Raw genomic sequence first — 55734 nt, 5'->3', positions numbered from 1 at the left:
TGGTGCACACCAACTGGCCCAGTCTCGTGCTCGAAGGTTTCTGGGCTGCGATCGCGATCTGGGGCCTCGCCAAGGCCATCCGGGAAAAGAAAGGCGCACAGCAGCCATGATCCGCACCCTCCTCGCCGCCGCGGCGCTTGCGCTTTCGGGCTGCGCCACGCTGCCTGCAGAAGGCCCAGCCTCCGCCCTGACGACCGAGCCCAGCGCCTACGCCGCGCCTGAGCGCGAGCTGATGGTCCCGGTCGAAGGCGGCAAGGTGTACGTGCGCGTCAACGGCGATCTCGATGCAGCACCGCCGGTGGTGTTCCTCCACGGCGGCCCCGGCGGCACGCATAACGGCCTCGCCTCGATGCTGGGGCTGGCGGACGAGCGCGCGGTGATCCTATACGACCAGCTCGACAGTGGGAAGTCGGACCAGCCCAACGATCCCGCCAACTGGCGCGTCGAGCGCTTCGTCGAGGAGCTGGAGACGATCCGCCGCACGCTCGGCATCGAAGAATGGCATCTGGTCGGCCACAGCTGGGGCTCTGCGCTCGCGCTCGAATATGCCGCGAAGTACCCGGAGCATGTCGCCTCCACCGTGCTGGGCGGGACCTATATCAATACCGAACGCTGGATCGCGGATGCCAACATCCTGCTCGAAGACCTTCCCGAGAGCGTCCAGCAGACGATTGCGGCGTGCGAAACCGATGCTCCTCCCCCGGCGGACAAATGCGCCGAGGCGACCGATGCCTTCTATGCCGAGTTCAACCGCCGCGAACCGCCCACCGCAGCCCTGCGCGCCTATTCCGCAAGGATCGGCGGCAACGGCTTCAACCCGGTGATCTACAACGCGATGTGGGGGCCGAGCGAGTTCCGCTCGAAAGGCTCGCTCAAAACCTACGACGCGGTTCCGTTGCTCTCGAACATCGACGGTCACCGCACGCTGTTTCTGATCGGCCAGTATGACGAAGCGCGGATCGACACGGTGCAGGAGTACGTGGCCCTGACGCCCGGCGCCGAATTCGGCGTCGTCCCTGGTGCGGCACACGGCTTCATGACCGATCGCCCGACGGAGAGCGAAGCGATTCTGCGCGCATGGATGAACAGGATGGATACCCAATGATTATTGCCGTCGACGGCCCCACCGCCAGCGGGAAAGGCACCCTCGCCACCGCCATCGCGCGCCACTTCGGGCTGCCCTGCCTCGATACCGGGCTGCTCTATCGCGCGGTCGGGCGGCGGGTTCAGCTTGCCGACGGGGACCCGGACGATGCAGCCGACGCGCTGGCCGGCGCCGACTTCCCGGACACGCTGCTCGCCGATCCCGAACTGCGCAGCGAAGTGACCGGCAGCTATGCGAGCCGCGTCTCGGTCCATCCCGGAGTGCGGCAGGCGCTGTTCGACCGGCAGCGCAGCTTCGCGCAGCAGGAAGGCGGCGCGGTGCTCGACGGGCGCGATATCGGCACGGTGATCTGCCCCGATGCCGATGTGAAGCTGTTCGTCACCGCCTCGCTCGACGCGCGGACCGACCGGCGCTTTGCGGAATTGAAAAGCCACGGGCGCGACGTCACCCGGCAGGAAGTCCATGACCAGATCGCCCGACGCGACGAGCGCGACATGGGGCGCAAGGACGCGCCGCTGAAACCGGCCGAGGACGCCTATATCCTCGACACGACGGCGCTCGACAAGGACGCATCGATCGAGGCGGCAATTGCGATCGTGAAGCAGTCGGGAAAGGCCCCGCACTAGGCCGTCAGGCCGCCACGTCCCGATCGCTGCCAAGGCCTGAAATGCGCGGAAGCGCGCGGAAGGCCGGCCGGGCCAGCAGGTAACCCTGGATATAGCGGATGCCCAGCAGCCGCAGCGCGGCAAGTTCCTCCGGGGTCTCGATCCCCTCCGCGATCACCGCAATGCCGAGGCGTTGGGCGATGCGGACCACACCCTCGACGATGATCCGCCGCGGCTGCGAGCTGTCGATGCCCCGGACAAGCTCCATGTCGAGCTTGATGTAGTCGGTCTGGATGCGGGCCAGCAGGCCGAGCCCGGCGTGACCCGCACCGAAATCGTCGAGCGCGGTTCCGAAGCCCAGTTCGCGGTATGCGTCGATGATCGACTGGACGTGGTGGGTATCCATCTGCTCGTTCTCGGTGAACTCGAACAGCAGCCGATCGACCGGGAGGCCGACCTCCCGCGCCGTCCGCAAGGTCAGCTGGATGCAGGCGAGCGGCGAATAGACCGCGTTCGGGAGGAAATTGATCGAGAGGCGTGCGTCGCCCTTCAGAATCCCGGCTTCCACCGCACCCCTGATGGCGGCGACCCGGCATTGCTGGTCGAAGGCATAGCGGTTCTCCCCGGTCACCTTCGCGAGCACTTCCGCCGCGCTTTCGCCATCTTCGCCGCGGACGAGAGCCTCGTAGGCGAATGGCGCGCCGGTCTGGATGTCCACGATCGGCTGGAACGCCATCGCGATCGCGAATGCATGCTCCGGCGCCCGGCACCCCTGGCATCCTGCCGTCATCAATGACCACCCTCGTTGCTGGAGAAGAAATTATAGACGGGAGGACCTAAGATATTGTGAAACAAGCGCTCATCCGGCAGGATCTGCGATCGGACCAGCCAGGAGGCCGCAAGCCTCGGGCGCATGCCGGGAGAAACGCCGAAAGTCCGGTTTTTCTTGCAATTCCAGTCGATCCGGCGTAGCTGCGCGCCGTTCTCGCGATCATTAGATTCGTCCAAAGACTCTTGGGAACCCGTGCGGTGGCATCCGGCCCCGGGCGGACACGGCCCTCTTGCCCCGTTGGCCCCGCAATCGTGCGGGAGACGGGTAAAGACCCCGGACAACCGGTGGCCGGTAGCAAACGTAGACTGGGAAACCACACCTGATGGCAACTGCAGCCAACCCTACGCGCGACGATTTCGAAGCGCTCCTCAACGAACAGCTCGGCGATGCCGATGATGGCGGCTTCGAAGGCCGCGTCGTCAAGGGCACCGTCACCGCAATCGAAAACGGCATGGCCATGATCGATGTCGGCCTCAAGAGCGAAGGCCGCGTCGACCTGCGCGAATTCATGCGCGTCGATGACGAACACGGCCTCGAAGTCGGCAGCGAAGTCGAAGTCTATGTCGACCGCGTCGAGAACGCCGACGGCGAAGCGATGCTCAGCCGCGACCGCGCCCGCCGCGAAGCCGCGTGGGATCGCCTCGAAAGCGAATTCGGCGAAGGCAAGCGCGTCGAGGGCCGCATCTTCGGCCGCGTCAAGGGCGGCTTCACCGTCGATCTTGACGGCGCCGTGGCCTTCCTGCCCGGTTCGCAGGTCGACATCCGCCCCGTGCGCGACGTCACCCCGCTGATGGACCAGCCCCAGCCCTTCCAGATCCTCAAGATGGATCGCCGCCGCGGCAACATCGTCGTCTCGCGTCGCGCCGTGCTTGAAGAAACGCGCGCCGAACAGCGCAGCGAACTGATCGACAAGCTGGCCGAAGGCGAAGTGGTCGACGGTGTGGTCAAGAACATCACCGATTACGGTGCCTTCGTGGACCTGGGCGGCATCGACGGCCTGCTCCACGTCACCGACATGAGCTACAAGCGGGTCAACCACCCGAGCGAAGTGATCGAGATCGGCCAGACCGTGACCGTCCAGATCATCCGCATCAATGCCGAAACGCAGCGCATTTCGCTCGGCATGAAGCAGCTCGAAAGCGATCCGTGGGATGGCGTCGCCGCCAAGTACCCGGTCGGCATGAAGCTGACGGGCCAGGTGACCAACATCACCGAATACGGCGCCTTCGTCGAAGTCGAGCCGGGCATCGAAGGCCTGGTCCACGTTTCGGAAATGAGCTGGACCAAGAAGAACGTCCACCCCGGCAAGATCGTTTCGACCTCGCAGGAAGTCGAAGTCATGGTGCTGGAAGTCGATTCCGAAAAGCGCCGCATCTCGCTCGGCCTCAAGCAGGCCCAGCGCAACCCGTGGGAAGAGTTCGCCGAAGCGCATCCGGTGGGCAGCGAAGTCGAAGGCGAAGTCAAGAACGCCACCGAGTTCGGCCTGTTCATCGGCCTGCCGGGCGACGTCGACGGCATGGTCCACATGTCCGACATCGCGTGGGGCATCTCGGGCGAAGACGCGCTGGCGCTTCACCGCAAGGGCGAAGAGGTCAAGGCGATCGTTCTCGACGTCGATGTCGACAAGGAACGCATCAGCCTCGGCATGAAGCAGCTCGAAAAGGGCGCGCCCACTGAAGGTGCCGCCGGCGGCTCGCTGCGTCGCGGCGAAACCGTCACCGTCACCGTCCTCGAAGTCCGCGATGGCGGCCTCGAAGTGCAGGTTGGCGAAGACGGCGCGACCGGCTTCATCAAGCGTTCGGACCTCGGCCGCGACCGCGACGAACAGCGTCCGGATCGCTTCCAGGCCGGCCAGAAGATCGACGCGATGGTCACTGGCTTCGACCGGTCCAAGAAGCCGACCTTCTCGATCAAGGCGTACCAGATCGCCGAAGAGAAGGAGGCGGTTGCGCAGTTCGGTTCGGCCGACTCGGGTGCGTCGCTGGGCGACATCCTGGGCGAAGCGCTCAAGAAGAAGGAAGACTAAGCTCTTCCCGCCCCTCGCAGGGTGAAACGAAAGGCCCGCTTGCGTTCGCGCAGGCGGGCCTTTTCGTTTTCGCGTCGTGCGAGTAGCCTTTCGCGCGATGCATGCCAGTTGCCAGTGCGGCCAGTTGAAGGCGACGATCGCGGACGAAGCGGCACGGCTTGCCGCGCGGGTCATGTGCCATTGCAAGGCCTGCCAACGACGCACCGGGTCGCCCTTTGGCATGCTGGTCTACTTCCCGCGCGAGGCTGTGACCCTGTCGGGCAAGACCACCGAATATACCCGCAGGGCCGATAGCGGCGACGAATCGACCCATGGTTTCTGCCCCACCTGCGGCACCCCCTTGTGGCTGGTTACGGCAAAGCATCCCGCCGGCATCGGGATTGCGAGCGGCGCTTTCGACGGATCGGACATCGCCCCGCCCCACCGTTCGGTGTTCGAGGAGAATCGCCACGAATGGGTCGCCGTACCCGATGGGACGCAGCGCTTCGCGCGCGGCCGTAAAGGCTAGGCCACGACCGTCGAACCCGGCGGCGCGACAGGTCTTGTATCGCCTCCATCCCGCCCATAGCATCGGGTGCATGCAGCCGCCGACCGGATCGAGGAAATGGTCGCAAACGGAAACCTGATCGATGGAGCAGCGCGCAAGATCGTGGAACGCAACGTGCTGGTGGCCGTCGATATCTACGAACGTAGCGGCTACGAACGTAGCGGCGAGCCCGAGCGGCTCGACGTTTCGGTATACTAATCGACCAAGGAGATAGCCCATGCTCCAGATCCACCAGTTCCCCTGCCTGAACGACAATTACGGCTTCCTCCTGCACGATCCGGACAGCGGCGAGACCGCTGCGATCGACACGCCCGACGGCACGGAATACCTGCGGCAGGCCGACGCGAAGGGCTGGCACATCAGCGCCATCTGGAACACGCACTGGCACCCCGACCATGCGGGCGGGAACAAGGCCATCGTGGGGGCTACGGGCGCCAAGGTGATCGCCCCGCAGGAGGTCGAGAAGCTGTCCCCTATCGACCGTGTCGTGACGCAGGGCGACACGGTGGCGTTGGGCAGGCACGAAGCGCGGGTAATCGACGTATCGGGCCACACCAACGGTCATATCGCCTTCCACCTGCCCGCAGACGGGCTCGCCTTCGTCGGCGATAGCGTGTTCGCGCTGGGTTGCGGGCGGATGTTCGAGGGTGAGCCGCAGCAATTCTGGGACAGCCTCGAGCGGATCAAGGCGCTGCCGCCCGAAACGACGCTCTATTGCGCGCACGAATATACGCAGGCGAACGCGAAGTTCGCGCTCCACGCCGATCCTGACAACGAGGCGCTGCAGGCCTATGCGCAGGAGATCGATGCGAAGCGGGCGAAGGACGAGCCAACCGTGCCCACCATCCTTTCGCGCGAGCTGGAGGCCAATCCCTTCCTTCGCGCCGACGCGCCCGCCATGCAGGCGCGCTGGGGTGGAGAGAGCCCGGCGGATACCTTCGCCAAGCTGCGCGCGGCGAAGGACGCGTTCTAGGGCAGCGTCGCCCCGCCGGCCGGCTGCAACAGCCCCCGGTCGGTCAGCCAGTCGGTGATCCGGTCGGGCCAGTGCCGCAGCGAGACGAAGGGCGTCGCCTCGCCCATGTTATAGGCATGCCCGCCCTCTGCGTACATGTGCAGCTCTGCCTGCGCGCCCGCCGCGCGATAGGCGGTGAAGATGTCGAGCGTCGACTGTGCGCAGCATTCGTCGTCGTTGGCGGCGGAGAGCAGCACGGGCGGCGCGTCAGCGGCGATCGTTTCGCCATCGCTTCTCCTCGGTCCGGGAAAGACGAGGATGCCGAAGTCCGGCCGGGCGGGCAGCTTGTCGATCGCGTCGCCTTCACCGGCCACGGCCACCGGAGTGCCGAGCATCGTCATCCGGGCCAGCTCGCCCCCGGCAGAAAAGCCCATCACCCCAACCCGGGCCGGGTCGATCCCGAACTCGCCCGCCCGTGAGCGCACCAGCCGCATCGCACGCTCCGCATCCTGCCGCGAATCGGTGATCGTCCACGGCGTCCCCTCCTGCCGGGAGAGGCGGTAGCTAAGGACGAAGGCGGCCACCCCGCGCTGCGCGAACCACCACCCGACATCGACACCCTCGGTCGTGGTAACGAGCAGTTCGTGCGCACCGCCAGGCATGATGATGACCGCGGTCCCGGTGTTGCGGCTGGCCCACGGCGCGAAGTACCGCAGCGAGGGATTGTTGATCGTCTTGGTCCAGTAGTCGCGCGATTCCTCGGGGATGTCGGCGCGTTCCTCGTGCCCCGGCACCCCGCGCTGCCACAGGTCGATCCGCTGGCCCGGGTCGGGTGCATCCTGCGCCTGTGCCGGAGCAATCGTGGCAAGCGCCGCCAACGCGAGCATCGCCCAGAACATCAGAAACCGCATCGCACTCTCCCCTCGCCTTTTCGCAAGCCTACTTCCGGCACGCGCATACGAAAAGGCCCCGCCGAAGCAGGGCCTTCTCAAAACGGTTCGCGAGAGGTCCGGTCAGATACCGGCGATCAGCTCGTCGGCCAGCTTCCTGTCCGACTCCGTGTCCAGCTTCTCGCCGATCAGCTTGCGGCTGGCGGCAGCGGCGGCGGCAGCGGCCTTGGCGCGCACTTCGGCAATCGCCTCGCGCTCGGCAGCGGAGATCTTGTCCTCCGCCATGCGCTTGCGCCGCTCTACCAGAGCCTTGCTGTCTTCCTCGGCGCGGGTCAGGATCGCTTCGGCTTCCGCCTTAGCGTTCTCGAGCATCGCTTCGGCGTCGCTTTCGGCATTGGCGATCTTGGAGGCATATTCGTCGCGCAGCTGTTCGGCCTCGGCGCGCAGACGCTTCGCCTCGTCCAGCTCTTCGCGGATTGCGGCGATGCGCGCGTCGAGACCTTCGCCGATCTTGCTGTGCGCCTTCATCTTGAAGACCGCGATCAGGATCAGCACCAGCATCGCGATCGAGACCCACTGGAAGGCCGCGAGGCCCAGCAGTTCGGGTTCGGCGTGATGCTCGGTCCCGCCATGGGCGACCTCGGTGTAGGCGTCGGGCTCCTGGGTGGTGAACAGGGCGTCGCCGCCGGTGTGCGTATCAGCCATGAGCGATGCTTTCCTTCACGGCGGCCTGGGCGGCGGGCTTGGCCACCTTGATGCCGACAAGACGTTCCACGATGTCCTGCGCGGCTTCGGTCGCCACGAGCTCGATCTGCGTCAGCGCATCCTTGCGCGATTCGGCGATCCGGGCGTCGGCTTCGTCCAGCTTCTTGTCGAGCCGCTTCTGTGCGGCGGCGACCTTCTTTTCGGACTTTGCCGCAGCTTCGGCCTTGGCTTCGGCGATCAGCGCCTGGGCCTTGGCACGGTTTTCGTTTTCGCGTTCGCGCCAGGACTCTTCCTCACGGTCGGCCTGGTCGCGAGCGGCCTGTGCCGCCGAAATATCGTCGGCAATCTGCCTGCTGCGCTTTTCCATCGTGCCCGAGACCTTGGGCACCATCCCCCGTCCGACGACGAAGAAGGTTATGGCGAAAAACACCAGCAGCCAGAAAACCTGACTGGAGAGGGTTTCGGCCAATTGGTCGATCTGTGGCATGTGGCTCTATCCGGCGCGCAGGGGTGCAGGTGTTCGGCGGGAAGCCGGGACGAACCCGTCTTCCCGCTGCGAACGGTTTCCTCAGGCCACGAAGGCGAGGATGATCGCGATGACGAACGCGAGCAGGCCGAGAAGCTCTGCACCGGCGAAGCCGATGAAGAGGCGGCCCTGCTGGCCGTCGGCGGCACCCGGGTTGCGCAGCGCGCCGTCGAGGAACGAGGCGAAGACGTTACCCACGCCCAGCGCGGCGAGACCGCAACCGATTGCGGCGAGACCGGCTCCGAGCAGCTTTGCGGCTTCTGCGTCCATTTCGAATACTCCTTAGGTAAAATAACGTGTGTTGAGAGGGATCAGTGAAGGTGTTCGGCGTCGTTGATATACAGCGAGGTCAACAGCGCGAAAACATAGGCCTGGATACCGGCGACCAGAATTTCCAGTGCGCAGATCGCGATCATCAGCACCATGCTAGGCAGGCTGACGATCAGGCCAGTGCCGACACCGCCGAGACCGCCGCTGACGACGAAGCTGGCAAGCACTTCCAGCAGCAGGTGGCCCGCCATCATGGCGACGAACAGCCGCAGCGCCAGGCTGAAGGGCCGCACCATGAACGAGATGAACTCGATCGGCGCGATCAGCGGCGTCATGACCAGCGGCGTGCCGTGCGGCACGAACAGGCCGAAGAACTTGAAGCCATGCTTCCAGAAGCCGACCAGCAGGACGATCGAGAAGCTGAGGATCGCGAGAACGCCGGTCACCGTGAAGTGGCTGGTAAAGGTAAAGGGATGGAAGCCGAAAATACCCAGCGGCATCAGGCCCAGCAGGTTCGCGAACAGGATGAAGGTGAACAGCGTGAAGACATAGGGGACGTACTTGCGCCCTTCCTTGCCGATATTCGCTTCCACCATGTTTTCGATGAAACCCGTCAGGCTTTCCACCGCCATCTGCCAGCGGCCCGGGATAAGCTGCTGCTTGGTCCCGCCCTGCACGAAGGCGATGAGCACGATGGTCGTGATCATCATCCACAGCGCGCTGTTGGTAAATGCGATATTGAGACCAGCAATATCCCACTCGGCCGATCCGAAGAGCGGCTTGATGGTGAACTGGTACATCGGATCGACTTTGCCTTCGCCGGCCACGTGAAATTCCGTTCGCTTCGATCACCGCTTGCGCGGCGCCTAGAAAAAATCAGCCTTCGTCAGAAGGTTTTCTGCCGGCACCGTTACCGCTGCCCGCATGGCGGAACATATTCCTGAAGGCCACGCCTATCCCGAGGAACAGGCCGACCAACAGACCCCAGGGCCAGGTCCCGGCAAGCGCATCCACGCCACAGCCGATCGCCGAACCACCGATGAGCCCACCCGCCAGATCGGCAAGCACACGATTGCCGGCGCGATAATCCGCGTCGGCCTTCTGCGAGCTTTCCGTAGGCCTGCGCTTCTCCTCCCGCTCGCGTGCGGCCCTGAGCCGCGCTTCGAGCGCGTCGATCCGCGCATCCTCGGGTATTGGCTCTCGGGCGGGCTTGTCTTCGCTCATGCCAGGCTCCCTTTCCTTAAGAGAAGTTCGCGCGGCATGGGCAGGACCTGCCCGCCGAGGGCGCGGTCGCCTTAGAAAACGCTCTTTCCCAAGTCAACCGGAGCGAACACGCCCCAACCCCAGTCGCTTAGCCTGCAGGCGGGCAGCGACTGTCACGCTCGGGCGGAGCGGTGGTGCGCGTCTTCCACGATCCGTCGGGCGCCTGATACTTCTCGCCCGGGTCGGTCCGCGCGATCAGAATGCAGCCCTGCGTCAGCGCATAGGCATCGACCGTGACGTTCTGCGAGCGCGCACGCTCGGTATAATTCGCGCGCCGCTTGATGTTGATATCCGCCACCAGATCGCGGATTTCCTGCGACTGATTGCCGACCACGCCGAGAAAGCCGTCCATCTTCTCGCCCACCTGGCCGCTCGCGCGCGCTTCGGCATAGGCCGGGTCGCGCTGGAACATCGCGGCCGCCGGATTGGCCAGCGCGACGGCCAGCGCCACGCCCGCACCCGCGAGCAAAAGTTTCATACGCGTCATGTCTAACCCCTTGCCCCGGCCTAGAAAATGCCGGGATTGGCTTCGATATTTTCTTCCACATCCGCAGCAAGGCGATAGATCACTTCCTGCTGGATGTTGATGTTGAGCTCGATCACGATCGGTTCTGACGGTGCGTTTACGTTGACGCAACCGCCCAGCAGGCAGAGCCCGCCGATCGGACCGAGGCGCTTTGCCATTGCTGCAACCATGGATTGTCCTCGCTTTCCGGGTGCTGAATAGGTCATTCGGCTCTGTCCTCGCTTGTGTCCCGCTCTTTTCGCTCTTCGAGCTCTTTCTCGATCTCGCGCGCCTGCTCGCCGGTTACGGTCGGGCGCAGGCGGGTCCCGTCGTCGCTCAGCAAGCCGAGCGTGCGCGGATCGCGCACGAAGGCGGGGTCGAAGAAGGATCGCAGATTGCTGACCAGCGCGAAGAAGGGCGCGGTGATGTTGACCCGGAATTCCAGCGGCAGCTTCGCAATCCGGCGGGTGATGAAATTGCTTTCGGCCCCCTCGCCCTGCCCGATCCCGCGGAAGCGTAGCTTGGTCAGGATCTCGCCGGAGAGCGGGCCTTCGACTTGGACCTGCAGTTCCTCGTAATCGAGCGAACGCAGCGCATCGAAGGCGAAATTGGCATAGGGAGAAAGGTCTTCGTAGGTCAGTTCGCCCACGTAGGCGACGTTGCCCCCCGGCGGCCGCGAGGTCAGCAGGCCGTCGACGATCCGGCCATTGCCCTGCGCATCGAACAGCACGGTGATGCTGCCGTCGAACACTCCGGTCGCGTTGATATTACCCAGTTCGAGCCGTTCGATCAGCTGCGATGCGTCGAGCCCGACGATATCGAAGACATAGGCGCGTTCCTCTTCGGTCCCGATCGCGATATCGAGGCCGCGCAGCGCGATCGTCCCGCCGAGGAACGGCGCATCGGCCCCCGCGACCGAAATCAGCTCACCGTTCTTGAGGTCGAAATCGACCGTTCCGCCTTCGATCGCGATCCCCGGATTGACCGATCGCACCGCGATCTGCTGGCCCGGCGCAGTGGTAAGGCCGAGCAGGTCGTCGAATCGAATCGTGCCCGATGCCCCCTCGACCGGGCCGAAAGCCGCCGCGAAGTCGATATCGTCGGAGGAGAACGCGCCGGTGCTGGTCACCCCGTCCGGCCCCCAGTCGATGCGCCCGGTGCCCGTGACGACCCCGTCCGCCTTGGCGATCACACCGAAGGCGAGGCGCGTGAGGTCGGACGGCTGGAGATCTTTGTCGAAAGTGATGCCCGGCACGGCGAGATCGGCGAAGCCCCTGCCCGTGGAAAGATCGTGCGTGACGGCGACGTCGGTTACCACCCGGTCCGTATCGGGTTCGCGCAGGCGCGCATCGGCAATGATTCGGTTGTCCTCCAGCCGCAGGCTCGCGGCGTGCGCCACCACCGGTTCGAACCGTGGCGCCCCCTCGTTCCGGTCGTGCAGTTCGAATGCGCCATTGCTCAGCACTAGCGCGCCACCGGCATAGGACCAGTCGCCCTGCGCCCCGCGCAGGTCGAGCGGGACCGCTTCGAGACCGATATCCGCCCCGGCAAATGTCCCGCCGATGTCCTTTCCGAGCCGCGCCTTGAGGTCCGAAATCGCGAATCGGGCGGCGCTTCCGCCGCTGCCGAGCACCACGTCGAGCGAACGGGCAGTGAGCGTGCCGGGAAAGGCGAAGCCGACAGGACCGCTCTCGATCGAAACCGGCGTGTTCCCGAGGCGACCGTCGAGGTCGAGCGCGGGCACGCCAGCCGCGAGCCGGAGGCCGGCACCGCTCGCGGTAAGGATCGGCTGGCCCCGGGCGGGGCACAGGGCGATCGAGCGCTGGTCGAGCGCCAGATTGGCATAGGCCAGCTGCTGGAAGCTCACCCGCGTGCACTCGGGCCACAGCGCCAGTCGACGGCCGTCGTAGGAGCCCTTGATCGGGAGATTGAGGCCGCGCGCAAAGCCACCCGGCAGCGGCCCGCTCGCCCGCACGGCCCCCGCCAGCCCGATCGTTCCGCCCGGCGCCTGCGCCACTGCCAGCTGCGGGATCGCGAGACGGCTGTCGCCCGCGCGGTATTCCTCCATCGCCAGCTGCAGCACGAGTCGGCCCGACGCGCTGCGCTCCATCCGGCCGGTGATCGCGGGGATGCCCGATCCCCCGGTGCGCAGATCGCCGCCCAGCCGGGGAAGCCGCCCCCGGGTCGGGACCATCGTGAACCGCGAGAGCGAGAGGATGCGCTCTCCACCCGCGCCGGTCACGTCCGCGCTCGGCATGCTGAGCGATACGCCCTGCGCCCCGGTCGTCAGGTCGACCTGCGCGGCAAAGCTGCTGCCGGTGAGCTGGCGCTCCAGCGCGCTGCGCACGCGCGCGATCAGCGGGGCGGCCAGCGTGTCCGCGCTCGCCTCTTCCAGCTGGCGCAGCGGCCTTTGCCAGCCGTTGCCGGGGCGGGCCCCTTCGCCGGTGAGCCCCGCATCGGCGCGCCATTGCCCGGTTTCGAGCCTGCGCGCCGTCCCGTCGATGCGCAGGTGCGCGACGCCGACATCCGCAGCCTGCGCGTCCGCGAGGTCGATATCGTAACGCGCGCTCGCCTGCCCGCGGCGTAGCGCCACTGCACCTTCGAGCGTGCTCTGTCCGGCAGAAATCTGCGCGGCGGCAAGGCTCGCCACCGAACCGTCGATCTGGAGATCGAGCCCGTCGAGCGTGTCGTCCACCGTCACCGCGATGGGTCCACGCACGTCGGCAAGGCGCACGCCGGGCGCTTCGCACGCGATCCGGGCAATCCGCAGCGACCCGCGCAGGGTCGGGCGGCCGCCGCGCACGCCGATCCGGCCCTGCCCGCGCGCATCCCGAATCGCGCAGCCCGCCAGCGCGAGCGCATCGCCGCGCAGGGCGTAGCCACCGTCGAACCCGCCATCGAGCTTGCCCTCGCCCGCCAGCGCGACGGCGATATCGCCATAGTCGCCGCCGAGTCGCGCGCGGCCATCGACGATCTTCACATCGAGATCGGGCAGCCCCGGCGGCCCGCCGCTATCGCGGAAGAGCACGCGGTCGAGCGTGCCGAAGCTGATTCCATCCTTGCCCAGCGTGCCCTTGAGCCCCGGGCTCTCAAGAGCGATGCGGCCCAGCTTCGTGCCGAAGGGCCGCACCCGCAGGTCGACCACCGCGCGCTCCACGGTCAGGTCGGGATCGGCCGGATCGCCGACCACGATATTGCGCAGGATCTGCCGGTCGGGGCCGATCGATTCGATTTCGTAAGTCGCGGGCAGGCCGTATTCGTCGAGCTGGTTCTGCAGCAGATCGTCGGCGATCCGCTCGCGCGAGAACCACGCGAGGGCCAGCGCCACGACCACGAGCGCAACCAGGATCAGCAGGATGCGCAGGATCCAGACGCGGGCACGCCGCGTGCCGCGTCGGCCGCCGTCGCTCTCAGCTTGTGCATCGGCGCCGTCGGCCATTGGGATCACTCACTTGCGCGGCCACTTGCGCCCCATGCCGTCTGGAGGCACGCTTGCGCATGGTCGCTGTCTCTTGCGGGGCAGTCTTTATCGGGATGTCGGCATGGCGCAAGGAAATGACGATATTGCGGAGACGGCCGAACCCCATCACGCGTCCGGTCATCGCGAACGTTTGCGCAAGCGGCTGCTGACCGGCGGGGCGGAAGCGCTCGCCGATTACGAAGTGCTCGAATACCTGCTGTTCGCGGCCATCCGCCGGGGGGACACCAAGCCGGTGGCCAAGGCGCTGCTGGCGCGATTCGGCAGTCTCGCGCGGGTACTGGAGGCAGAGCCCGCCGCGCTGGCGCGCTCACCGGGAATGGGCGAGGCCAGCGCCGCCGCGCTCAAGGCCGTGGCCCTCGCCGCGCGGCGGATGACCCGCAGCGAGGTCGCCGACCGGCCGGTGATCGCGAACTGGCATGCGCTGATCGACTATCTCACCACCGACATGGCGAACCTGACGGTGGAGCGGGTGCGGGTGCTCTATCTCGATAGCCGCAACCGGCTGGTGCAGGATCATCACGTGGGCGACGGCTCGATCGACGAGGCCGCGATCCATCCGCGCGAGGTGATCCGGCGCGGGCTCGATCTGGGCGCGGCGGCGCTGATCCTCGTCCACAACCACCCCAGCGGCAGCCCCGAGCCCAGCCGCGCGGACATCGCGATCACCCAGCGGATTGCCGAAGCCGGGCGCCTGCTGGGCATCGGCGTGCACGATCACGTCATCATCGGCCAGGGCCGCCATGTCAGCCTGAAGGCGAAGGGCCTGATCTAGTCTAGCGCAGCCTCCGCGCCCCTCCCCGCGCAGGCTCAGTCGGGCGTCAGGCCCCACAGCGCGTATTTGCGCGGGGTCAACGGGCTCGCCCAGCGGGCAATCTCGAGATCTTCTCGCGCGCCTGCGGCGTCACCGGTTTCAAGCCGGATCAACCCGCGCAGGTAACGCGATTCGACCATCTCGGGATCACGCGCGAGGGCCCGGTTGAGATCGCGCAGGGCCTCCTCGGTGCGGCCCAGCCGGAACAGCGCGAGCGCTCGGCTGTCGAGCGCGGGGGTGCTGTTCTCCAGCCCCTCGATCGCGCGGGTGCAGCGATCGATCGTTCCCGCGTCCGCCCGGTCCCAGATGCCGTCGTACCAGCACGAGGCGTTCAGCAGGTCGGCATCGCTGGAAGAGAACGCCAGCTCCTCTTCCAGCAGCGCGCGGCCTTCGTCGATCCGGCCCGCCCAGCCGAGGGCATAGGCCTGCTGCTGGGTGCGCGCAGAGGCATCTTCGAGGAAGGCGGAATACTCGTCGGTCAGGTCGACCACTTCGGCCCCGCGGCCCAGCAGGGCGAGCGCGATCATGCGCTGTTCGGCGAGACCATATTCCGGGTCGAGATCGGCTGCCGCCTCGATGTCGCGCAGCGTGCCCTCGTGATCGCCCAGCTGCAGGCGGACCCAGGCCCGGTCGCTGTAGCTGGCGGCAGAGGGATCGAGATCGAGCGCGCTGTCATAATCGGCCAGCGCGCCTTCGAAGTCGGAGACGTCGTAGCGGAAATAGCCGCGATCGCGGTACACGCCGGCCAGTTGGTCATCCTCTTGCGTGCGTGCGACGATCGCATCGAACATCGCGTTGATCGGCGTCAGCAGGCGCGCCGCCTCGCCGCGATAGTCCCATGCGAGCCGGGCCTCGTTCGACGCCTGGAGGCGCGGAAGGCCGCGCTGCATGCGCAGGGTATCGCGGCGAATCTGAGGAACGTCCTTCGCCGGGACCTCCAGCGCCAGCGTGCGCACCATCTCTTCGCGCGTGAAGCGCCCGTCCTGCAACGACTGATCGGCGACGATCTGGAGCCCGCCGATCTGCGCGTCGATCGGATCGCCGCCCACGACGCGGAAGGACGCGTCCGACTGCGGCAGGCGCCAGTCGATCCGGCGCTTGTAATAGAGGGGGCCGCCGACACTCACCGGCACATCGGCGATCGCCGCCTTGTCGCGCGAGACATCGAAATTGTAGGTGCTCAGCACCTGATAGGGCACGTCCAGCTCCAGCCGGCCGTCGTCCCACTGCCACGGCGAAAAGATCAGCCCGCTGGCCGTCAGCACCGCGATTCCGCTGCCCTCGTCATAGGTGACGTCGACCTTGGCAGGACGGTTCTCGCCCAGCAGGCTGGCGATCCGGCCGTCCAACTGGTCGTTGCGCATGTCGGTGTCTTCGAGCAGCGCCAGCGTCTGGTAATTGCGCGCGGCTGCACCCGATACGCGCCATTCGACCTCGTAGAGCGCGGGCACGTCGATCCCGGCGCTCTGGTCGATGGTCAGGTGAACCTCGTCGTCGGGCACCGCCTGCGGGCGAATCTCCATCTCCTGCAGCGTGGCACCGCCTTCGCGCAGCGGCAGGGCATGATAGAAGCGCGGCACCTCGACAATATTGGCCAGGCGCAGGCCGCTATTGGTCCCGTCGAGCCAGTAATGCGTGCCGTCGATATCAGCGCGCACGATCATGTGATCGAAATTGCCGAGCGCGGGCAACAGCTCGGGCACTGCGTCGCCCGCCTGGCTGTGGACCAGCACCGCTTCCGCCGAAATGCCGAGCTCGCGCAGCATCGAGAGCAGCAACAGCGACTTGGCCTTGCAGTCGCCCGTGCGCGCCTCCCAGGTCTGGGCCGGGCTCTGCGGGATGTAGTTGCCGCCGTTCAGCCCGTTCATGAGGTAGCCGACCTCGTCCTGCACGAACTGGGTGGCCAGCGCGGCCCGCTCCAGCGGGTCGGCAGTGCGACCGGCGATCCCGGCCACCTTGTCGGCCAGCGTACCGCCCGGCTCGATGGTGCCCTCGGTTGCGAAGAAGGGCGCAATGTCGGCCGAAATCTGCGCGTAGCTATCGAAGGTGCTCGCGCGGATCGCAGGTATCAGGCGGAAGCGCGGCGGCGCATCGACGGGGATGTCGGTCGGCTCGGCGGCCGGCAGCGGGATGGTGACGTAGTTGTATCCGCCCCGCCTGGTTTCCTCGACCGCCGCATCGACGCGGGTGGTCGCCCAGCGCACATCCTCGTCCTCGGGCCAGGACAGGATCAGCCGCCCGCTCGCCAACGGAGTGGGCTCGGCCAAGACCGCATTGAGGTACTCCATATCCCCGTCGAGCACTTGCTCGTCCTTGGTGGTGGTGAAGCTGTAGCGCAGCACATCGCCTATCTCGGCCCCGGGGACCGACATGGTCGCGGTCAGCGCGCCGTCGAGCATACGCTGCTCCAGCCCCTGTTCGCGGCGCAGGATTTCGAATCGCCCGCCGTTTTCCAGCACGTTGATCGTGCGCTCGCCACGGATCAGCTCGACCCGGTGCACGGTGAGGTCGCCCTTGTCGGGCAACCAGCCGAGCGCGATGCTGCCCAGCGAGTTGAGCGCTTCGGCGCTGTCGAGCGCGAAGGCGACATCGCCATAGGTGGAGACGACCCCGTCCTCCATCCGCGTCTGCGTTTCGGCGAGGCGCACCGGGCTGCCTTGCCTCTCGCTCGCCGGGGGAAGGTCGGCGACATCGACCCACGCGGCAGCATCGCCGTAAAGGATCGTCTCGCCAGCCATTGCAGGCGTGGTGAGCGCCGTGGCCGCGAGCAGCCCGGCCGTCGCCGAAGCGAGATTCGTATAACGCATTATTCCCCCGGAAATTCCCGTCCTGTTCGCAGGCAGCCTTACATCGCGGCAGCGCGCAGGCAAGCGGATATGGGGGCACCTGCACCACAGGCCGCAACCGCGCGACCAGCCCTTGCCTTCGGCGCCGATGCGGCCTAGCCGCGCCGCTTGCGATCCTTCACCAAACCCGGAGCCAGAGCCCGATGGTCCCCCGCTACGCCCGCCCAGAAATGACCGCCCTGTGGGAACCGGAGGCGAAATATCGCATCTGGTTCGAGATCGAGGCGCACGCGACGCAGAAGCTAGCCGACCTCGGCGTGGTGCCGCAGAGCGCAGCCAAGGCGCTGTGGGACTGGTGGGAAACGAACCCCGAAATCGACGTCGACGCGATCGACGCGATCGAGGCGGTCACCAAGCACGACGTGATCGCCTTCCTCACCTGGGTGGCCGAGCATGTCGGCGAGGAAGCCCGCTTCATGCACCAGGGCATGACCAGTTCGGACGTGCTCGACACGACCCTGTCGGTCCAGCTGGTCCGCGCGACCGACATCCTTCTGGCGGACATGGACGAGCTGCTGGACGCGATCAAGCGCCGGGCGGAAGAACACAAGCTGACCCCCACCATCGGGCGCAGCCACGGCATCCATGCCGAACCCGTTACCTTCGGGCTCAAGCTGGCGCAGGCCTACGCCGAGTTCGACCGGTGCCGCGCGCGCCTGTGGGATGCGCGCACCGAGATCGCCACCTGCGCGATCTCTGGCGCGGTCGGCACCTTCGCCAACATCGATCCGCAAGTCGAAGCCTACGTGGCAGACAAGCTCGGCCTCGTTCCTGAACCGGTCAGCACGCAGGTCATCCCGCGCGATCGCCACGCGATGTATTTCGCGACGCTGGCGGTGATCGCTGGCTCGATCGAGCGGCTGGCGGTCGAAGTGCGCCACCTGCAGCGCACCGAGGTGCTGGAGGCCGAAGAGTTCTTTTCCAAGGGGCAGAAGGGTTCGTCGGCGATGCCGCACAAGCGCAACCCCGTGCTGACCGAGAACCTGACCGGCCAGGCACGCATGATCCGCGCCTATGCCCTGCCCGCGCTGGAAAACGTTGCCCTGTGGCACGAGCGGGACATCTCGCACTCCTCGGTCGAACGCTTCATCGGCCCCGACGCGACCATCACGCTCGACTTCGCTCTCGCGCGTCTGACCGGCGTGGTCGACAAGCTGCTCGTTTACCCCGAGCGGATGCAGGCGAACATGGACCGGATGGGCGGCCTGATCCATTCGCAGCGCGTGCTGCTGGCGCTGACGCAGAACGGCGTCAGCCGTGAGGATGCCTATGCCATCGTCCAGCGCAACGCGATGAAGGTGTGGGAATCGGACGGGCGGCTGCAGCTGCTCGACCTGCTCAAGCAGGATGAGGATGTCTCCAAGGCCCTGTCCGAAGACAAGCTGACCGCGCTGTTCGATCTCGACTATCACCTGAAGCATGTCGATACGATCTTTGCCCGGGTGTTCGGCTAGGGACGGTTTTTGGCTAAGCGCCTTGCGCTGGACGGGCCGGATTGCGCGGCCTAGGCTCTGACCGGCTGCGCGACGCGCTTGCACAGGGGGATTGCGATGCAAATTGTACGGACGATCATCTGGGTACTGATCCTGGTTGGCGTGGTCCTGTTCTCGTTCTTCAACTGGCGCGAAGTCGAGGTCACGATCTGGGACAACCTGGTCCTCGAGACCAAGGTGCCCGCACTCGTCATCATTTCCTTCCTCCTCGGCTTCCTGCCGACCTGGCTCTATGCGCGCGGCGTGATCTGGAGCCTCAACCGCAAGATCCGCAGCCTCGAAATCGCCGCCAAGGCAAGCTCGGTCTCCGCCGCCGCCCGCGAGGCGGATCGCGATGATGCCGAACGCAAGACGGCCGCGGACACTCCGGCCGCAGCGGCGCACGATGCCGGCGACGCGCGCCCGGTTGAAGAGACCGCCCGGCAAGGGGACACCCGCCTCGCCGCCGACACCGTTAGGCCCGGCGACATCAAGGCTGACGACATCAACGCTGGCGACGACGATGCCACCAGCGACGCCCCGCGCGTCGACACCACAACCCAGGACAAATCGGCCACCCCGTGAGCAACCCCGTCTATCTCGCCCTCGACCTGCCGCGAATCGACGCGGCCCGCGCCCTTGCCGAGAAGGTGAAAGGCCATGTCGGCGGCCTGAAACTCGGCCTCGAATTCTTCTGCGCGCATGGCCACCACGGGATCCACGAGATCGCGCAGGTCGGCCTGCCGATCTTCCTCGACCTGAAATTCCACGACATTCCCAACACGGTTGCGGGCGCGATGCAGGCGGTCAACGTGCTCGAACCCGCCATCGTCACCGTCCACGCCAGCGGCGGCCGCGCGATGCTGGAAGATGCCAAGGCGGCGGCGGGGGAGAACACGAAGGTCGTCGCGGTCACCATGCTGACCAGCCTCGACGAGCGCGATCTGGAGCGCACCGGCGTGTCCGGTTCCGCGCACGACCAGGTGCTGCGCCTTGCCGATCTGGCGCAGGAGGCCGGGCTCGACGGGATCGTCTGTTCGGGCCACGAAGTGGGCGAAGTGCACAGGCACTGGAAGCACGGCTTCTTCGTCGTCCCCGGCCTGCGTCCGGCAGGCAGCGCGGTCGGAGACCAGAAGCGCGTCGTCACCCCGCGCAAGGCGCGCGACGACGGTGCAAGCGTGCTGGTGATCGGCCGCCCGATTGCGAAGGCCGACGATCCGCTCGCTGCAGCCAGGGCGATCGAGGAGACGCTGTGACCTCCGCCCGCCTGCAGGTCGGGCCGGACAGATAGGCACGCCGCCATGACGGACATCAAGATTTGCGGCCTGTCGACGCCCGAAACGATCGATGCGGCGGTCGATGCGGGCGCGAGCCATGTCGGGCTGGTCCATTTCGCGAAGAGCCCGCGCCACGTCACTCTCGACCAGGCGGCGAAGCTGCGCCGCCGGGTGCCCGAAGGGGTCAAGCTGGTCCTGCTGACGGTGAAGATGCAGCCCGCCGAACTCGATGCCGCCTACCATGCGGTGAAGCCCGATGTGATCCAGTTCCACGGCAGCGAGACGGTCGAATGGATGGCGATGGTGCGCCGCTTGCTGGGTGTGGAGACCTGGCGCGCGGTCGGACTGAAGGAACGGGCCACGCTGGAGCGTGCGCAGCGCTTCGTCGGCGAGGTCGACCGGGTGCTGTTCGACGCGCCGGCAAAGGCCCTTCCCGGCGGCAATGGCACCGCCTTCCAGTGGGACATTCTCGACGGTTACGAACACCCGATGGACTGGGCGCTCGCGGGTGGGCTGACGCCGGATAATGTCGGCAAGGCGATCGCCCGCACCGGCGCGGCGCTGGTCGATGTGTCGAGCGGGGTCGAAAGCGCGCCGGGGGTGAAGGACATCGCGCTGATCCGCGCCTTCTGCGAAGCGGTGCGAGACGCCGCCCCGACACGCTGAGGTCCGGTCGCGGACCGGGGCGGGCGGCAATCCGCCTCAGCCCCGATCGCGCGAACCGGGTTCAGAAGAAGGTGCCGATCCCGATGGTGACCGCATTGCTCTCGTGGTGATCCACGAAAACGTGGCGGTACTCGGCGGCGATATAGGGTCCGTGATGGCCGAGGTGATGCTCGTAGCCCAGGCCCACATGCGGCCCGTCGCCGTGATGGGTGAAGGTGTAGCCGCCATTGGCGAACACGCTGCCCTTCTCGCTCACGGCGGTGCCGAGGCGGGCCGTCAGCGCGAGCTCCGCAAACGTATCTTCCGCGAGGATCTTTTCGCCCGAAACCTCGGCGCCGAGGAAGGTCTTGTCGCCAAGGTCGAAATCATAGCCGGTCGCTATGCCCAGCACAGGATCGGTGTGCTCGTGCGTCCATGCAACACCGCCGCGAAGCTCGGCACGGGGGCCGCCGGTCGCCTCGTCGGCAAGGGCGGGGGCCGCCGGAAGCGCAACCAGCAGGGCCGAAACCAGAATATGTTTATGCATCAATACATCCTACCTTGGGGCCACGCTCTCGGCGGCGCGCTGGCCAGAACCGAACCGCGCTTCCCATCATAGAGGGCGCGGCCCGGCAGGCTTTCGGACAGGGGCCGTTTTTCTGGCCTGCAGGCCCGCGGCACCCGGGGGCTCGCCCTTCGGCCCCCTTGACCCATGCGCACCAGTCTTGTGGGGATCGAGGATGGCCGATAGGCCAGTGGCAATTCCTCCCCCGGGCCCCATCAGGAGCATGGTCAGCGCTCCGTCAGGCCCAGCACGAATGGATCTTGTGTGACCGACGCTGTTCCCAATTCCTACCGCACCCAACCAGACGACCAGGGCCATTTCGGCGAGTTCGGCGGACGCTATGTCGCCGAAACGCTGATGCCGAACATCCTCGCGCTGGAGCAGGCTTACGACGAGGCGAAGAAAGACCCCGCCTTCACCGACCAGTTCGAGGATCTGCTGGAGCACTATGTCGGGCGCCCCAGCCCGCTCTATTTCGCCGAACGGCTGACCGAGGCCCTTCGCGTTAGCTCTCCCGAGGGGCGCGGCGCGCAGGTGTGGTTCAAGCGCGACGAGCTCAATCACACCGGCGCGCACAAGATCAACAACTGCATCGGGCAGATCCTGCTCGCGATCCGCATGGGCAAGACGCGGATCATTGCGGAGACCGGCGCGGGCCAGCACGGCGTCGCCACTGCCACGGTCTGCGCGCGCTTCGGCCTGCCCTGCGTGGTGTACATGGGCGCGGAGGACGTCCGCCGACAATCGCCCAACGTGTTCCGCATGAAGCTGCTCGGCGCGGAAATCGTCCCCGTGACGAGCGGCCGCGGCACGCTGAAGGATGCGATGAACGAGGCGCTGCGCGACTGGGTCGCGAATGTGGACGACACGTTCTACATCATCGGTACTGCCGCGGGCCCGCACCCCTACCCCGCGATGGTCCGCGACTTCCAGAGCGTGATCGGCACCGAAGCGCGCGCGCAGATGCAGAAGCGCGCCGGCCGCCTGCCCGACCTGCTGGTCGCGTGCATCGGAGGCGGCTCCAACGCGCTCGGCCTGTTCCACCCCTTCCTCGACGATCCAGATGTAAAAATGCTCGGCGTCGAAGCGGCAGGCCTAGGCCTCGATGGCGACCAGCACGCCGCCAGCCTGACCGGCGGCGCGCCGGGCATCCTCCACGGCAACAAGACCTTCCTGCTGCAGGACGAGGACGGCCAGATCACCGAAGGCCACTCGATCTCCGCAGGGCTCGACTATCCCGGAATCGGGCCCGAGCATGCGTGGCTGAAGGACACCGGCCGGGTCGAATACACCGCCGTCACCGACGACGAGGCGCTGGAGGCGTTCCAGTTGCTGTGCCGGACCGAGGGTATCATCCCCGCGCTGGAGCCTTCGCACGCCATCGCGGCGGTCGCGAAGCGGGCGAAGGAGATGGACAAGGACGCCATTATCCTCGCCAATCTGTGCGGACGCGGCGACAAGGATATCTTTACCGTGGCTGAGAAGCTTGGGGTGGAGATTTGAGCACACGCAAGCAGGCCTGGATCACACTCGCGCTGGCACTGGTCTGCTTGCTTTTCCTTGCGGTCAGCGGCCTGTGGCGCGACATCGGTGCGATAGCCGCGACGGCGTTCGTATTCCTTGCCACGACCACGATACTCGGCTTCCTCTTAAACGGTAAGAAACGGGGATAGCCCCTCGCTCCCGTCATGGAGAGGAGGCTGAAAGGCATCGTGGCAATCCAGAGTCAGAGGGAGTGGCGGAAAAGCTGGGGGTGGAGATTTGAGCGAGTCAACTAAGTTCATCGTACACGTGACGGTTGGATTGGTTTTGGTCTGCGGGTTGATCCTGATTTTGCGGATGATCCCAGCGCTGGCGGAAAACGAGTTTCTTGGCCTCCGATTGAACCTGCTTGTCGCCATTCTGATCGGGGTACCTCTCGCAAATTGGACTCGCAGGAGGGTGTTCGGAATCCGTTACCCGCGCGAGGAATGAGGGCTCGTTCTTAAATGGCTCTCTCTGGGCCAGAAAAGCCCTCTCCCCTTCAGGGGAGAGGGTTGGGAGAGGGGCCTTGCGCAACGCCGATCTGACTCGCCGCGCCCGCGACATGCGCCGGGCCATGACCGAGCCGGAGGCGCGGTTGTGGCTCGAACTGCGCGCCGGTCGCTTCCACGGGATCAAGTTTCGGCGGCAGAAGGTGATCGGTCGCTACATCGCGGATTTTGCGGCCAATGATCCCAAGCTGGTGATCGAGCTGGATGGCGATACCCACGGCTCAAGCGCTGACTATGATCTGGAGCGCACGCACTATCTGGAAGCACAAGGCTATCGCGTGGTTCGGTTCGGCAATTTGGATGCGATGCAGAACATGGACGGCGTTTTGCAACGGCTGGTTGAGATCGTTGAAGCCCTGCGCCATGCCCCTCCCCCAACCCCCTCCCCTGAAGGTGAGGGGGCTTAAGAGTACCGCATCGCAAAGCCCTCTCTCCGTCAGGGGAGAGGGTTGGGAGAGGGGGAACGCGCTGTCCTACCCTGCGCCTCTCTGCGATAATCGCCGCATGACCCGCTCAGCGCCCTTCCCCACCCCGCCGTTCTTTGCCATGCGCATCGCCAGCCCGTTTTTCCAACCTAGGACACTGTGTCAGGTGTGTCAGCGTTCAGCCCCGAGAACCCTACGATGAACAACGCGAACCGACTCGCAGCCGCCTTTGCCAAGCCGCACCCCGCGCTGGTGTGCTTCGTCACCGCAGGCGATGGCGACACCGCCGCCAATCTCGATGCACTGGTCGAAGGCGGCGCGGATGTGATCGAGCTGGGCATGCCCTTCACCGATCCAATGGCGGACGGACCCGCGATCCAGGCGGCGAACATTCGCGCATTGAAAGCCGGGACGACCACTGCCGACGTGCTGATGATCGCCAACGAGTTCCGCGCGCGGCACCCCGACGTGCCGCTGGTCCTGATGGGCTATGCGAACCCGATGGTGCGGCGCGGACCTGAATGGTTTGCCAAGGAAGCGGCGGGCGCAGGCGTCGACGGGGTGATCTGCGTCGACATCCCGCCCGAGGAAGACTCCGCGCTCGGCCCGGCATTGCGCGAACAGGGGATCGCCCCGATCCGCCTCGCCACGCCGACGACCGACGACTTTCGCCTGCCGACCGTGGTCGAGGGCTCGCAGGGCTTCCTCTACTACGTCTCGGTCGCGGGGATCACCGGCAAGCAGAGCGCGGCGCAGGACTCGATCGATGCGGCGGTGAAGCGCCTGAAGGCGGCGACCGACCTGCCCGTGGCGGTCGGCTTCGGGGTGCGCACGCCCGAGCAGGCGGGGGGGATCGCGAAGGTCGCCGATGGCGTGGTGGTCGGCTCCGCGCTGGTCGATCTGGTCGCCCAACATGGCGGTGATGCACCCGCGCATCTGCGCGATCTCACCGCAAGGCTTGCGCAGGCGGTGCATGCGCAGAGTTAACAGTACCTCGTCGCCCCTGCCCTTCGACGCCGCCTGCGGCGTCGCTCAGGATAAACTGCCGCGAAGCGGCAGGCAGGGGCCCAGATAAGCTCTGTCGGTCTCGCTACCTAGGTTATCTGGATTCCCCGCCTTCGCGGGGATGACGGTTTAAGGCTGGGATGACGCGTTAGAGCAGGGATGACGAATTGAAGAACCCAACCTATAGGAACGCCGCATGAGCTGGTTCAATCGTGTCCGCAATTCGCTGCCCTTCGTCGCCAAGCGCTCCACCGACGAGACGCTGTGGATCAAGTGCAAGGGCTGCGGGGAGATGATCTTCGCGAGCGACTACGCCGACAACCTCTATGTCTGCCCGCGCTGCGAGCACCATGGCCGGATCGGCGCCGACTTGCGGATCGGGATGCTGATGGATGAAGGCTACACGCTGCTCCCCCAGCCCGAGGTCAAGGAAGACCCGCTCAAGTTCCGCGATTCCAAGCGCTATACCGACCGGCTGAAGGCGGCGCGCGCCAACAATCCGCACCGCGACGCCTTTACCGTGGCGAGCGGCGCGATCGACGCCCAGCCCGCCGTCATGGGCGTACAGGACTTCCACTTCATGGGTGGGTCGATGGGCATGGCGGTGGGCCAGGCCTTCTGCGACGGCGCGGCCGAAGCGCTGCGGCGCAAGTGCGGCTACGTCGTCGTAACCGCAGCGGGCGGCGCGCGGATGCAGGAGGGCATTCTCAGCCTGATGCAGATGCCCAAGGCGACCGTGATGGTGCGCAAGCTGCAGCAGGCGGGCCTGCCCTATATCGTGCTGCTGACCGACCCGACCACCGGCGGTGTTACTGCCAGCTACGCGATGCTGGGCGATGTCCAGATCGCGGAGCCGGGCGCGCTGATCGGCTTCGCAGGCCAGCGCGTGATCCAGGAAACGATCCGCGAACAGCTGCCCGAAGGCTTCCAGCGCGCCGAATACCTCCACGAACACGGCATGGTCGACCGCGTAGTGCACCGCCACGACCTGAAGGCCGAACTGGCCATGATGCTGCGTTATATGGGCGGCAAGGCGGCGGCGTAATGAACATCCTCCCCGCCCCTTCAGGGGAGGGGATCAAGGGGTGGGGGAAAGCTGGGCGCGAGGCCCTCCCCTGAAGGAAAGGGGGCTCAAGAGATGAAAGACTTCGCCCGCTCAGACGACCCAGCCGTACAGGCCCAGCTCGACCGGCTGGCCGCGCTCTCGGTGCCCGATGGCCGCTTGGGGCTGGAGACGATCCGCGCGCTGCTGGCCCGGCTGGGCGATCCGCAGGACCGTCTGCCGCCGGTGTTCCATGTCGCGGGCACCAACGGCAAGGGTTCGACCTGCGCCTTTTTGCGCGCGATGCTGGAGGCGGATGGCAAACGCGTCCACGTCGCCACCAGCCCGCATCTGGTGCGCTATAACGAGCGGATCCGGATTGCAGGCAAGCTGATCGAGGATGCGCACCTCGCCGCGCTGCTGGCCGAAGTGCTCGAAGCGGGCGGCGACTTGAGCCCCAGCTTCTTCGAAGTCACCATCGCCGCCACGTTCCTCGCCTTCGCGCGCGAACCGGCCGATGCCTGCGTGATCGAGGTCGGCCTCGGCGGGCGCTTCGATGCGACCAACGTGCTGGGCTCGCAAGTGCTCGCCGCCTGCGGGATCGCGGCGTTGGGGCTGGACCATGAGCGCTTCCTGCTCGCGCCCGAGGAGAATGTGCCCGCCGAACCGCTCGCAAGGATCGCGTTCGAGAAGGCCGGCATCGCCAAGCCCGGTGTGCCGCTGGTCACGTTGTCCTATCCCGAAGGCGCGGCGCTGGAGATCGAGCGGGCAGCTCTGTCACGCGAGGCCTTGCTCTCCATGCGGGGGAGCGGGTGGCACGCCAGCAGCACCGAAACCGGGCTGCACTATGCCGACGAACATCGCGAACTCGCCCTTCCCCTGCCCGCGCTGCCGGGCGCACATCAGGCGGAGAACGCCGCGCTCGCCATAGCGATGCTGCGGCATCAGGACCGGGTCAGCGTCTCGCGCGATGCGATGGCCGAGGGGCTGCGCACCGCGAACTGGCCCGCGCGGCTCCAGCACCTGCCCGCCTCGCCCCTGACCGGGGAGCGGATCGTGTGGATCGATGGCGGCCACAATCCCAGCGCGGGCGAGGCGCTCGCGCGGCACTTCGCAGGCCAGCGGTTCCACCTCGTCATCGGCATGCTCGCCAACAAGGACCCGCGCTCGCTCCTCGATCCGATGGCCGACAGCATCGCCAGCATCACCGCTGTGCCGGTGCCGGGGCACGAGGATCACGCGGCCGGCGCGTTCGGCTCGGATGCGCGCAGCGCCGACGATATAGCCGAAGCCCTGCGCGCCCTGCCCGACGATGGCCTGCCGGTGCTAATCGCAGGCTCGCTCTACCTCGCCGGGGAGGTTCTGCGGCTCAGTGACGAGATTCCGGCATAACGGCGATGGGTCTCGCCGCGAACCACGAAACCACCAGCAGGATGACCGCCACTACCCCGACGAACTTCGCGAAGTCCCATCCCTAGAACTGCGTTTCGCCTGCGGAGACGGCGAACAAAGCGCTCGTCGCAAGTGCAGCGCTGCGGGTGCGCGACATCCTGAGAGTCGCATCGCAATCCTCGTTCTCGCACGCGAAACCCGAGGGCGGCGCCCAGATGAGCGCAAAACCGGGCGGAACGGGCGTGCCGCATTCGGGGCAGCGCGGCCCGGCACGCCCGAGCGGGTTCATTCTGCCGCGACCGCTTCCGATCCGGGCGGCGGCGCGTTCTGCGAGCGTCCCGAACGGACCACGCGGATCCATTCGAACACGCACAGGACCACCGCCAGCATCCCGATCAGCGTCGTCAGGATGAACACGTCGAAATAGCCCTGCTCCTCGATCATCTCGCCCAGCGCGCCGCGCCCCAGCGTGCCCACCAGCAGGGTCAGCGAGGAAAGGAGTGCATACTGGACCGCCGAGTACTTCTTGGACACGATCGAACTTAGCCACGCGACATAGGCGGCCCCCGCGATACCGATCGCAAGGTTCTCCCACATGATCGTGAAGGTCAGCCGCGGTAGCGCATCCGACCCGAACGGGGCCATGAAACCGACCAGCGCGGAAAAGCCGATCGCATCGCTCGCCGCCTGCATGTTCGCCCCGCCCGCCGCCATGTCGGCATAGAGCAGATTGGTCAGCGCAGCGATCAGCGCGCCCAGCGTCAACGTGGCCATCCGCCCGATCGCGGTCAGCAGATAGCCGCCGAACGCGAGCCCCGCGATGATCGCGCCCACGCCGAAGAACTTGGAGGCGAAGGCGACCTCGTCGTTCGTGTACTGCAGTTCTCCGAGATAGAACGGATAGGCGAAGGTGCCCCAGATCGCGTCGCAGATGCGATAGGTCAGCACCAGCGAGAGGATGAGGACCAACGACCAGCCCATCCGCCCGACGAATTCGACCAGCGGCATCACTAGCGCGCGATAGAGGTGGTCCATCGCATAGGAATTGCCCGCGCGTTCGGGCAGGTCCTCGGTCATCACATACTCGCCCCGCTCCTTCTTGGAGGCGAGCCAGCCCGCGATCAGCGCGGGGATGACGACCGTGGCGACGATGATCCACGGACCGTAATTCAGGGTGAAATCGGTCGGGTTGGGCCGCTCGTCAGGCGGGAAGGCGAGCGACATGTACATGAAGGTCAGCACGGTACCGATAGCGACCGCCCACAGCAGACCGACCGCGCCCAGTGCCTTGGCCCGGACCGAGGGCTTCAGCTCGCCCTTGCGGCGCAGGCTGAGAAGCAGTTCGTCGTCGACCGTTCCATCCACGTTCTCGCCCGCCTTGCTGTCGGGCGCGAAAAGCCCTGCGATCCCGATCACCAGCAGGATCGCACCCATCATCAGGTACGTCTGCGGCCAGCCGATGCGCGCCGCGATGATCAAGCCCAGCGCGCCGCCCACCAGCGCCGCGAGGCGGTAGCCCATCTGATAGACGGTCGAGAGGATGTCGATCGTCGCCTCTTCGTCCGCGACGTCGATCCGCCAGGCATTGATCGCGATATCCTGCGTCGCGCTCGCCAGCGCGCCGATCCCGGCGAGCAGGCTGAACCAGCCGATCGCTTCGTTGGTGGGGTTGGAGAGGCTGAGCGCGATGAGGATCACGCCGAGCAGTATCTGCGCCGGCACGATCCACTGCTTGCGCCGCCCGAGCTTCCTGAAGCCGGGGATCGAAACCTTGTCGATCAGCGGCGACCACAGAAACTGGAACGCGTAGGCGAGCCCGATGAGCGAGAAGACGCCCATCGTCTCCAGCTCCACCTCGGCTTCGCTCAGCCAGGCGTAAAGCGTGCCGAGGAACAGTGCGAAGGGCAGGCCGCTGGCGAACCCGAACAGAGCCATATAGCCACTTTTCGGATTGCGCAGCGAGCGCGCGAGCGTGCGCCAGCCCGGCTTCTTCTTCTGGTCAGCCGTCGCGTCGGCCATGAGTGGCCCTCCTCCATATGTCCTGCGTCCCCTCTAGCCTGTCTTCGGCGGCGACGCCTAGCCCCCGGCGGCACGCGGGGTCGCGATATGCACATGGCCAGCCGACAGGTGACCGGCGCATGAACCTGCGCACCTTGTCCCTCGACCGGACGCAGCGTTTGCGCGAGTCCACAAAACGTCCGAAACACAGTAAGGGAGTGGGACTGAATCCAACCCCTTCCGAGGGTTTGGCACGGCGCACAGAAGAAGAAGGAGCAAGCAATGCTCGGCAGGCCTGTTTGCTTTATTTTCGGCCACAGGATCGACCGGACCCGAGTGTGGCACGACGGACTCGATCATCGGACGACGTGCCGACGGTGCGCCGCGCTGATGCTGAAACACAAGCAGGGATGGCGCCCCTTCGTGATGAATCAGGACGTCGACACGCGCCGCAAGCCGCATCCGCATTTCGACCGGGTCGGGACGCGTTGAGCAAAGCGGTTGGAGGTTCGCCGCAGGCCCGCTAAGCGAGCGCACATGACCGAACCCACACGCACCGGCGATCGCATCGCCAAACTTCTGGCGCGCGCGGGCGTGGCCAGCCGCCGGGAAATCGAACGGATGATCGCCGACCGGCGCATCGCGATCAACGGTACGGTGGTGGAAACGCCCGCGACCCTGCTTGAGAACCTGCGCGGTGTCACGGTGGACGGCAAGCCCGTGGCCAAGCCCGAACCGACCCGGCTGTTCGCCTTCCACAAGCCGCAGGGTCTGATCACGGCGGAACGCGATCCCAGAGGGCGCGCGACGATCTACGACGCCTTGCGCAATGCTCTGCCCAAGGGCGCGCCACGGGTGATGCCGATCGGCCGGCTCGATTTCAACACCGAAGGCCTTCTGCTGCTGACCAATGATGGCGAGTTCAAGCGGCTGCTCGAACTGCCCGCCAATGCGGTCGAGCGGACCTATCGTGCGCGTGCGCATGGCGAAGTCTCACAGGCGCAGCTCGAATCGCTGATCGAGGGAATTACTATCGACGGAGTTCACTACGGTCGGATCGATGCCAACCTGGAACGGCGCACGGGCGCGAACCAGTGGATCGAGCTGACCATAACGGAAGGCAAGAACCGCGAGGTGCGACGCGTGCTCGAGCATCTGGGGCTCAAGGTGAACCGTCTGATGCGCACGTCCTTTGGGCCGGTGGCCCTTGGCGATCTGCCGCGAGGGCAAGTGATGGAGATCCAGAAGCACGATATCGGGCGCTTCCGCTCCTCGGTAAAGCAGGCGCGCGGCTGATGCGGATCATTGCGGGTGAATGGGGTGGCCGCACGATCAAGGCTCCGCCGGGCGAAACGACGCGGCCCACGGCAGACCGCACGCGTGAGACACTGTTCAACATGCTCGCCAGTCGACTTGGCAGCTTCGAGGGACTGAGCGCGGCCGACTTCTTCGCCGGGTCCGGCGCGCTGGGGCTGGAGGCCCTGTCGCGCGGGTGTGCTTCGTGCCTGTTCGTGGAAGAAGACAAGCGGGCCGTGGATGCGATCCGGGCCAACATCGCGGCGCTTCAGGCGCAGCCGCGCTGTTCGGTCAACCAGGCATCGGTGCTCCGGCTCGGCCCTGCAAAGGCGCCGCACGATCTCATCATGTTCGACCCGCCCTATGATACGGGCGCAGGAGCCGTCGCCATCGAACGCCTTGCCCGGCTGGGCTGGATCGGTCCGGCGACCTGGGTTTCGCTGGAAGTCGGGGCGAAAGAAGATGCCGATATCCGCACTATGCGGATCGAGGCGGAGCGAAAGGTCGGCAAGGCGAAGCTGTTGCTGCTCCGCCTTGCCCAGTCGCAGGCTTAGCCTAGCCCATCGGCTCGGCAGGGGCCGCCTCGTCAGTGAAGCCATCGTCAAGCTGGTCGTTACCGGCATCGGGACCGGTCGGTTCGTTCGCCGGGCCCGCAGGCGCGGGCGCACCCATGGCCCGTTCTTGGAGTGCGGCCCACGTGGCGTCTTGTTGTTCGCGGGGCAGCTGTGAGATTGCGACCTTGTCCGGATCGCTAAGCTGCCAGAAAAGCGCCTGCCTGTCTGGCGACAGGGTCAGATAGTACTCCTGCGTTTCTGCCGGCCAGGATTCGAGAGCGGATTGCTGTTCCGGGGTAAGCCCGGGGACCGTACCCGCATCCGGCGCGCTTTCGAAAGTATCGTCCTGCGGCGGCATGCTCTCCTGTGCGATTGCAGGGCTCGCGATGGCAATGCCGGCGGTTGCCAGAATGATAGAAATCGTCTTCCGCATCTTTCTTCTCCTTGTGCGACCCGCCTCGCGTAGGGACGCAGGAATGCGTCCGTTTCCCGAAGCAAGTGGGAGGAAGACGCGTTCGCACTCGGATGGCTCCCCGCCTCATCGCAGTCAGGGAACATGACGCCTGCGAGCGTTCGGCAAATGCGGCGAAAAGAAGTCGGGACCGTAAAAAGGACGCCCAAAGCAGTTGTCGATCACACGATTGCTGCTCGTGATCGCTCCCAGCTACCTATGCACCCGCCCTCTGCCAGCCCCTGCTTACCGCCAAACCGTTCGGTAGCCGCCCTCGTCATCGCGGATCGGCTGCACGGTCTCGTTCTGACATGTCGGATGGTCGTTCCGGAGCGATCCGCGCAACAGCACGCCCTGCGAAGGTAGCGCCTGCGTCGACAAGGCCAATCAAAGGACCTGCCCATGCACATGTGGCAGCGCCAGGATCGCTCCTGACGCTGCCACCGTGATTACGCCAATCGGATTTCTCAGCGTGCGCCGCGATTAATGCAGTTGTCCTGCTCCATCGGCTCGCAGATCGGCAGCTCGGCCGGGGGCGGACCTTCGTCACCCGGGGTCGCCTGGACTACGGCGTTGCTGCGGTAGTTGATCTTCATGTTGCCAGTCGAGGTCGTGCTCGTCGTGGTGGCAGTCGCCGTACCGCTCAACTGCGAATTGATCGACTTCCAGGCAGCCATGCGCTGTTCGGGGGCCATGTTGACGATCCGGACGCGCTGTTCGTTGTTCAGGCTGTCCCACCAGACCTTTTTCTGGCTGTCGTTGAGCGTCCAGTAGTATTCCTGCGCTGCAATCGGCCATTCCTGGTAGGTCATCCGCTGTTCGGCGGCCCAATTCATGTACATGGCTTCCTGAGCGTCAGTCATCATGTAGGATTCAGCTTCGGTCTCGCTCGTCTGGGCGATCGCCGGCACACCGGCGATTGCGAGGCCGCATGCTGCAGTGGTAGCGAAAATCAGCTTTTTCATATCTAGAACTCCTTCTTCCCTCGTCCTTGCCTAACCAACGGGACGCCGCAGACGCGGTTCCGAATTGGGGGATCGGGATGCGCCTTCCCTTGCTCCCACAGGCCGCGTTCCCTACCTGTTCGGCTACAGCCATGAATGATGCCAATCCCCTCGCCACCGCCGCCGGAGACGCGGATATCCCCGCCTATGCCGCGCAGTTGAACCCACCCCAGCGCGAGGCGGTGCTGACGACCGAGGGGCCGGTGCTGATGCTGGCGGGTGCGGGTACGGGCAAGACCAGCGCGCTGACCGCAAGGCTGGCACATCTCGTCGCGATGCGGCTCGCGTGGCCAAGCGAGATCCTGTGCGTCACCTTCACCAACAAGGCCGCGCGCGAGATGCGCGAACGTGTGGGCCGCCATATCGGCGACGCGGTCGAAGGCATGCCGTGGCTCGGCACGTTCCACGCGATCGGCGCCAAGATGCTGCGCCGCCATGCCGAACTGGTCGGCCTGCAAAGCAATTTCACGATCATCGACCCGGACGACCAGCTGCGCCTGCTCAAGACGCTGATCGCCGAGGCGGAGCTGGACGAGAAGCGCTGGCCTGCGCGCCAGCTTGCCGGGCTGATCGACCGGTGGAAGAACCGCGGGCTCAACCCCGGCGATCTGGATGCGGTCGAGAACGAAAGCTACGCCAACGGGCGCGGCAGCCAGCTCTACAAGACGTACCAGAATCGGCTGAAGGCGCTGAACGCGTGCGATTTCGGCGACCTGCTGCTGCACATGCTCAACATCTTCCGGCAGCATTCGGATGTGCTGGCGCAGTACCAGAGCCGCTTCAAATACATCCTCGTCGACGAATATCAGGACACCAACCAGGTCCAGTACCTGTGGCTCCGCCTGCTTGCGCAGGAGCGTAAGAACATCTGCGTTGTGGGCGACGACGACCAGTCGATCTATTCTTGGCGCGGCGCGGAAGTGGCGAACATCCTGAAGTTCGAGAAGGACTTTCCCGGCGCCAAGGTCATCAAGCTAGAACAGAATTATCGCTCCACCCCGCACATTCTCGGCGCGGCGTCGGGCCTGATCGGCGAGAACAGCCAGCGACTCGGCAAGGAATTGTGGACCGAGACCGACACGGGCGAGAAGGTCCGCGTGATCGGTGTATGGGACGGGCCCGAAGAAGCGCGCCGCGTCGGCGAGGAGATCGAGAGCCTCGAGCGTGGCGGCGTGGGCCTCGACGAGATCGCGATCCTCGTGCGGGCGCAGTACCAGACCCGCGAGTTCGAAGACCGCTTCATTCAGATCGGGATGAACTACCGCATCATCGGCGGCTTCCGCTTCTACGAGCGCGCCGAAATCCGCGATGCCCTAGCCTACCTTCGCGTGATCGCGCAGCCTGCAGACGACCTTGCGTTCGAGCGGATCTATAACCAGCCCAAGCGTGGCCTTGGTGCCAAGACGCTGGAGAAGATGTACCAGCACGCGCGGCGCACCGGCATGCCGCTTGCCGCCGCATCGCTCGAACTCGCCGACAGCGACGAACTGCCTGCGCGTGCGCGCGGAACGATCGGCACGCTGCTGCGCCAGTTCCTCAAGTGGCGCGAAGAGGCGGGCAGTCTCGCACCCGCCGAACTGCTCCGTACCGTACTGGAGGAAAGCGGCTATCAGGCCATGCTCGAGAACGAGCGTTCGGTCGAAGCCAAGGGCCGGCTCGAAAACCTGTCCGAACTCGTCCGCGCGATGGAAGATTACGAAACGCTCGGCGACTTTCTCGAACATGTCGCGCTCGTGATGGACAACGAGGCGAACTCCGAAGACGCCAAAGTCACCATCATGACGATCCACGCTGCCAAGGGGCTGGAGTTCGATCATCTGTTCCTGGTCGGGTGGGAAGAGGGTGTCTTCCCGAGCCAGCGCGCGCTCGACGAAGGGGGGCTCGCCAGCCTCGAGGAAGAACGCCGCCTCGCCTACGTGGCAATCACACGCGCCAAGAAGGCGTGCACGATCCTCCATGCCGCCAACCGGCGCATCTACGGCCAGTGGACCAGCTCGTTGCCCAGCCGGTTTATCGGCGAGCTGCCCGAAGACCATGTCGACAGCGAGACGACGATGTCGGGCGGCGCGTCGTTGTGGCGTGCCAACTGGAGCGAGCAGGACGATCCCTTCGCCCATGTCTCACGCGACCGGCCCGACCGGTCGACCGCTCGCGGGCCGGGATGGCAGCGTGCGCTCGCCACCGGCTACGAGACAAAACCGGCCCGCGTGCAGGAAAGCCGCCGCTCCGCCGCCAGCTTCGCCGCCAAACCGCGGACCGACGTGGCGCTGGGCGCGCGCGTCTTCCACGACAAGTTCGGCTATGGCACCGTGATGAGCCAGGAAGGCAACAAGCTGGAGATCGAATTCGAGACCACCGGCACCAAGCGGGTGATCGACAGCTTCGTAAAGTTGGCCGAGTGATCGTAGAACGGACTGTGCAGTGGTCTGGCATGGCCATTCGCGCCCTGCCCGCTCGCAGATGGATTGAGCCAGGCGTCTAGCCGACCGCCCGCAGGCCCCGCTTGCCCTGCGAACCTTCTCCCCCAATCACCTCGCGGCAGATCGAGGCCGTCCCTCGCTCGGCGCGCTTGGCCTCGTAAAGCGCATGGTCGGCACAGCGTAGCAGGGCGCTTCGGTCGGCATTTTCCGGGGCGAGAATGGCCGCTCCGATGGTGGCGCTGACGCGAAGGTCTTCCCCTTCGCGGCCGATCTTGAAACGCAGCTTGTCGAGCAAGGTGTCGAGCGTGCCTTCGATATCCTCGATCAGGCGATCGTCTTCGATCACCATCACGAATTCATCGCCACCATATCGCGCCGCCATCTGGCCCGAAAAAGGCTCGCTCGCCAGCTGGCTTGCGGTTTTCTTGAGAACACGATCTCCAGCTTCATGGCCAAGCTGGTCGTTTACGGCCTTGAAGTGATCGAGATCGATCAGCAGCAGCGCCATCTGCCTGCCCTGCTCGCGATTGCTGGCGATGGTATCATCGAGATACTGGTTTAGCCGCGCGCGGTTTGCCAGGCCTGTCAGGTCGTCGACATGGGCCGCTGCGCGCAGCCGGGTTTCGAGCTGGTATCGGTCGGTTATGTCCTGGAATACGCCGATCAGCGCAGTCGGCTCGCCATTGATGTGCTCTCTTTCGCCCATCGCGCGGACCCGTTTCATGATCCCCCGCTTGTCCTTGAAATCGAGTTCCAGATCGTAGGACACGCCGCTCTCCAGACATTCGGTGAAAGCGGCCTCGATCCGTGCCCGATCTTGCTGCGGATAAAAATCCAGCGCGCCCAGCAGCGTTTCCTGATCGGCGCATTCGACCCCGTGGATGGCGCAGGTCTGCGCCGACCAGACCACCTCTTGCGTTCTCAAATCGAGCCGCCAGTGTCCGATCTTGGCCATTTTCTCGGCCAGTTCGAACTGCCGCTGCGTGCGACGCAGGTCTTCGACCAGGGCTTTGCGTTCCAGAGACGCGATTTCCGAAATCCTCGCATCGAGCCGCGCGCGGAAGAACGATTCGAGCAATCGGCATAGCTGGCGCAGCTCGGTCATTTGCTCCTCGGTCGGGGAATGAGGCGCGTCGTCGCTCACGCACAACGTGCCAATCGGCACCGAGCGACCGTCCACGACAGGACCTGCGAGGGGAATGGTCGCGAAAAACCGGATCTCCGGCCTCGCTCTGACTTCGGGCTGCTGGCCGTAGTGCGGATGCGCCTGCAGATCCTCGACGACGATCTCGCACCCTTCCTCGACCGCCATCGCGCAGATCGAGGATTGGCGCGGCACTTCTGCCAGATTGAACCCTTCGCTCGCCATGATCCACTGGCGATCGACGTCGATTAGGGAGACGTAGCCGGTTCGGCAGCCGAATATACGGCGCGCCGCCCTCACCACCGTATTGAATTCGTCTCCGGACGGCGTGTCGAGCATTTCGAGCATTGCCAGCGTGCGCTGACGGATCGTTTCGGCGCTTTCGCTTACGATGGGCATTACCGTTCCTTCAGACCCGCGAGGACTGCCGGATTTTGGTTAGTAGCAGCTCAACGTCCGCGTTGAACGCAAGGGAAAGCAAACAGTGTCAGGTCGCGCTGACCGACAGGAAATCGGGCTTCGGCCCGTTCCATTCGCCCGCGGGTATCACTTCGTTGTCTTCACGGTAGCGGCGCGGCTCGCGACGATTGCTGCTGCGATCGCCCGATGCCTGTTTGCCTTCGTCGCGGCTCCGGCTGCGCGGCTGGCGCTCTTCATCCCCCCGCTTGCCGGCACCGCTGCGACCGCCGCGACCGCGCTTCTTCTCGGCCTGGGTGTCCGCTTCCTGCGCGTCCGTATCGTCATCGTGCGAAGGCTTGGCTTCGCGCTTCTTGGCCTCGACCAGTTCGACCCGGACATCTTCCTTGCCGAACGGCTTGACCTTTGCCCCAGTCAGCTTCTCGATATTGGCCAGCGCTTCTTCATCGTCGCTGGTCACCAGCGTGAAGGCACGGCCCTTCGCCCCGGCACGGCCCGTGCGGCCGATCCGGTGGACGTAGTCGTCGGGATGCCACGGCGTGTCGAAGTTGAACACGTGGCTGACGCCCTTGACGTCCAACCCGCGCGCCGCGACGTCGCTCGCGACGAGGATATTGACCTCGCCCGCCTTGAAGCGGTTGAGTTCGGCAATCCGGCTGGACTGGTCCATATCGCCGTGGATTTCGCCGCTGGCAAAGCCGTAGCTCTGCAGGCTCTTGTTGATCTCGCGCACGGTCGTCTTGCGGTTGGCGAAGATGATCGCGGTCTCGACATGGTCGTTCGCGAGCAGCCAGCGGAGCGTTTCGCGCTTTTCGCGCGGCTTCACCGGTATCTTGAAAGCGGTGATGTTCTCGTTGGTCGAGGCGGCGCGGCTCACTTCGATCCGCTTGGGGTTCTGGAGGAACTTCTGCGCCAGCTTCTCGATCGGGGGCGGCATGGTCGCGCTGAACAGCAGCGTCTGGCGCGGCTCGGGCAGCTTGGAGCAAATGGTTTCGATATCGGGGATGAAGCCCATGTCGAGCATCCGGTCCGCCTCGTCGATCACCAGCAGCTCGCATCCATTGAGCAGGATCTTGCCGCGCTCGAAAAGGTCCATCAGGCGGCCCGGAGTTGCGATGAGGACATCGACGCCTTCATTGAGCGCCTTGACCTGGTCGCCCATCTGGACCCCCCCGATCAGCAGCGCCATCTGCAGGTCGTGATCCGCACCGTACTTCTCGAAATTCTCGGCGACCTGCGCAGCGAGCTCGCGAGTCGGCGCGAGGATGAGGCTGCGCGGCATCAGCGCGCGGCGACGTCCGCTGGCGAGGATGTCGATCATCGGCAGCACAAAGCTGGCGGTCTTGCCGGTCCCCGTCTGCGCGATGCCGATGATGTCCTTCATCATCAGTACGGGCGGAATGGCCTGCGCCTGGATCGGCGTCGGCTCGGTATAGCCGGCGGCTTCGACCGCCTGCAGCAATTTGTCGGAAAGGCCGAGATCGGCAAATTTCATTCAGGGTTCCGGATGTGGAGAAAATTGGCAGCCCTTCGTGCAGGATCCAAAGAGACTGCCGGGGCGCGCGCGGCATCGCCGAAACTGCGGCGAATGTCAAGGAAACTGGCCGCCCGCGCCTGCTCTATTCCGCGGCGACAAGCTGGCGGATCGCGCCGATCTTGCAAGCGGCACCGTTGCGTGCCTTGAGAATGTCGCGGTTGACGCACAGCTCGCCGTCCTCGGTCGGCTCGAGATAGAAGCCCAGATAGTAATCGCGCGCGTTGCAGGATTTATCGAGCTGGGCGCGGATGATCCGCCGGTCGGCCATGTGCAGCACGAGGTCGCGCGAACTGGCCGTCTGCACCGCGACGATCTCCTCCGCCTTGATGCAATTGCCGATCTTGCGTTGCACGTACCGGCGCGGAAGCATGGTGCGCCAGTCGGCCACCAGCTCGCGCGAACTGGTGCGTCGGGGCGAGACCCGAACCATGATCTGCTGCCGGATACGCACCTGCCGCGCCTCCTGATCGGCGCGCCACGATTCCGCCTTGAGCCACCCCGGTGCTGGCGTCGCCTCGGTCTTGATCGGGGCTTCGGCGGCCCTGGCAGATGCTTCGATGGCGAGGGAGGGAAGAGGCAACTCGTCTTTTAGCGCGGGCGCAAGTGCGAGCGCAGGTGCCAGAAATGCGGCCATGAAAAGCATGTGCTTGCCGTCTTCCTCATCAGCGGAAATCCTGGATCGCACCACCCAGTTCGATCCGTCCGGGCATGACATAACCCACTCTATTGAATGTTGGCTTAATTGAATTGTCGTTTGTCGCCAACGCGCTGGCATTGCCCCGTCCCGGTGTGGCATGGCCGCAACATGAGCGACACCTTCCTCGATGCCGCAACCGACCTGCTGGGCGACCGCGGGCTCACGCGGGATGCGCAGCTGATCGAACCGTGGCTGACCGACTGGCGGGGCCGCTATACCGGCGCGGCGCGCGCCCTCGCCTCTCCCGCCGACACGCAGCAGGTGGCCGCACTGGTCAAGCTATGCGCGCAGCATCGCGTGCCGATCGTGCCGCAGGGCGGCAACAGCGGCATGTCGGGCGGGGCGACACCCGATAGCAGCGGTGAGGCCCTGCTCCTCTCGCTCAGGCGGATGAACGCCATCCGCCGGTGGGACGAAGGCGCCCGGCAGGTGGTTTGCGAGGCGGGTGTGATCCTGCAAACCCTGCACGAAGAGGCGGCCGAGCGGGGCCTGCGCTTTCCCCTAACGCTGGGGGGCAAGGGGTCTGCAACCATCGGTGGCCTCGTCTCCACCAATGCGGGCGGCACACAGGTGCTGCGCCACGGCACCATGCGGGCGCAGGTTCGCGGTCTGGAAGCGGTGCTGCCCGATGGAAGCGTGCTCGATACGCTCGCGGCGCTGAAGAAGGACAATCGCGGATTCGACCTCAAGCAATTGCTGATCGGGTCGGAAGGCACGCTCGGCATCGTCACCGCCGCGACGCTGGCATTGCTGCCCCAGATCGCAGCCCGCCGAGTGATGTTCGTCGGGCTGCCATCGGTCCACGACGCCCGCCGGCTCCTGCTGATGGCGCAGGACCACGCTGGCGAGGCGCTGGAAGGCTTCGAGATCATGCCGCGCGACGCGCTGGAGTCGGTCCTCGGATATGAGACGAGCGCGCGTGACCCGCTGGCGTCGCGCCACCAGTGGTATGCTTTGCTCGAACTGGTTGCCGACGCGCAGCAGGCCCCGTCGCTGGAGCGGCGGGCGACCGCGTTGCTCGAAGCTGCATATGAACAGGGTCTGGTCGGGGACGCGACGATCGCGGCGAACGAGACCCAGGCCGAAGCCCTGTGGGCCCTGCGCGAGGGCATTTCCGCCGCCGAGCGCGCACATGGCCTGGCCTTGCAGCACGATATTTCCGTCCCGGCCGAAAAGATGCCCGATTTCATCGTGGAGGCCAGCACCGAACTCGAAGCGAAATTCACAGGCACTCGCGCGGTCGCCTTCGGGCATCTGGGCGACGGCAACGTCCACTTCCACCTGCGCGCACCCGAAGGCGCGAAACGCGGCGAGTGGGAAAACAGCGACGGCAAGGCCATCAGCGCCGCGATGCACGATCTGGTCACCGCGTGGGGCGGCTCGATCAGCGCCGAACACGGTATTGGACAGATGAAAGTGGATGAGCTGGCGCGTCTTGCCGACCCGGCACGCCTCTCCATCCTGCGCGGCGTGAAACAGGCGCTCGACCCCCTCGGGCTGATGAACCCGGGCAAGCTGGTGCCGCTTGCCAGCCGCTCACGCGCCGCCTAAAGGCGCGTTTTCCCGATCCGGGGGCGCGGCATCGCCATGCGTCCCGCGACATTTCCAGCCCGCTCGATGGAGAGACCGATGGCCAGTGCGCCGCAACAGCCCCAGCTTCCCATGTTCTATCAGGACCTGATGCCGCTCAACACGCGGGATCACATGAAGTTCCGCAACCGCCAGAGCGATTCGGCACCTTTCCTTGCCACCCAGCATGTCGTGCCGCTGACGGCGGATGAGTTCGTCCAGGCCGGACGTCACTATCCGATCATCTTTTCCTCGGGCGAAAATCCCCTGCCGCTGGCATTGTTCGGGCTCAACGAAGGTATGAACACCTTCTTCGATGCTGACGGCAAGCTGATCGATCCGGTTTACGTACCGGCCTATATCCGCCGCTATCCCTTCATGCTGGCGAAGCTGTCGAACGAGACCGACGATCTTTCGCTGTGCTTCGATCCGACTTCGGAATCGGTCGGCGAGTTCGACGAGGGCCAGCTGCTGTTCGACGAAGACGGTTCGCCCAGCGAGCAGACGAAGGCGATCCTCGATTTCTGCGAGAAGTTCGAACAGGCCGGCGCCCGCACGAAGGTGCTGACCGACGAACTGACCAAGCATGACCTGCTGATGGAAGGCGAAGTCGCCATCCAGCGCAACGATGCGCCGGACAAGCCTTATGTCTACAAGGGTTTCCGCATGGTCGACCAGGAAAAGCTGCGCAAGATCGACGCAGAGGTTCTCGCCAAGTGGAACAGCGACGGCATGCTGCCGCTGATCTATGCGCACCTCGCCTCGCTCGAACTGATGCGCACGATCTTCGGCCGCCAGGACCAGCAGGGCAAGATGCCCGCCCTGCCCGATCAGCCGGCCGGTTGATCGATAGCTTTCGAAAAGGCGCGCTAAGCACTTCTTGACAATGCTGCAGCGCACCCCAGATCGGGATCGTCCGGGCGGCACCCCCCCTCATAGCCGCCCCGGATAGGCGCGCTTTCGAGCGCGCTTCCTCCCTGAACCTTGGCCACCTCGTGCACCTTGCACGAGGTGGTTTTTTTATTCGGCGGCGAGCGGGAGCTCCCGCTGCCCGGTACCGGGCGATATCTCGTCGGCAAGCGCCCGGGTCAGGTCCGCGATCAGCCGAACGAGGGCGGGAAGCCGCGCGCTCGCATCAGCAAACCGGGCATCGAGATAGAGCGAGCGGCACGCCTCGATCTGTAGGGCATGAAGATCCACCGATGGCCTGCCGTGCCGGTCGAGCACATAGCCTCCGGCATACGGCCGGTTATGGGCTACCCCGCGATCCTGCGCACCGAGGAAGTGCAGCGCGCGCGCTGCGATCCTCTCGTCGCAGGATGCGCCGAAGCGGTCGCCGACCACGAATTCCACAGCTCTTTCGCCCGGATGGCGTACCCGCAGCGGGGGCATCGAATGCAAGTCGATCAGCAGCGCCACGCCCCAGACACGCCGGATATCGTCGAGCGCGCGGGCCAGTGCGCGATGATAGGGTTCGTGAATTCCCGCGATCCGCGCGGACACTTCCTCTTGCGAGAGCGGGGCGCGCCAGATTTCGCCGACGCCCGAGACGCGCCGCGGAATCAGCCCCAGGCCGCTGCGCGCGCGCCGATTCGCGCTCGAATGGACCACGCCGTCCGGCCTTCCGCCGGCCAGCATCGACCAGTCCAGATCGTCGGCCGCGCGATTGAGATCGAGCATCGCGCGCGGCGCATGAGCAACCAGCGATGCGGCCCCGACCTGATTCGCCGCAGCGAGCGCCAACCGGTCGACCAGCCGGTCCTCCAGCCGGAGCTTGGCAATCGACGGGTTGCGCATGTTCGCTTCGATATCCGCGGGGTACGCGCGACCGCCATGGGGCGCAGCGATCAGCACCGGCACCCTCGCCTGCCCCATCCCGGACAGCGTGAAGGCAGGCGCCCCGCTGCCCGGGATCATTCCGCCGAGAATTTTCTCGCCCGAATCGCTGTCTGCCGCCGCATTCATGGGGCTGACGCTGAACCGCTGGCGAGTTTGTGTCAAAGCAGGGCAAGGCTTTGAGACGCCAAAGATTCTTTAAGCGCTCCGCGCTAGGGAGCACCTTCTATGAGCAAACTCACACCATTTCGGCGAATCCTTCTGGCGGAGGATGAAGAAGCCATGCGGGCCTATCTGACCCGCGCCCTCGAAAAAGCCGGCTATGCGGTCGATTCGGTCGGCAGCGGCACGGCCGCGCTCCCTTTGCTTGAGCACAGCGACTACGATCTGCTGCTGTCCGACATCGTGATGCCGGAAATGGACGGGATCGAACTGGCGCAGCGCTGCAACGAGATAAATCCGGACACGAAGGTGATGTTCATCACCGGATTCGCGGCGGTTTCCCTGAAAGCCAGCGTCGATCAGCCGAGAGCCAAGGTGCTTTCAAAGCCCTTCCACCTGCGCGATCTGGTGCTCGAAGTGGACCGCATGTTTGCCGAAGCATGCGAAGTGCAACTTTAGGCACTTGTAACGCGGGCTCGGCGCGGCTAGATGGCGCCTCCGCCGTAAGGACGGCATCCCCATGGTGCGGGCGTATAGCTCAGGGGTAGAGCACTATGTTGACATCGTAGGGGTCCCAAGTTCAAATCTTGGTACGCCCACCATCGGGGACGCTGAAATTACGGCATGCTGCCGAACCAGACCGGAAAGTGGTCAGGTCGATGCCCGGTTCGGGCACGCCTGATAATGTGCGCTTGAGACGACTGGCGATGTCCGATCGCGAATCTGCACGCTTCTTTACCCAAGGCTGATGCGAGGGTCGGACCATGCCCCGCACTCTTTACATTTTCTCGGTTCCCGAACCGGGGCGTATCCCCGACCAGCTCGACCTGCATGGCGATGGCATGTGCCTCGCCCCGGGGCTCTATTGCATTGCCAGCGAACTCTCGCGCTCGAAGCTGTACCACCGACTGAAGTGGCAGCTTCCCGAGGACACCGCTCTCCTCGTGGCCCCGCTGGCAGCCGTGCCCAAGTTCAAGGGCATGGCCAACGGAGCGCTCGCGTGGCTTCGATCTCTACAGGACTAGCCCACCCCGCGACCCAGTCGCCTCTCCAGCCAGGCTGCGCGCGCCCACCTTGCGTGAAGCCCGCCACCTGCTAAAGCCGCGCCAGATTTCACCCCATTCAGAAACATGCGGACCAGCAGGGACGAATAATGGCAAAAATTCAGGTCAAGAACCCGGTCGTCGAGCTCGATGGCGACGAAATGACGAAGATCATCTGGCAGTGGATTCGCGAGCGGCTGATCCTTCCCTATCTCGACATCGACCTGAAATATTATGATCTCTCGATCGAGAAGCGCGACGAGACCGAAGACCAGATCACGGTCGATGCCGCCAACGCGATCAAGCAATATGGCGTCGGCGTGAAATGCGCCACGATCACCCCCGACGAAGCGCGGGTCGAGGAATTCGACCTCAAGAAGATGTGGGTCAGCCCCAATGGCACGATCCGCAACATCCTGGGCGGCGTGGTCTTCCGTGAGCCGATCGTGATCGACAACGTGCCGCGGCTCGTCCCGGGCTGGACCGACCCGATCGTGGTCGGCCGCCATGCCTTCGGCGACCAGTATCGCGCCAAGGACACGCTGATCCCCGGCAAGGGCAAGCTGCGTCTCGTCTTCGAAGGCGAAGACGGCGAGAACATCGACATCGACGTCTTCGAATTCCCGAGCCCGGGCGTCGCGATGGCGATGTACAACCTCGACGATTCGATCCGCGACTTCGCGCGCGCCAGCTTCCAGTACGGGCTCGACCGCAAGTGGCCGGTTTACCTGAGCACCAAGAACACCATCCTCAAGAAGTACGATGGCCGCTTCAAGGATCTGTTCCAGGAAGTGTTCGACGCCGAATACAAGGCCGATTTCGACAAGGCCGGCATCACCTACGAACACCGCCTGATCGACGACATGGTCGCCGCCGCGCTCAAGTGGAGCGGCAAGTTCGTGTGGGCCTGCAAGAACTACGACGGCGACGTGCAGTCGGACATCGTGGCGCAGGGCTTCGGCTCGCTCGGCCTGATGACCTCCGTGCTGATGACCCCCGATGGCAAGACCGTCGAAGCCGAAGCCGCGCACGGCACTGTCACCCGTCACTATCGCCAGCATCAGGAAGGCAAGGCGACCTCGACCAACCCCATCGCCAGCATCTTCGCGTGGACCCGCGGCCTGATGTATCGCGGCAAGTTCGACGAGACGCCCGAAGTGGTGAAGTTCGCCGAAACGCTGGAAAAGGTTTGCATCCAGACGGTCGAGAGCGGTCAGATGACCAAGGACCTCGCGCTGCTGATCGGCCCCGGTCAGAGCTGGTTGACGACCGAGCAGTTCTTCGAGGCGATCGTGAACAATCTCGAAACCGAAATGAAGAAGCAGGGCCTCGCCCCGGCCTGATCGTTTCGGACCACTTTGCACGAAGCCCCGGCGTCTGATGCAGACGTCGGGGCTTTGTGTTTCCGGACAGCCGCTTTGCGACCGCGCCTCGCCATGTGCTGCTGGATCGCAGGGCACAATGGTGACCTTGCGGTGTTCTGCGACTAGTGCCCATCATGAGACCGACCGAGGGAGAAATTCCGATCGCTACTACCGCCAAGACCAAGGCCCGGCTTGAAGTCCGTCAGGCCAAGCTGAGCGACGTTCGCGCAATCGCGGACCTTGTCCGCCGCGCCTATGTCGACCTGCCGCCCTACACGCTGGGCGAGATCCGCGGGCAGCTGAACAATTATCGCGATGGCTGCTTCGTCGCCAAGCTCGATGGGCAAATCGTCGGCTATTGCGCCTCCATGCGCCTGTCCGCCAACGTCGCCCTGTCGGATCACTCGTGGGACGAGGTGACCGGCAATGGATTCGGCTCGCGCCACGACCCGACCGGGGAATGGCTCTACGGCTATGAAATGTGCGTCGACCCCAAGGTGCGCGGTACGCGCCTCGGGCGGCGTCTTTACGAAGAACGGCGCTCGCTCGCCGAGCGGCTCGACCTGACCGGCATCGTCTTCGGTGGGCGGATGCCCGGACTCGCCAATGCGATGCGGCGCAAGCGCAACAGCGCCGAAGGCCCGCAGGATTACCTCGACAAGGTGATCGACAACAAGATTCACGATCCCGTGCTGCGCTTCCAGCTCGCCAACGGGTTCGAACCGCAAGGCATCCTCGAAAACTACCTGCCGGAAGACAAGCGTTCCAAGGCGTTCGCGGTCCGGATGGTCTGGCGCAACCCCTATGTAGATGGCGACGCACCGCGCAAGCACCGCCTGCCGCGCGACGTCGAGAGCGTGCGGATCGCCACCTGCCAGCTGCAGGCGCGCGCGGTCTCCGGATTCGACGAATTCATGCGCCACGTCGAATATTTCGTCGACGTCGCGGCAGACTATGAAAGCGACTTCATCCTCTTCCCCGAGCTGTTCACGCTGATGCTGCTGAGCGCGGAGGAAAAGGAGCTGAGCCCGATCGAGGCGATCGAGGCGCTGAGCGAATACACGCCCAGAATCCGCCAGAAGCTGAGCGAAATGGCGCTGAGCTACAACATCAACATCATCGGGGGCTCGCACCCCACGCGGATGGACGACGGCGACATCCATAACGTCGCCTATGTCTGCCTGCGCGACGGATCGATCCACAGCCAGGAGAAGATCCACCCCACCCCAAACGAAGCCTACTGGTGGAACATCAAGGGTGGTGATTCGATAGACGCGATCCCGACCGATTGCGGCCCGATCGGCGTGCTGATCTGTTACGACAGCGAATTCCCTGAGCTTGCCCGTCGCCTGGTGGACGAGGGCGCGCGGATCATCTTCGTGCCCTTCTGCACTGACAGCCGGCAGGGGTACATGCGCGTACGCTATTGCGCGCAGGCCCGCGCGATCGAGAATCAGTGCTTCACCGTGCTCAGCGGCAATGTCGGCAACCTGCCCAATGTCGCGAACATGGATATCCAGTATGCGCAAAGCTGCATCCTGACGCCCTGCGATTTCCCCTTCGCGCGCGACGGGATCGCCGCAGAAGCCAGCGAAAATGTGGAGACGCTGACGATCAGCGACGTCAACCTTGCCGATCTCAGCTGGGCGCGAGCCGAAGGCACCGTGCGCAACCTCGCCGACCGGCGCTTCGATCTCTATCAGATCGAATGGGACAAGCGTGTCGGCCAGGTATCGCAGCGCATCGGCGAGGCAGAGAGCGAAGCCGCCGGTCAGGATACCAAACCGATGGGGCCCAAGTCGCCCGGTGGCGGCTAGATTGCCGGATTAAAGCATGTGAGCCCCTTCAATACGGGGCCGAGGCTGGTAAGGTTGCCACGTGGCGGGTGAACTTGAACCGACGACAGCGATTTCGGATGCGCTGGTGATTCTGGGTGCAGCGGGTATCGTGATCCCGCTGTTTGCCAGGTTTCGCATCACGCCCGTCATCGGCTTCCTGCTCATCGGCATCCTCGTGGGCCCCTATGGCCTTGGCGCGCTGACGCCCGAGGTCGCGTGGCTGACGCATATAACGATATCGGAACCGGACTCGCTCGATATCTTCGCCGAGTTCGGCATCATCCTGCTGCTGTTTACCATCGGCCTGGAGCTGAGCTTCAATCGCCTGTGGCAGATGCGCAAGCTGGTGTTCGGCCTGGGCGCGATGGAACTGCTGATCATCGGCACGTCGATTGCGGTCGTGCTCGCGATGATGGGGCAATACTGGACCGGGGCGATGGCGCTGGGGCTGGCGCTCGCGCTGTCCTCCACCGCGATCGTGCTGCCGATCTCCGGCACGGCATCGCCCGTCGGCAAGGCCGCGCTGTCGATGCTGCTGTTCGAAGATATCGCGATCGTCCCGATCATCTTCATGCTCGGCGCGCTGGCGCCCTATGCACAGGCAGACGGGCTGACGGGCCTGTGGACCACCCTGTGGCAGGGCCTCGCCGTCGTGGCGGCCTTGCTGGTCGTGGGCCGCTACGCCCTGCCCGTGCTGTTCGCACAGGCCGCGCGGACCAAAAGCCCCGAGGTCTTCCTCGCCGCGACGCTGGTCGTGGTGATCGGCGCCAGCCTTGCCACCGGGGTCACCGGCCTATCGCCCATCGTCGGCGCGCTCATCGCGGGGCTGCTGATCGCCGAGACAGACTTCCATGGAGAAGTCGAGGCAATCATCGAGCCGTTCAAGGGCCTTGCGCTGGGTATTTTCCTCATCACCATCGGGATGAGCATCGATCTGGAAGCCTTGCGCGACAATCTGGGCACGATCCTGACCGCGGTAATCCTCGTGCTTTCGTTCAAGGCGGTCGTGACGGGCCTGCTCCTGCGCACGATGGGCGCGCGGCGCAATACCGCGACCGAGACCGGCATCCTGATGGCCAGCCCCTCCGAAACCACGCTGATCGTGCTCTCGGCGGCCAGTTCGGCGATGCTGATCCAGCCTGGCACTACGCAGTTCTGGCAAATCGTCACGGCGATCGGGCTGACGGTCACCCCCCTGCTCGCCTTCGTGGGCCGCGCTGTCGCCCGCCGGGTCGATCCGGTGCCCGATCCCGCGATCGACGAAGCCGCCCCCGCGGGCCGCGTGATCGTAGTCGGCGGCGGACGTGTCGGACGACTGGTGGCCGACATGCTGCGCGTTCACGAGAAGCCTTATGTCGCGATCGAGTCCGATGCCGATCTCGCAATGCAGAACAAGCGGGAAGGCTATAACATGATCTTCGGCAATGCCGCGCGGCTCGAAACCCTGCGGGCATTGCGGGTGGAGGACGCCTCGGCCATCGTGCTGACCATGGATGCGCCGGTGCTGGCCCAGCGGCTGGTGGCCCGGTTGCGCAAGACCTATCCCGACCTGCTGATCGTCAGCCGCGCGCGCGATGCGGCCCATGCGGCAGCACTCTACCAGGCGGGCGCCAGCCACGCCGTGCCCGAGACGCTGGAAAGCTCGCTCCAGCTATCCGAGGCCGTGCTGGTCGATATCGGGGTCGCCATGGGCCCGGTGATCGCCTCGATCCACGAGAAGCGCGACGAGATGCGCAAGCAGATCCAGACCGAAGGTGCGCTGGAACATGCGCCGAAATTGCGGACCAGCACGATCTCCGCGACCGCGCCCCCAACCGTCCCTGCGAGCGCGACGACGGAGTGATCTCGGACCTTCTTGGCCCTTCAACCATTGGAAGGGAAAGGAGAAATTATATGTCCGACATCGACCCGACCAAGCCGATTCCCAACGACGAGAAGTTCAAGCCGCAGAACGTGCAGGGCCAGGGCAAGCCCAAGCCCTCCGCCCGGCGTGACGCCGACAAGCCTGCCGATACCGGCGGCGAAGGCCTCAGTCGCGGCAGCGAAGCCGACGCACGCCGCGCCGGCAGCGGCGCCCGCTAGGCGCCTACTGCCTCGCGCAGGGCGCTGCGCACCGCGTCCAGGGCGGCCTCGGCCTTCGTTGCGTCGGGGCCGCCGCCTTGCGCCATGTCGGGGCGGCCACCACCGCCCTTCCCGCCCAGTTCGGCCACGCCGGCGCGCACGAGTTCCACGGCGCTGAACCGGTCGGTCAGATCATCGGTCACCGCGACCGCGAAGGCGGCCTTGCCGTCATTGGTCGCGCAGATCGCGGCGACTCCCGACCCGATCCGCTGCTTCGCCTCGTCGAGGAGCGGCCGCAGCTCCTTCGGGTCGAGCCCCGCGATGACCTGCCCGGAAAAGGCGGTATCGCCTACGGTCTCGCTCTGGGCCTCGGCCTGCGTGCCGCCCCCGCCGCCAAGGGCGAGCTGCTTCTTCGCCGCGGCGAGGTCCTTCTCCAGCTGCTTGCGCTCGTCGAGCAGCGCCTGCACCCGCGAGCCGACCTCGTCCGGCGTGGTGCGCAAGGTGGCGGCAGCAGCCTTGAGCGCGTCCTCACGCTCGACCAGCCAGCGCCGGGCCGCATCGCCGGTCAGCGCCTCGATCCGGCGCACACCCGAGCTCACCGCGCTTTCCGACACGATGCGGAAGAGCTGGATATCGCCCGTCGCGCTCACATGCGTGCCGCCGCACAACTCGACCGAGTAGTTGCGACCTTCACCCCCGGAACGGCCCATGGACAGAACCCGAACCTCGTCGCCGTATTTTTCGCCGAACAGAGCCAGCGCACCTGCTTCCACCGCTTCGTCCGGCGTCATGAGACGCGTGCCGACCGGTTCGTTGGCGCGGATTTCGCTGTTCACCTCGTCCTCGATCGCCGCGATGTCCTCTTCGGTGAGCGGCGTGGGATGCGAGAAATCGAACCGCAGGCGGTCTTCAGCCACCAGCGAGCCCTTTTGTGTGACATGATCGCCGAGCCGGTTGCGCAGCGCTGCATGGACCAGGTGGGTGGCCGAGTGGTTGGCACGAACCCGGTCGCGCCGGTCGGCGTCGATCTCGAGACGGACCTCGTCGCCCACGCGCACGACGCCGGCTTCCACCACGCCCTGATGCGAGTGCAGGCGGCCAAGCGGCTTGCCCGTATCGCGGACGGACACCCGCAGGCCCTCATGGGTGGAAATGGTGCCGCTATCGCCCGACTGGCCGCCGCTTTCGCCATAGAACGGCGTCTGGTTCGTGAGAATTACGATATCCTCGCCCTGTGCTGCGGACTGGACCTCGGCCCCGTCCTTGACGATTGCGACGACGCGCCCTTCGCCCTGCGTGGCGGTGTAGCCGGTGAATTCGGTCGCCCCTTCGCGCTCGGCGATGGCGAACCACACTTCGCCGTCGGCCGCTTCGCCGCTGCCTTTCCATGCGGCGCGGGCAGCATCTCGCTGGCGTGCCATCGCGATATCGAAGCCTTCACGATCGACCGCGATGCCCTGCGCCCGCAGCGCGTCTTCGGTCAGGTCGTAAGGGAAACCATAGGTATCGTAGAGCTTGAACGCGACGTCGCCGGCAAGCTCGTCGCCCGCGGCGAGATCGGTGGTCGCTTCGTCGAGCAGGCGCAGCCCCTTTTCCAGCGTTTCGCGGAAGCGCGTTTCCTCACGCTCGAGCGTTTCCTCGATCAGCGTCTGGCCGCGGGTGAGCTCGGGATAGGCCTGCCCCATCTCGCCGACCAGCGTGGGCACGAGCCGGTGCATCAGCGGAGTCTTGGCCCCGAGCAAGTGGGCGTGGCGCATCGCGCGCCGCATGATCCGGCGCAGGACGTAACCGCGCCCTTCGTTGGACGGCAGGACGCCGTCGGCGATCAGGAAGCCGGTGGCGCGCAGGTGATCGGCAATGACCCGGTGGCTTGCGATCGTCGACTCGGTCGCTTCCTCATGCAGCTGGGCCTCGGCGGCATCGATCAGCGTGCGGAAGGTATCGGTATCGTAGTTGTTGTGGACGCCCTGCATCACGGCCGCGATCCGTTCGAGCCCCATGCCGGTGTCGATGTTCTGGTTGGGCAGTTCGCCGACGATCTCGCCGGCGCGCTGCTCGTTCTGCATGAACACGAGGTTCCAGATCTCGACGAAGCGGTCGCCGTCTTCATCGGGCGAGCCCGGGGGGCCGCCGGGGATGTGATCGCCATGGTCCCAGAAGATTTCCGAACAGGGACCGCAGGGCCCGTCGTCGCCCATGGCCCAGAAATTGTCCTTGGTCGCGATGCGGATGATGCGGTCTTCAGGCAGGCCTGCTATCTTCTTCCACAGGTCGAAGGCTTCGTCATCGGTATGGTAGACCGTCGCGAGCAACCGGTCGGGATCGAGGCCGAACTCCCTGGTCAGCAGGGTCCAGGCCTGTTCGATCGCCTGTTCCTTGAAATAGTCGCCGAACGAAAAGTTGCCGAGCATCTCGAAGAAGGTGTGGTGGCGTGCGGTGTAGCCGACATTGTCGAGATCATTGTGCTTGCCCCCGGCGCGGACGCACTTCTGCGCGCTGACCGCGCGCGGCGCGGGCGGCGTCTCCAGCCCGGTGAAGACGTTCTTGAACGGCACCATGCCTGCGTTGACGAACATCAGGCTGGGGTCGTTGTGCGGAACCAGCGGGGCGGAGGCCACGCGGGCATGGTCCTTGCCTTCGAAGAATTCGAGGAAGCTCCGGCGGATATCGTTTGTGCTCGTCATAGGGAATGCGAGTTAGGCAAGAACCGACGGGCCGACAAGCTTTCAAGCATGTCCGCCGGATCGACACGCCGGCAAACCGAAAAGCCGGCCGCAATGCCTTCACGAAGAAGGGCTGCGACCGGCTTTCCGGGTTCCCGGGCGCATCCTGCACCCGCTTGAGAAGAAACGATCAGTCCTCCGCGTCAGGGCCGACCATCATCTCCTCGGCGACATCGTCGGTCTTGCCGCGGATCGCAGCCTCCAACTTGTCGCAAATTTCGGGATTTTCCTTGAGGAAGGTTTTCGCGTTCTCGCGGCCCTGGCCGATCCGGGTGCTGTCGTAGGAGAACCACGAGCCCGACTTCTCCACGATCCCGGCCTTCACCCCGAGATCGAGAATTTCGCCGATCTTGGAGATGCCTTCACCGTACATGATGTCGAATTCGACCTGCTTGAACGGCGGGGCGACCTTGTTCTTGACCACCTTCACGCGGGTCGAGTTGCCAATGATCTCGTCGCGATCCTTGATCTGCCCGGTGCGGCGAATGTCGAGCCGGACCGAGGCGTAGAACTTGAGCGCGTTGCCGCCGGTCGTCGTTTCGGGATTTCCGTACATCACGCCGATCTTCATCCGCAGCTGGTTGATGAAGATCACCATGCACTTGGAACGGTTGATCGACCCGGTGAGCTTGCGCAGCGATTGGGACATCAGGCGCGCCTGCAGGCCGACATGGCTATCGCCCATCTCGCCCTCGATTTCGGCACGCGGGACAAGCGCAGCCACCGAGTCGACCACCAGCACGTCGATTGCGTTCGAACGAACCAGCGTATCGACGATTTCGAGCGCCTGCTCGCCCGTATCGGGCTGCGAGACGATCAGTTCGTCAATATCGACGCCCAGCTTGCGGGCGTAGACGGGATCGAGCGCATGTTCCGCATCGACGAAGGCGACGGTACCGCCAGCCTTCTGGCATTCGGCCAGCACATGCAGCGCCAGCGTCGTCTTGCCCGAACTTTCCGGTCCGTAGACTTCGATCACGCGGCCCTTGGGCAGGCCGCCCACGCCGAGCGCAATATCGAGGCCGAGCGAGCCGGTCGAAATCGCTTCGACGTTCATCGCTTCCTTGGAGCCCAGCTTCATGGCCGAGCCTTTGCCGAAGGCCCGATCGATCTGTGCGAGGGCGGCGTCGAGCGCCTTTTGACGGTCCACGTTGGCTTCCTTGTCTACCAGCTTGAGTTTCGCAGCCATCGCACGCTCTCCTTCATGTGCCTAGTGGGCCATGCCCCTTATCGACATGAGCAGTTTGTACCGGGTATGTTCCGATAGAACAAGTGGGGAACAGAAATTTTTTCAGACCTGCCCCCGGTGGGCGGTTTTCAGCCCTTTACAGCGCTTAGAACCTCGCCGACCTTGCCCGAAATCTGTTCCACGCTGAACGGCTTGGCCAGAAAATACATGTTCTCGATGCTGATTTCCTTGCGCAGAGTCTCCTCGGCGTAGCCCGACATGAACAGGATCGGGATATCCGGCTTCAGCTTGCGGATCGCACGAACCATCGCCGGGCCGTCCATTCCCGGCATCACGACGTCCGAAACGACGAGATCGAAGGTACCCCCATTGGCGATTTGCGCGAGGCCGCCCTCGCCATCGGGCTGCGCGGTGACGGTGAACCCGGCGCGGACCAGCGCACGCTCGGCCACGGCGCGGACCATATCCTCGTCCTCCACCAGCAGGATGCGCCCCCCGCTCGACCAGGCGCGTGCGGGCTGCTCCGCCTCGCTTGCGCGCCGCCCTTCTGCGGCGAGCGCACCCCGATGGACCGGCAGGTAGATCGTGAACCGCGCGCCCGGACCCAGCCCGTCCCCGCCGTCCACGTTCTCGACATAGATATACCCACCCGACTGCCGGATGATGCCGTACACGGTCGAAAGGCCAAGGCCCGTGCCCTTGCCCTGTTCCTTGGTGGTGAAGAACGGATCGAAGATCTTGCCGATCACAGCGGCGGGAATGCCCCCACCGGTGTCGCGAACGATGAGCGCCGTGTAATTGCCCGGCGCCATGTCCGCCGCGTGGCTGCGGGTTTCCTGCACGGTGACCTTGCGGGTCGACATAACCAGCGTGCCGGTCCCGTCGCCCTTCGCCGCAATCGCATCGCGCGCATTCACGGCCAGATTGACGATCACCTGCTCAAGCTGGCCGGGGTCCGCGCGGACCGGGCCCAGATCGCGGTCGTGCCGCACGCGCAGTTCGATCTTCTCGCCCAGCAGGCGTTTGAGCAGCTGGCTGACCTCGGACACGACGTCGGGCAATTGCACGACCTCGGGCCGCAGGGTCTGCTGGCGGCTGAAGGCGAGCAGCTGGCGGGTAAGGCTGGCGGCGCGATTGGAATTGGCGCGGATCTGCTGAATATCGTCGTAATCGCTGTCGCCCGGCATGTGGCGCAGCAGCATGAGGTCGCAATAGCCGATGATTGCGGTCAGCACGTTGTTGAAATCATGCGCCACGCCGCCCGCAAGCTGGCCGATGGCCTGCATCTTGGTCGCCTGTGCGATCTGGCGCTTGAGCTCTGTCTCCTCCCGCGAATCGGCGAGCGTCAAGAGAACCGCCGCCTCGCCGAGACCGCGCATGCTCGCCAGGCCGAGAGAGACCGGCTCCTCCGGCGCGGAGGCGAGCCGCACGGCCACGTCGCCACTTGCCACTCCGCCCTTGCCGAAGCGCCGGACGGCGTCGGAAATCGCGCTCTTGTCCTCCCGCACCACGATGTCCGAAGGGAAGGTCGGCAGACCCTCGTCGGGGCGGCCGATGGCGCGCAGGAAGGATGGGTTGGCGAACAGGAAGCGCCCGTCGCGATCGGTCATCGCAAGGCCCAGCGGAAGCGCTTCGATCAGCCCCTGCAGCTTCGGCATCGCATCGCCGCCGGAACTGTCGGCCAGCGTCGCATGCGCCTCTATCAGCAGCATCAGCGAGGGGGCATCCTGCGGCGGCGCCGCCCATTCTTCCTCCGGATCGTTCAGCGGCACATGGATGAGCTGGAAGGGTTCCCCCTCGCGCCCGGCGCGCGCGAAATAGATCCGCTCGCGCTCATCCAGCCGCAGAAATTCGGCAAACTCGCGCCCGACGCAGGTCGCGGTAAGATCGCCGGTCGCCCGCTCGGCAAAAGCGGGCGAGGCGGCGCGCACGGTTCCTTCGGGAGAGACGAGGGCGGCGACCATGCCTGCACGGCCGAGCATCCGGCCGAGCGGCCCGGTTACAAGCTGGCCGATCTCGCCGGCAAGGTCTGCGCTCGATTCGGGCCGAAAGCGCCAGACGAGGTGATCCTCGCCCCGCCCTGCCCGCTGCGCGTCGACCTCCCAGCGCACGTCTTCCTTGCCGAGCGAGAGGTGCGCGGCGTGCGCGCGCCCTTCGCGCCATGCCTCCCGCGCCGTCCTGAGCAGCATCTCCGCCGCATCCTCTTCGCTCACGAGCAGATTCGGGGGCGCTTTCTCGACTCCGAAGCGCCCCGAAAATGCAGCGCTGGCGCAAACGAGCCTGTTCGCGCGGTCGGTAATCGCGACCATCGCGCCGGGCTGGTCGATCGCTGCGAGCGTGACACTCCAGTCCGGCGGCGCCAGCATGTCGGCCCGCGCAGCGGCCCCCTTGCTGCGCAGCAGGAAGAGCAGCGCCATCATTGTCGCGAGGCCGCCGGCATAGGCGGCGGTGAGGATAGGCAGTCCGCTCACCAGCCAGATCACGCCGATGCTGACGACCAGTGCGACCAGAAGCGCGGCCCAGCCGAGCGTGGCGCCATCTTCGCCGGGCTCAGCGAACGAAATCACCCTGCCCCGCTTTCGCCGGGCGTGCCTTCGATCGCAGCCTCCCGCGCAAGCGCGCCGCGCAGGAGCCGCTTCTTGCGCCGACGGCCCATGGCGAAACGCCAGCCCCACTTGGTCAGGAAGAAACCGAGCGGAGGGAAGAGAGCAGCGAAAAGGAAGAAGCCGAGCACGGTCGCCCCGGCCGCCTCGAACAGTCCGCCGAGCGACATGATCCCGTCGTTCTGCAGAATTGCCGCACTGCTGTCCGGCGCGAAAGTCAGCACCTTGTGGCCCACGCGGTTGGCGGCCCACACCCAGAACGGGAAAGTCAGCGGGTTGGTGATCAGCGTCACCCCGCTGGCGATCGGCACGTTCGCGCGCACGGTAAAAGCGAGCACCAGCGCCAGGAAGATCTGCCCGAAGGGAATGATGAAGCCCGCGAACAGGCCCAGAGCCACTCCGCGCGGCACGTTGCGGCGGGTGAAACGCCACAATTCGGGGCTAAGGAAACGATGTGCGATCGGCTTGAGCAGACGGTTGCCGGCCAGCCCTTCCCGATCGGTATAGCGCCGCACGTATCCCATGACCGCGGAGCGGTTGGTCGGCTTATCGAGACTGTCTGTTCCCTGGCTCATGGCGCGTCTTCGATGATGGTGACCGGCAGTGCG

General features: G+C 65.4%; 53 protein-coding genes and 1 tRNA gene (1 of these 54 only partly in view). 31 read left to right on the top strand and 23 right to left on the bottom strand.

All coding sequences use genetic code 11. From position 1 onward, the window contains the following. The 3 genes in view from ACYQ0L_RS10995 to cmk are tightly spaced (each overlapping or abutting the next) and all read left to right on the top strand, a layout consistent with a single transcriptional unit that may run on beyond the window. Positions 1–110, top strand: partial view of a CBU_0592 family membrane protein gene (locus tag ACYQ0L_RS10995; protein WP_459789241.1) — the 3' end only. 154 nt of this gene lie to the left of the window's left edge; 110 of the gene's 264 nt are visible here — the last part of the coding sequence; the start codon falls outside the window, past its left edge; the stop codon is at positions 108–110. Further along, positions 107–1105, top strand: a complete 999-nt coding sequence (locus tag ACYQ0L_RS10990; protein WP_459789240.1) for a proline iminopeptidase-family hydrolase — start codon at positions 107–109, stop codon at positions 1103–1105. Before ACYQ0L_RS10995 ends, ACYQ0L_RS10990 begins: the two co-directional genes overlap by 4 nt. Beyond that, complete coding sequence (gene cmk / locus ACYQ0L_RS10985) at positions 1102–1731, top strand: (d)CMP kinase (protein WP_459789239.1); 630 nt, start codon at positions 1102–1104, stop codon at positions 1729–1731. Before ACYQ0L_RS10990 ends, cmk begins: the two co-directional genes overlap by 4 nt. Before the next feature lie 4 nt (positions 1732–1735). Here the strand turns inward: cmk and ACYQ0L_RS10980 are convergent, their stop codons facing one another. Next, positions 1736–2500, bottom strand: a complete 765-nt coding sequence (locus ACYQ0L_RS10980) for an EAL domain-containing protein (protein ID WP_459789238.1) — start codon at positions 2498–2500, stop codon at positions 1736–1738. A 364-nt stretch (positions 2501–2864) separates the two neighbouring features. Here ACYQ0L_RS10980 and rpsA point away from each other — a divergent pair, with 364 nt between their 5' ends. From rpsA to gloB, 4 genes are all read left to right on the top strand, one after another. After that, positions 2865–4568, top strand: a complete 1704-nt coding sequence (gene rpsA, locus ACYQ0L_RS10975) for a 30S ribosomal protein S1 (protein WP_459789237.1) — start codon at positions 2865–2867, stop codon at positions 4566–4568. 97 nt (positions 4569–4665) lie between these two features. Beyond that, positions 4666–5076, top strand: coding sequence for a GFA family protein (locus ACYQ0L_RS10970; RefSeq protein ID WP_459789236.1), 411 nt, complete (start codon positions 4666–4668; stop codon positions 5074–5076). Positions 5077–5142: 66 nt separating this feature from the next. Continuing rightward, positions 5143–5313: a hypothetical protein gene (locus ACYQ0L_RS10965; RefSeq protein WP_459789234.1), complete on the top strand. Its 171-nt coding sequence runs from the start codon at positions 5143–5145 to the stop codon at positions 5311–5313. Between the two features lie 19 nt (positions 5314–5332). Next, the gene (gloB, locus tag ACYQ0L_RS10960) at positions 5333–6088 is read left to right on the top strand and encodes a hydroxyacylglutathione hydrolase (protein WP_459789233.1); all 756 of its coding nucleotides are present in this window, start codon (positions 5333–5335) and stop codon (positions 6086–6088) included. On the opposite strand, the gene ACYQ0L_RS10955 is transcribed toward gloB, so the two are convergent. The 9 genes from ACYQ0L_RS10955 to ACYQ0L_RS10915 form a co-directional block, all read right to left on the bottom strand. After that, a complete protein-coding gene (locus ACYQ0L_RS10955; protein ID WP_459789232.1) occupies positions 6085–6978 on the bottom strand; it encodes an alpha/beta hydrolase in 894 nt (297 codons plus the stop codon). The genes gloB and ACYQ0L_RS10955 overlap by 4 nt on opposite strands. Before the next feature lie 102 nt (positions 6979–7080). Next, positions 7081–7662, bottom strand: a complete 582-nt coding sequence (locus ACYQ0L_RS10950) for a F0F1 ATP synthase subunit B family protein (protein WP_459789231.1) — start codon at positions 7660–7662, stop codon at positions 7081–7083. Then, positions 7655–8149 (bottom strand): F0F1 ATP synthase subunit B family protein, encoded by a 495-nt coding sequence (locus ACYQ0L_RS10945; RefSeq protein WP_459789230.1) that lies wholly within the window; start codon positions 8147–8149, stop codon positions 7655–7657. The genes ACYQ0L_RS10950 and ACYQ0L_RS10945 overlap by 8 nt, the downstream gene beginning before the upstream one ends. A gap of 81 nt (positions 8150–8230) precedes the next feature. Then, the gene (locus ACYQ0L_RS10940) at positions 8231–8458 is read right to left on the bottom strand and encodes a F0F1 ATP synthase subunit C (protein ID WP_459789229.1); all 228 of its coding nucleotides are present in this window, start codon (positions 8456–8458) and stop codon (positions 8231–8233) included. A 41-nt stretch (positions 8459–8499) separates the two neighbouring features. Next, the gene (locus ACYQ0L_RS10935; protein ID WP_459789228.1) at positions 8500–9285 is read right to left on the bottom strand and encodes a F0F1 ATP synthase subunit A; all 786 of its coding nucleotides are present in this window, start codon (positions 9283–9285) and stop codon (positions 8500–8502) included. A gap of 49 nt (positions 9286–9334) precedes the next feature. After that, entirely contained in the window at positions 9335–9682 is a 348-nt protein-coding gene (locus tag ACYQ0L_RS10930) for an AtpZ/AtpI family protein (RefSeq protein WP_459789227.1), read from the bottom strand. A gap of 127 nt (positions 9683–9809) precedes the next feature. Further along, a complete protein-coding gene (locus tag ACYQ0L_RS10925) occupies positions 9810–10208 on the bottom strand; it encodes a YdbL family probable chaperone protein (protein ID WP_459789225.1) in 399 nt (132 codons plus the stop codon). A 20-nt stretch (positions 10209–10228) separates the two neighbouring features. Then, positions 10229–10405, bottom strand: a complete 177-nt coding sequence (locus ACYQ0L_RS10920; protein WP_459789224.1) for a YnbE family lipoprotein — start codon at positions 10403–10405, stop codon at positions 10229–10231. 44 nt (positions 10406–10449) lie between these two features. After that, positions 10450–13665: an intermembrane phospholipid transport protein YdbH family protein gene (locus ACYQ0L_RS10915; protein ID WP_459789223.1), complete on the bottom strand. Its 3216-nt coding sequence runs from the start codon at positions 13663–13665 to the stop codon at positions 10450–10452. Between the two features lie 103 nt (positions 13666–13768). Between ACYQ0L_RS10915 and radC the strand changes: the two genes are divergently transcribed. Then, positions 13769–14479, top strand: coding sequence for a RadC family protein (gene radC, locus ACYQ0L_RS10910; RefSeq protein ID WP_459789222.1), 711 nt, complete (start codon positions 13769–13771; stop codon positions 14477–14479). 35 nt (positions 14480–14514) lie between these two features. Here the strand turns inward: radC and ACYQ0L_RS10905 are convergent, their stop codons facing one another. Further along, on the bottom strand, positions 14515–17325 hold the full coding sequence (locus tag ACYQ0L_RS10905; protein WP_459789220.1) for a DUF3857 domain-containing protein: 2811 nt from the start codon (positions 17323–17325) through the stop codon (positions 14515–14517). A gap of 182 nt (positions 17326–17507) precedes the next feature. Between ACYQ0L_RS10905 and purB the strand changes: the two genes are divergently transcribed. The 4 genes from purB to ACYQ0L_RS10885 all read left to right on the top strand — a co-directional run bounded on the left by purB (position 17508) and on the right by ACYQ0L_RS10885 (position 20779). Continuing rightward, positions 17508–18818: an adenylosuccinate lyase gene (purB, locus tag ACYQ0L_RS10900; protein ID WP_459789219.1), complete on the top strand. Its 1311-nt coding sequence runs from the start codon at positions 17508–17510 to the stop codon at positions 18816–18818. A 96-nt stretch (positions 18819–18914) separates the two neighbouring features. Next, on the top strand, positions 18915–19421 hold the full coding sequence (locus ACYQ0L_RS10895; RefSeq protein ID WP_459789218.1) for a LapA family protein: 507 nt from the start codon (positions 18915–18917) through the stop codon (positions 19419–19421). Further along, positions 19418–20092 (top strand): orotidine-5'-phosphate decarboxylase, encoded by a 675-nt coding sequence (pyrF, locus tag ACYQ0L_RS10890; RefSeq protein ID WP_459789216.1) that lies wholly within the window; start codon positions 19418–19420, stop codon positions 20090–20092. The genes ACYQ0L_RS10895 and pyrF overlap by 4 nt, the downstream gene beginning before the upstream one ends. A gap of 45 nt (positions 20093–20137) precedes the next feature. Further along, positions 20138–20779, top strand: a complete 642-nt coding sequence (locus ACYQ0L_RS10885; protein WP_459789215.1) for a phosphoribosylanthranilate isomerase — start codon at positions 20138–20140, stop codon at positions 20777–20779. 61 nt (positions 20780–20840) lie between these two features. On the opposite strand, the gene ACYQ0L_RS10880 is transcribed toward ACYQ0L_RS10885, so the two are convergent. Continuing rightward, positions 20841–21305, bottom strand: a complete 465-nt coding sequence (locus ACYQ0L_RS10880) for a hypothetical protein (protein WP_459789214.1) — start codon at positions 21303–21305, stop codon at positions 20841–20843. Between the two features lie 282 nt (positions 21306–21587). On the opposite strand from ACYQ0L_RS10880, the gene trpB reads away from it, so the two are divergent. The 6 genes from trpB (at position 21588) to ACYQ0L_RS10850 (ending at position 27220) form a co-directional block, all read left to right on the top strand. Beyond that, the gene (gene trpB, locus ACYQ0L_RS10875; protein WP_459789212.1) at positions 21588–22826 is read left to right on the top strand and encodes a tryptophan synthase subunit beta; all 1239 of its coding nucleotides are present in this window, start codon (positions 21588–21590) and stop codon (positions 22824–22826) included. Further along, positions 22823–22996 (top strand): hypothetical protein, encoded by a 174-nt coding sequence (locus tag ACYQ0L_RS10870; RefSeq protein WP_459789211.1) that lies wholly within the window; start codon positions 22823–22825, stop codon positions 22994–22996. The genes trpB and ACYQ0L_RS10870 overlap by 4 nt, the downstream gene beginning before the upstream one ends. Before the next feature lie 413 nt (positions 22997–23409). Further along, positions 23410–23763, top strand: coding sequence for an endonuclease domain-containing protein (locus tag ACYQ0L_RS10865; protein WP_459789663.1), 354 nt, complete (start codon positions 23410–23412; stop codon positions 23761–23763). A gap of 216 nt (positions 23764–23979) precedes the next feature. Further along, on the top strand, positions 23980–24768 hold the full coding sequence (trpA, locus tag ACYQ0L_RS10860) for a tryptophan synthase subunit alpha (RefSeq protein ID WP_459789210.1): 789 nt from the start codon (positions 23980–23982) through the stop codon (positions 24766–24768). A gap of 214 nt (positions 24769–24982) precedes the next feature. Next, on the top strand, positions 24983–25831 hold the full coding sequence (accD, locus tag ACYQ0L_RS10855) for an acetyl-CoA carboxylase, carboxyltransferase subunit beta (protein WP_459789208.1): 849 nt from the start codon (positions 24983–24985) through the stop codon (positions 25829–25831). A gap of 93 nt (positions 25832–25924) precedes the next feature. Next, a complete protein-coding gene (locus ACYQ0L_RS10850) occupies positions 25925–27220 on the top strand; it encodes a bifunctional folylpolyglutamate synthase/dihydrofolate synthase (RefSeq protein WP_459789207.1) in 1296 nt (431 codons plus the stop codon). A gap of 285 nt (positions 27221–27505) precedes the next feature. Here the strand turns inward: ACYQ0L_RS10850 and ACYQ0L_RS10845 are convergent, their stop codons facing one another. After that, positions 27506–29239, bottom strand: a complete 1734-nt coding sequence (locus ACYQ0L_RS10845; RefSeq protein ID WP_459789206.1) for an AmpG family muropeptide MFS transporter — start codon at positions 29237–29239, stop codon at positions 27506–27508. 261 nt (positions 29240–29500) lie between these two features. Here ACYQ0L_RS10845 and ACYQ0L_RS10840 point away from each other — a divergent pair, with 261 nt between their 5' ends. Genes ACYQ0L_RS10840 through rsmD form a run of 3 tightly spaced genes read left to right on the top strand, consistent with a single transcriptional unit; the run spans position 29501 to position 31068 of the window. After that, complete coding sequence (locus ACYQ0L_RS10840; RefSeq protein WP_459789204.1) at positions 29501–29710, top strand: hypothetical protein; 210 nt, start codon at positions 29501–29503, stop codon at positions 29708–29710. Between the two features lie 45 nt (positions 29711–29755). After that, complete coding sequence (locus ACYQ0L_RS10835; protein WP_459789203.1) at positions 29756–30514, top strand: pseudouridine synthase; 759 nt, start codon at positions 29756–29758, stop codon at positions 30512–30514. After that, on the top strand, positions 30514–31068 hold the full coding sequence (gene rsmD, locus ACYQ0L_RS10830) for a 16S rRNA (guanine(966)-N(2))-methyltransferase RsmD (RefSeq protein WP_459789202.1): 555 nt from the start codon (positions 30514–30516) through the stop codon (positions 31066–31068). Before ACYQ0L_RS10835 ends, rsmD begins: the two co-directional genes overlap by 1 nt. A gap of 1 nt (position 31069) precedes the next feature. Here rsmD and ACYQ0L_RS10825 read toward each other — a convergent pair whose 3' ends face one another. Together ACYQ0L_RS10825 and ACYQ0L_RS10820 are read right to left on the bottom strand one after the other, a co-directional pair. Then, a complete protein-coding gene (locus ACYQ0L_RS10825) occupies positions 31070–31501 on the bottom strand; it encodes a hypothetical protein (RefSeq protein ID WP_459789200.1) in 432 nt (143 codons plus the stop codon). Between the two features lie 485 nt (positions 31502–31986). Beyond that, the gene (locus tag ACYQ0L_RS10820; RefSeq protein WP_459789199.1) at positions 31987–32484 is read right to left on the bottom strand and encodes a hypothetical protein; all 498 of its coding nucleotides are present in this window, start codon (positions 32482–32484) and stop codon (positions 31987–31989) included. Between the two features lie 131 nt (positions 32485–32615). Between ACYQ0L_RS10820 and ACYQ0L_RS10815 the strand changes: the two genes are divergently transcribed. Next, positions 32616–34925, top strand: a complete 2310-nt coding sequence (locus ACYQ0L_RS10815) for an ATP-dependent helicase (RefSeq protein ID WP_459789198.1) — start codon at positions 32616–32618, stop codon at positions 34923–34925. Positions 34926–35001: 76 nt separating this feature from the next. On the opposite strand, the gene ACYQ0L_RS10810 is transcribed toward ACYQ0L_RS10815, so the two are convergent. From ACYQ0L_RS10810 to ACYQ0L_RS10800, 3 genes are all read right to left on the bottom strand, one after another. Then, a complete protein-coding gene (locus ACYQ0L_RS10810; RefSeq protein WP_459789197.1) occupies positions 35002–36486 on the bottom strand; it encodes a sensor domain-containing diguanylate cyclase in 1485 nt (494 codons plus the stop codon). 88 nt (positions 36487–36574) lie between these two features. Continuing rightward, complete coding sequence (locus tag ACYQ0L_RS10805) at positions 36575–37999, bottom strand: DEAD/DEAH box helicase (RefSeq protein WP_459789195.1); 1425 nt, start codon at positions 37997–37999, stop codon at positions 36575–36577. A gap of 124 nt (positions 38000–38123) precedes the next feature. Further along, the gene (locus ACYQ0L_RS10800; RefSeq protein WP_459789193.1) at positions 38124–38816 is read right to left on the bottom strand and encodes a hypothetical protein; all 693 of its coding nucleotides are present in this window, start codon (positions 38814–38816) and stop codon (positions 38124–38126) included. A 30-nt stretch (positions 38817–38846) separates the two neighbouring features. On the opposite strand from ACYQ0L_RS10800, the gene ACYQ0L_RS10795 reads away from it, so the two are divergent. Beyond that, positions 38847–40289: an FAD-binding oxidoreductase gene (locus tag ACYQ0L_RS10795; RefSeq protein ID WP_459789192.1), complete on the top strand. Its 1443-nt coding sequence runs from the start codon at positions 38847–38849 to the stop codon at positions 40287–40289. A 78-nt stretch (positions 40290–40367) separates the two neighbouring features. Beyond that, entirely contained in the window at positions 40368–41153 is a 786-nt protein-coding gene (locus ACYQ0L_RS10790) for a SapC family protein (RefSeq protein WP_459789190.1), read from the top strand. Positions 41154–41327: 174 nt separating this feature from the next. Here the strand turns inward: ACYQ0L_RS10790 and ACYQ0L_RS10785 are convergent, their stop codons facing one another. Further along, entirely contained in the window at positions 41328–42272 is a 945-nt protein-coding gene (locus tag ACYQ0L_RS10785; RefSeq protein ID WP_459789188.1) for an N-formylglutamate amidohydrolase, read from the bottom strand. Between the two features lie 99 nt (positions 42273–42371). Here ACYQ0L_RS10785 and cpdR point away from each other — a divergent pair, with 99 nt between their 5' ends. From cpdR to ACYQ0L_RS10750, 7 genes are all read left to right on the top strand, one after another. Continuing rightward, positions 42372–42764, top strand: a complete 393-nt coding sequence (gene cpdR, locus ACYQ0L_RS10780) for a cell cycle two-component system response regulator CpdR (protein WP_459789186.1) — start codon at positions 42372–42374, stop codon at positions 42762–42764. A gap of 68 nt (positions 42765–42832) precedes the next feature. Further along, positions 42833–42907, top strand: a tRNA-Val gene (locus tag ACYQ0L_RS10775). Between the two features lie 162 nt (positions 42908–43069). Further along, positions 43070–43330, top strand: coding sequence for a hypothetical protein (locus tag ACYQ0L_RS10770; RefSeq protein ID WP_459789184.1), 261 nt, complete (start codon positions 43070–43072; stop codon positions 43328–43330). 128 nt (positions 43331–43458) lie between these two features. Then, positions 43459–44691 (top strand): NADP-dependent isocitrate dehydrogenase, encoded by a 1233-nt coding sequence (locus ACYQ0L_RS10765; RefSeq protein WP_459789183.1) that lies wholly within the window; start codon positions 43459–43461, stop codon positions 44689–44691. 155 nt (positions 44692–44846) lie between these two features. Then, the gene (locus tag ACYQ0L_RS10760; protein ID WP_459789181.1) at positions 44847–46529 is read left to right on the top strand and encodes a GNAT family N-acetyltransferase; all 1683 of its coding nucleotides are present in this window, start codon (positions 44847–44849) and stop codon (positions 46527–46529) included. A 61-nt stretch (positions 46530–46590) separates the two neighbouring features. After that, positions 46591–48393 (top strand): cation:proton antiporter domain-containing protein, encoded by a 1803-nt coding sequence (locus tag ACYQ0L_RS10755; protein WP_459789179.1) that lies wholly within the window; start codon positions 46591–46593, stop codon positions 48391–48393. Positions 48394–48443: 50 nt separating this feature from the next. Beyond that, a complete protein-coding gene (locus ACYQ0L_RS10750) occupies positions 48444–48632 on the top strand; it encodes a hypothetical protein (RefSeq protein ID WP_459789178.1) in 189 nt (62 codons plus the stop codon). Here the strand turns inward: ACYQ0L_RS10750 and alaS are convergent. From alaS to ACYQ0L_RS10730, 4 genes are all read right to left on the bottom strand, one after another. Further along, positions 48629–51295 (bottom strand): alanine--tRNA ligase, encoded by a 2667-nt coding sequence (gene alaS, locus ACYQ0L_RS10745; protein WP_459789177.1) that lies wholly within the window; start codon positions 51293–51295, stop codon positions 48629–48631. The two genes, ACYQ0L_RS10750 and alaS, sit on opposite strands and share 4 nt — an antisense overlap. A 169-nt stretch (positions 51296–51464) precedes the next feature. Next, positions 51465–52523, bottom strand: coding sequence for a recombinase RecA (gene recA, locus ACYQ0L_RS10740; protein ID WP_459789175.1), 1059 nt, complete (start codon positions 52521–52523; stop codon positions 51465–51467). A 128-nt stretch (positions 52524–52651) separates the two neighbouring features. After that, positions 52652–55090 (bottom strand): hybrid sensor histidine kinase/response regulator, encoded by a 2439-nt coding sequence (locus ACYQ0L_RS10735; protein WP_459789173.1) that lies wholly within the window; start codon positions 55088–55090, stop codon positions 52652–52654. Then, positions 55087–55701, bottom strand: a complete 615-nt coding sequence (locus ACYQ0L_RS10730) for a DUF2062 domain-containing protein (RefSeq protein ID WP_459789171.1) — start codon at positions 55699–55701, stop codon at positions 55087–55089. The genes ACYQ0L_RS10735 and ACYQ0L_RS10730 overlap by 4 nt, the downstream gene beginning before the upstream one ends. Positions 55702–55734 lie beyond the last annotated feature (33 nt).

It is taken from the genome of Alteriqipengyuania triglochinis (assembly GCF_054655655.1).
This window is presented reverse-complemented; position numbering and strand designations above follow the sequence as displayed.

What these genes read in the sequence shown, in the direction of transcription:
- ACYQ0L_RS10990 (WP_459789240.1), top strand. Translation starts at nt 107, where the DNA reads ATGATCCGCACCCTCCTCGCCGCCGCGGCGCTTGCGCTTTCGGGCTGC.
- cmk (WP_459789239.1), top strand. Translation starts at nt 1,102, where the DNA reads ATGATTATTGCCGTCGACGGCCCCACCGCCAGCGGGAAAGGCACCCTC.
- ACYQ0L_RS10980 (WP_459789238.1), bottom strand. Translation starts at nt 2,500, where the DNA reads ATGACGGCAGGATGCCAGGGGTGCCGGGCGCCGGAGCATGCATTCGCG.
- rpsA (WP_459789237.1), top strand. Translation starts at nt 2,865, where the DNA reads ATGGCAACTGCAGCCAACCCTACGCGCGACGATTTCGAAGCGCTCCTC.
- ACYQ0L_RS10970 (WP_459789236.1), top strand. Translation starts at nt 4,666, where the DNA reads ATGCATGCCAGTTGCCAGTGCGGCCAGTTGAAGGCGACGATCGCGGAC.
- gloB (WP_459789233.1), top strand. Translation starts at nt 5,333, where the DNA reads ATGCTCCAGATCCACCAGTTCCCCTGCCTGAACGACAATTACGGCTTC.
- ACYQ0L_RS10955 (WP_459789232.1), bottom strand. Translation starts at nt 6,978, where the DNA reads ATGCGGTTTCTGATGTTCTGGGCGATGCTCGCGTTGGCGGCGCTTGCC.
- ACYQ0L_RS10950 (WP_459789231.1), bottom strand. Translation starts at nt 7,662, where the DNA reads ATGGCTGATACGCACACCGGCGGCGACGCCCTGTTCACCACCCAGGAG.
- ACYQ0L_RS10945 (WP_459789230.1), bottom strand. Translation starts at nt 8,149, where the DNA reads ATGCCACAGATCGACCAATTGGCCGAAACCCTCTCCAGTCAGGTTTTC.
- ACYQ0L_RS10940 (WP_459789229.1), bottom strand. Translation starts at nt 8,458, where the DNA reads ATGGACGCAGAAGCCGCAAAGCTGCTCGGAGCCGGTCTCGCCGCAATC.
- ACYQ0L_RS10930 (WP_459789227.1), bottom strand. Translation starts at nt 9,682, where the DNA reads ATGAGCGAAGACAAGCCCGCCCGAGAGCCAATACCCGAGGATGCGCGG.
- ACYQ0L_RS10925 (WP_459789225.1), bottom strand. Translation starts at nt 10,208, where the DNA reads ATGACGCGTATGAAACTTTTGCTCGCGGGTGCGGGCGTGGCGCTGGCC.
- ACYQ0L_RS10920 (WP_459789224.1), bottom strand. Translation starts at nt 10,405, where the DNA reads ATGGCAAAGCGCCTCGGTCCGATCGGCGGGCTCTGCCTGCTGGGCGGT.
- ACYQ0L_RS10915 (WP_459789223.1), bottom strand. Translation starts at nt 13,665, where the DNA reads ATGGCCGACGGCGCCGATGCACAAGCTGAGAGCGACGGCGGCCGACGC.
- radC (WP_459789222.1), top strand. Translation starts at nt 13,769, where the DNA reads ATGGCGCAAGGAAATGACGATATTGCGGAGACGGCCGAACCCCATCAC.
- ACYQ0L_RS10905 (WP_459789220.1), bottom strand. Translation starts at nt 17,325, where the DNA reads ATGCGTTATACGAATCTCGCTTCGGCGACGGCCGGGCTGCTCGCGGCC.
- purB (WP_459789219.1), top strand. Translation starts at nt 17,508, where the DNA reads ATGGTCCCCCGCTACGCCCGCCCAGAAATGACCGCCCTGTGGGAACCG.
- ACYQ0L_RS10895 (WP_459789218.1), top strand. Translation starts at nt 18,915, where the DNA reads ATGCAAATTGTACGGACGATCATCTGGGTACTGATCCTGGTTGGCGTG.
- ACYQ0L_RS10885 (WP_459789215.1), top strand. Translation starts at nt 20,138, where the DNA reads ATGACGGACATCAAGATTTGCGGCCTGTCGACGCCCGAAACGATCGAT.
- ACYQ0L_RS10880 (WP_459789214.1), bottom strand. Translation starts at nt 21,305, where the DNA reads ATGCATAAACATATTCTGGTTTCGGCCCTGCTGGTTGCGCTTCCGGCG.
- ACYQ0L_RS10865 (WP_459789663.1), top strand. Translation starts at nt 23,410, where the DNA reads ATGCGCCGGGCCATGACCGAGCCGGAGGCGCGGTTGTGGCTCGAACTG.
- trpA (WP_459789210.1), top strand. Translation starts at nt 23,980, where the DNA reads ATGAACAACGCGAACCGACTCGCAGCCGCCTTTGCCAAGCCGCACCCC.
- accD (WP_459789208.1), top strand. Translation starts at nt 24,983, where the DNA reads ATGAGCTGGTTCAATCGTGTCCGCAATTCGCTGCCCTTCGTCGCCAAG.
- ACYQ0L_RS10850 (WP_459789207.1), top strand. Translation starts at nt 25,925, where the DNA reads ATGAAAGACTTCGCCCGCTCAGACGACCCAGCCGTACAGGCCCAGCTC.
- ACYQ0L_RS10845 (WP_459789206.1), bottom strand. Translation starts at nt 29,239, where the DNA reads ATGGCCGACGCGACGGCTGACCAGAAGAAGAAGCCGGGCTGGCGCACG.
- ACYQ0L_RS10840 (WP_459789204.1), top strand. Translation starts at nt 29,501, where the DNA reads ATGCTCGGCAGGCCTGTTTGCTTTATTTTCGGCCACAGGATCGACCGG.
- ACYQ0L_RS10835 (WP_459789203.1), top strand. Translation starts at nt 29,756, where the DNA reads ATGACCGAACCCACACGCACCGGCGATCGCATCGCCAAACTTCTGGCG.
- rsmD (WP_459789202.1), top strand. Translation starts at nt 30,514, where the DNA reads ATGCGGATCATTGCGGGTGAATGGGGTGGCCGCACGATCAAGGCTCCG.
- ACYQ0L_RS10825 (WP_459789200.1), bottom strand. Translation starts at nt 31,501, where the DNA reads ATGCGGAAGACGATTTCTATCATTCTGGCAACCGCCGGCATTGCCATC.
- ACYQ0L_RS10820 (WP_459789199.1), bottom strand. Translation starts at nt 32,484, where the DNA reads ATGAAAAAGCTGATTTTCGCTACCACTGCAGCATGCGGCCTCGCAATC.
- ACYQ0L_RS10815 (WP_459789198.1), top strand. Translation starts at nt 32,616, where the DNA reads ATGAATGATGCCAATCCCCTCGCCACCGCCGCCGGAGACGCGGATATC.
- ACYQ0L_RS10810 (WP_459789197.1), bottom strand. Translation starts at nt 36,486, where the DNA reads ATGCCCATCGTAAGCGAAAGCGCCGAAACGATCCGTCAGCGCACGCTG.
- ACYQ0L_RS10805 (WP_459789195.1), bottom strand. Translation starts at nt 37,999, where the DNA reads ATGAAATTTGCCGATCTCGGCCTTTCCGACAAATTGCTGCAGGCGGTC.
- ACYQ0L_RS10800 (WP_459789193.1), bottom strand. Translation starts at nt 38,816, where the DNA reads ATGCCAGCGCGTTGGCGACAAACGACAATTCAATTAAGCCAACATTCA.
- ACYQ0L_RS10795 (WP_459789192.1), top strand. Translation starts at nt 38,847, where the DNA reads ATGAGCGACACCTTCCTCGATGCCGCAACCGACCTGCTGGGCGACCGC.
- ACYQ0L_RS10790 (WP_459789190.1), top strand. Translation starts at nt 40,368, where the DNA reads ATGGCCAGTGCGCCGCAACAGCCCCAGCTTCCCATGTTCTATCAGGAC.
- ACYQ0L_RS10785 (WP_459789188.1), bottom strand. Translation starts at nt 42,272, where the DNA reads ATGAATGCGGCGGCAGACAGCGATTCGGGCGAGAAAATTCTCGGCGGA.
- cpdR (WP_459789186.1), top strand. Translation starts at nt 42,372, where the DNA reads ATGAGCAAACTCACACCATTTCGGCGAATCCTTCTGGCGGAGGATGAA.
- ACYQ0L_RS10770 (WP_459789184.1), top strand. Translation starts at nt 43,070, where the DNA reads ATGCCCCGCACTCTTTACATTTTCTCGGTTCCCGAACCGGGGCGTATC.
- ACYQ0L_RS10765 (WP_459789183.1), top strand. Translation starts at nt 43,459, where the DNA reads ATGGCAAAAATTCAGGTCAAGAACCCGGTCGTCGAGCTCGATGGCGAC.
- ACYQ0L_RS10760 (WP_459789181.1), top strand. Translation starts at nt 44,847, where the DNA reads ATGAGACCGACCGAGGGAGAAATTCCGATCGCTACTACCGCCAAGACC.
- ACYQ0L_RS10750 (WP_459789178.1), top strand. Translation starts at nt 48,444, where the DNA reads ATGTCCGACATCGACCCGACCAAGCCGATTCCCAACGACGAGAAGTTC.
- alaS (WP_459789177.1), bottom strand. Translation starts at nt 51,295, where the DNA reads ATGACGAGCACAAACGATATCCGCCGGAGCTTCCTCGAATTCTTCGAA.
- recA (WP_459789175.1), bottom strand. Translation starts at nt 52,523, where the DNA reads ATGGCTGCGAAACTCAAGCTGGTAGACAAGGAAGCCAACGTGGACCGT.
- ACYQ0L_RS10730 (WP_459789171.1), bottom strand. Translation starts at nt 55,701, where the DNA reads ATGAGCCAGGGAACAGACAGTCTCGATAAGCCGACCAACCGCTCCGCG.